The 41714-nt window shown below is 40.0% G+C and carries 39 protein-coding genes and 1 tRNA gene; 32 read left to right on the top strand and 8 right to left on the bottom strand.

Annotated features, from left to right (window positions below; all coding sequences use genetic code 11):
• Positions 1-682 precede the first annotated feature (682 nt).
• Genes KA531_01015 through rpmB form a run of 5 tightly spaced genes read left to right on the top strand, consistent with a single transcriptional unit; the run spans position 683 to position 8046 of the window.
• Positions 683-2215, top strand: a complete 1533-nt coding sequence (locus KA531_01015; GenBank protein MBP6005468.1) for a GAF domain-containing sensor histidine kinase — start codon at positions 683-685, stop codon at positions 2213-2215.
• Complete coding sequence (locus KA531_01020; protein ID MBP6005469.1) at positions 2212-4356, top strand: hypothetical protein; 2145 nt, start codon at positions 2212-2214, stop codon at positions 4354-4356. Before KA531_01015 ends, KA531_01020 begins: the two co-directional genes overlap by 4 nt.
• On the top strand, positions 4349-6577 hold the full coding sequence (locus tag KA531_01025; protein ID MBP6005470.1) for a hypothetical protein: 2229 nt from the start codon (positions 4349-4351) through the stop codon (positions 6575-6577). Before KA531_01020 ends, KA531_01025 begins: the two co-directional genes overlap by 8 nt.
• Positions 6578-6611: 34 nt before the next feature.
• Complete coding sequence (locus KA531_01030; GenBank protein MBP6005471.1) at positions 6612-7784, top strand: phosphoglycerate kinase; 1173 nt, start codon at positions 6612-6614, stop codon at positions 7782-7784.
• Between the two features lie 49 nt (positions 7785-7833).
• Positions 7834-8046, top strand: a complete 213-nt coding sequence (rpmB, locus tag KA531_01035; protein ID MBP6005472.1) for a 50S ribosomal protein L28 — start codon at positions 7834-7836, stop codon at positions 8044-8046.
• Between the two features lie 293 nt (positions 8047-8339).
• Here the strand turns inward: rpmB and KA531_01040 are convergent, their stop codons facing one another.
• Positions 8340-8867, bottom strand: a complete 528-nt coding sequence (locus tag KA531_01040) for a hypothetical protein (GenBank protein MBP6005473.1) — start codon at positions 8865-8867, stop codon at positions 8340-8342.
• 155 nt (positions 8868-9022) lie between these two features.
• Between KA531_01040 and KA531_01045 the strand changes: the two genes are divergently transcribed.
• The 10 genes from KA531_01045 (at position 9023) to KA531_01090 (ending at position 17944) form a co-directional block, all read left to right on the top strand.
• Positions 9023-10462, top strand: a complete 1440-nt coding sequence (locus KA531_01045) for a G5 domain-containing protein (GenBank protein MBP6005474.1) — start codon at positions 9023-9025, stop codon at positions 10460-10462.
• The gene (rsmA, locus tag KA531_01050) at positions 10463-11242 is read left to right on the top strand and encodes a ribosomal RNA small subunit methyltransferase A (GenBank protein ID MBP6005475.1); all 780 of its coding nucleotides are present in this window, start codon (positions 10463-10465) and stop codon (positions 11240-11242) included. It begins immediately after the preceding gene.
• Positions 11243-11614: 372 nt separating this feature from the next.
• Positions 11615-12217, top strand: a complete 603-nt coding sequence (locus tag KA531_01055) for a site-2 protease family protein (protein MBP6005476.1) — start codon at positions 11615-11617, stop codon at positions 12215-12217.
• A 188-nt stretch (positions 12218-12405) separates the two neighbouring features.
• Positions 12406-12481: transfer RNA gene (locus tag KA531_01060), tRNA-Pro, on the top strand.
• A 23-nt stretch (positions 12482-12504) separates the two neighbouring features.
• Entirely contained in the window at positions 12505-13221 is a 717-nt protein-coding gene (locus tag KA531_01065) for a hypothetical protein (protein MBP6005477.1), read from the top strand.
• Positions 13222-13478: 257 nt separating this feature from the next.
• Positions 13479-15182, top strand: a complete 1704-nt coding sequence (locus tag KA531_01070; GenBank protein ID MBP6005478.1) for a VCBS repeat-containing protein — start codon at positions 13479-13481, stop codon at positions 15180-15182.
• Positions 15183-15259: 77 nt separating this feature from the next.
• The gene (locus tag KA531_01075) at positions 15260-15766 is read left to right on the top strand and encodes a VIT1/CCC1 transporter family protein (GenBank protein MBP6005479.1); all 507 of its coding nucleotides are present in this window, start codon (positions 15260-15262) and stop codon (positions 15764-15766) included.
• A 27-nt stretch (positions 15767-15793) separates the two neighbouring features.
• Positions 15794-16099 carry an MscL family protein gene (locus KA531_01080; GenBank protein MBP6005480.1) on the top strand — a complete coding sequence of 102 codons (306 nt, stop codon included), beginning with the start codon at positions 15794-15796 and terminating at the stop codon, positions 16097-16099.
• Positions 16100-16164: 65 nt separating this feature from the next.
• Positions 16165-16845, top strand: a complete 681-nt coding sequence (locus tag KA531_01085; protein MBP6005481.1) for a response regulator transcription factor — start codon at positions 16165-16167, stop codon at positions 16843-16845.
• On the top strand, positions 16838-17944 hold the full coding sequence (locus KA531_01090; GenBank protein ID MBP6005482.1) for a HAMP domain-containing histidine kinase: 1107 nt from the start codon (positions 16838-16840) through the stop codon (positions 17942-17944). The genes KA531_01085 and KA531_01090 overlap by 8 nt, the downstream gene beginning before the upstream one ends.
• A 46-nt stretch (positions 17945-17990) precedes the next feature.
• Here the strand turns inward: KA531_01090 and KA531_01095 are convergent, their stop codons facing one another.
• A complete protein-coding gene (locus tag KA531_01095; protein ID MBP6005483.1) occupies positions 17991-18500 on the bottom strand; it encodes a hypothetical protein in 510 nt (169 codons plus the stop codon).
• 370 nt (positions 18501-18870) lie between these two features.
• On the opposite strand from KA531_01095, the gene KA531_01100 reads away from it, so the two are divergent.
• The 4 genes from KA531_01100 (at position 18871) to KA531_01115 (ending at position 22819) form a co-directional block, all read left to right on the top strand.
• Entirely contained in the window at positions 18871-19356 is a 486-nt protein-coding gene (locus tag KA531_01100) for a hypothetical protein (protein ID MBP6005484.1), read from the top strand.
• A gap of 695 nt (positions 19357-20051) precedes the next feature.
• Entirely contained in the window at positions 20052-20480 is a 429-nt protein-coding gene (locus tag KA531_01105; protein ID MBP6005485.1) for a hypothetical protein, read from the top strand.
• A gap of 325 nt (positions 20481-20805) precedes the next feature.
• On the top strand, positions 20806-22377 hold the full coding sequence (locus tag KA531_01110; GenBank protein MBP6005486.1) for a DUF2779 domain-containing protein: 1572 nt from the start codon (positions 20806-20808) through the stop codon (positions 22375-22377).
• 10 nt (positions 22378-22387) lie between these two features.
• A complete protein-coding gene (locus tag KA531_01115) occupies positions 22388-22819 on the top strand; it encodes an aldehyde dehydrogenase family protein (protein MBP6005487.1) in 432 nt (143 codons plus the stop codon).
• Here the strand turns inward: KA531_01115 and KA531_01120 are convergent.
• Positions 22803-23111 (bottom strand): divalent-cation tolerance protein CutA, encoded by a 309-nt coding sequence (locus KA531_01120; GenBank protein ID MBP6005488.1) that lies wholly within the window; start codon positions 23109-23111, stop codon positions 22803-22805. The genes KA531_01115 and KA531_01120 overlap by 17 nt on opposite strands.
• 56 nt (positions 23112-23167) lie before the next feature.
• On the opposite strand from KA531_01120, the gene KA531_01125 reads away from it, so the two are divergent.
• The 4 genes from KA531_01125 (at position 23168) to KA531_01140 (ending at position 27692) form a co-directional block, all read left to right on the top strand.
• Positions 23168-23437: a hypothetical protein gene (locus tag KA531_01125; protein ID MBP6005489.1), complete on the top strand. Its 270-nt coding sequence runs from the start codon at positions 23168-23170 to the stop codon at positions 23435-23437.
• Positions 23438-23445: 8 nt separating this feature from the next.
• The gene (locus KA531_01130) at positions 23446-23847 is read left to right on the top strand and encodes a hypothetical protein (GenBank protein MBP6005490.1); all 402 of its coding nucleotides are present in this window, start codon (positions 23446-23448) and stop codon (positions 23845-23847) included.
• Between the two features lie 416 nt (positions 23848-24263).
• On the top strand, positions 24264-25085 hold the full coding sequence (locus KA531_01135; GenBank protein ID MBP6005491.1) for a hypothetical protein: 822 nt from the start codon (positions 24264-24266) through the stop codon (positions 25083-25085).
• A gap of 42 nt (positions 25086-25127) precedes the next feature.
• Entirely contained in the window at positions 25128-27692 is a 2565-nt protein-coding gene (locus tag KA531_01140; protein MBP6005492.1) for an ATP-dependent Clp protease ATP-binding subunit, read from the top strand.
• Here the strand turns inward: KA531_01140 and KA531_01145 are convergent.
• From KA531_01145 to KA531_01155, 3 genes are all read right to left on the bottom strand, one after another.
• A complete protein-coding gene (locus tag KA531_01145) occupies positions 27673-28593 on the bottom strand; it encodes a magnesium transporter CorA family protein (GenBank protein ID MBP6005493.1) in 921 nt (306 codons plus the stop codon). The two genes, KA531_01140 and KA531_01145, sit on opposite strands and share 20 nt — an antisense overlap.
• Before the next feature lie 194 nt (positions 28594-28787).
• Positions 28788-29222, bottom strand: a complete 435-nt coding sequence (locus tag KA531_01150; protein ID MBP6005494.1) for an NUDIX domain-containing protein — start codon at positions 29220-29222, stop codon at positions 28788-28790.
• Positions 29223-29248: 26 nt separating this feature from the next.
• Complete coding sequence (locus KA531_01155; GenBank protein ID MBP6005495.1) at positions 29249-29902, bottom strand: AAA family ATPase; 654 nt, start codon at positions 29900-29902, stop codon at positions 29249-29251.
• A gap of 70 nt (positions 29903-29972) precedes the next feature.
• Between KA531_01155 and KA531_01160 the strand changes: the two genes are divergently transcribed.
• The 8 genes from KA531_01160 to KA531_01195 all read left to right on the top strand — a co-directional run bounded on the left by KA531_01160 (position 29973) and on the right by KA531_01195 (position 38860).
• A complete protein-coding gene (locus KA531_01160) occupies positions 29973-30377 on the top strand; it encodes an HIT family protein (protein ID MBP6005496.1) in 405 nt (134 codons plus the stop codon).
• Complete coding sequence (locus KA531_01165) at positions 30377-31141, top strand: undecaprenyl-diphosphate phosphatase (GenBank protein MBP6005497.1); 765 nt, start codon at positions 30377-30379, stop codon at positions 31139-31141. The genes KA531_01160 and KA531_01165 overlap by 1 nt, the downstream gene beginning before the upstream one ends.
• A gap of 4 nt (positions 31142-31145) precedes the next feature.
• On the top strand, positions 31146-31691 hold the full coding sequence (locus KA531_01170) for a thioredoxin family protein (GenBank protein ID MBP6005498.1): 546 nt from the start codon (positions 31146-31148) through the stop codon (positions 31689-31691).
• A 3-nt stretch (positions 31692-31694) separates the two neighbouring features.
• The gene (locus KA531_01175; GenBank protein ID MBP6005499.1) at positions 31695-32420 is read left to right on the top strand and encodes a hypothetical protein; all 726 of its coding nucleotides are present in this window, start codon (positions 31695-31697) and stop codon (positions 32418-32420) included.
• Between the two features lie 1450 nt (positions 32421-33870).
• Positions 33871-34929: an AI-2E family transporter gene (locus KA531_01180; protein ID MBP6005500.1), complete on the top strand. Its 1059-nt coding sequence runs from the start codon at positions 33871-33873 to the stop codon at positions 34927-34929.
• Between the two features lie 5 nt (positions 34930-34934).
• Positions 34935-36011: a hypothetical protein gene (locus KA531_01185; protein MBP6005501.1), complete on the top strand. Its 1077-nt coding sequence runs from the start codon at positions 34935-34937 to the stop codon at positions 36009-36011.
• Between the two features lie 27 nt (positions 36012-36038).
• Positions 36039-37568 (top strand): hypothetical protein, encoded by a 1530-nt coding sequence (locus KA531_01190; GenBank protein MBP6005502.1) that lies wholly within the window; start codon positions 36039-36041, stop codon positions 37566-37568.
• A 5-nt stretch (positions 37569-37573) separates the two neighbouring features.
• Entirely contained in the window at positions 37574-38860 is a 1287-nt protein-coding gene (locus KA531_01195) for an insulinase family protein (protein MBP6005503.1), read from the top strand.
• Positions 38861-39094: 234 nt separating this feature from the next.
• Here KA531_01195 and rsmI read toward each other — a convergent pair whose 3' ends face one another.
• Positions 39095-39796, bottom strand: a complete 702-nt coding sequence (gene rsmI / locus KA531_01200; GenBank protein ID MBP6005504.1) for a 16S rRNA (cytidine(1402)-2'-O)-methyltransferase — start codon at positions 39794-39796, stop codon at positions 39095-39097.
• A gap of 229 nt (positions 39797-40025) precedes the next feature.
• On the opposite strand from rsmI, the gene KA531_01205 reads away from it, so the two are divergent.
• Positions 40026-40400, top strand: coding sequence for a PadR family transcriptional regulator (locus KA531_01205; GenBank protein ID MBP6005505.1), 375 nt, complete (start codon positions 40026-40028; stop codon positions 40398-40400).
• A 242-nt stretch (positions 40401-40642) separates the two neighbouring features.
• Here the strand turns inward: KA531_01205 and KA531_01210 are convergent, their stop codons facing one another.
• Positions 40643-41677, bottom strand: coding sequence for a collagen-like protein (locus tag KA531_01210; protein MBP6005506.1), 1035 nt, complete (start codon positions 41675-41677; stop codon positions 40643-40645).
• Positions 41678-41714: the final 37 nt, after the last annotated feature.

Raw genomic sequence — 41714 nt, forward strand, 5'->3', positions numbered from 1 at the left:
AATTATTATTTCTTTATTAAACATATTATTGGGGAGTTCTGCATATATTAGAAATCGTAAAAGTTCAAATTACATAGTATATTTTATATTTTCTATATTTACAGCATTTTGGATTGTCAGTAATTATTATACAGATTTTGCTAGTACTTTTGAGATAAAATACTTTGCTAATAAGATAGCATTCTTTTCGGCTCATATATCGGTCGTGTTAATTTGGGGATTTTCAAAGTTATTTATTGATGGTGTTTTATCAAGATTAGAGCGTATATTAATTTTTCTTTCATTTTTTATAAATGGCCTGATTATTTTTTCAGGTATAGTTATCCAAGGTGCCACGGTAGATGATACAGGATTTCATCCCAGACTTAGTAGCTGGTACATATTATATATAGGCTCTCTAATAATTTTTTTAGGTTTTTATTTTAAGAACCTTATTATTGGCTATAGGAATGCGGTAGGAAAAGATTATTTTTATAAAAAGAGTCAGATAAGATATATATTATATGGCTCATTAATATTTGCTTTTTTTTCAGTTATGACCAACGGTATACTACCAGCAATAACAGGAAACTGGGCATTATCTAAGATAGGTCCCTTATTCTCTATAGTTCTGGTTTCAAGTATCAGCTACAGTATTGCTAAGTACAAACTTTTTGATATAAAAGGATCAACCTTTAGGGCAATGATCTACTATCTATCACTATTCTTTGTAGTCTTGGGCTATGCAGCATTATTATTTGGCTCTACATTGATATTTTTCACAGTGGGCGGTGAGGTTACCAGGGTTCATCAAGTCACCTACATCCTCCTAGCAGTCCTCCTAGTATTTACCTTCCAGCCACTAAGAAACTTCTTTGAAAAGTTAACTAATCATTTGTTCTTTAGAGATAGATATGATGCTCAAGCTTTGATTGCTAGACTGGGAGATATCTATTCTTCCAATTACAAGCTTGTTCCAATCTCTACCAAGACCTTACTAGAAATCTACAAGACTATCAAAATAGAGAGAGGCAATATCATCGTATTCGATCAGGATTACAAAGAATATTTCAGAGCAAACCAAAACTTTATGAAGCCAGGTAAGCTAGAATTCCGAGCTTCATCAGATACTATTCAAGACTTTCAGCAACTATTTGGTACAGATACATATGTCTATGATGAGTTGCTCGAAGGTAAGAAGAAGTTCTTTATGCAACACCACGGCATCAGCCTAATATTTCCCTTAATCAACAACAAGAAGCTCAATGGCTACTTATTGATATCTAGTAAGAGAAGTGGAGATATCTACAATAGCCTAGATGTTTCTACTCTAAGCATTATCTCCAACGACCTAGCAATTGCTTTAGACAACGCCTTGTCTGTTGCAAAGATAGAAGACTTCAATGCCACCCTCCAACACAGAGTCAAATCCGCTACAGAAAAACTCCGCACTGCCAACAAGAATCTAAGAGCCCTGGATAAAGCCAAGGATGAGTTCCTGTCTATGGCCTCTCACCAGTTAAAGACTCCAATCACCACTATCCGTGGCTATAGCGACCTGTTTATCACCGGAGAACTAGGTAAGGCTACCCCAGATCAAACAATGGCCGCTAGAAGAATCATGACCACTGTTGGCAATATGGACTCTACTATCAATGATCTACTCAATGTCTCTAGAATATCCCAAGATAGATTCTTCATCCAGAGAGAAGAAGTAGACCTCAAAGAACTAATTGAGCTAGAGCTAGAAAATCTAATCTCTACAATCGAAGACAAAGGACTCAAGCTCATGACAGACTTAGATCCGATTCCAACTCAGGATCTAGACAAAGCTAAAATCCGTCAAGCAGTAATGAATCTAATTGATAATGCTATCTACTATACCCAAGAAGGATCAATCAAGGTTATCCTTAAGCTTCTAAGCAGAAGCGAATTAAAAGCAATCATCAAAGACCAGGATATCAGCTCTACTCCAGATTTTTCAGGAGACCCAGAAGACAGGCTCTATCCAGTATTCCAAGTAACAGATACTGGTATTGGTGTACCCCCTGACAAACAATCCAAGCTCTTTAGTAAATTCTATCGTGCAGACAATGCCCAAAGAACCAGGAGTGATGGTACTGGTCTAGGTATCTATCTAGTCAAGAGAGTAGTGGAAGATCATGGAGGAGGAATATTCTTCTCATCCCCAATCAATAACAACAAGGGCTCAACCTTTGGGTGGTGGGTGAGGTGAATCAGATAGTCATAACCTCAATCATCCCAGTTCTGATCCTCTTTGTTTTTGGTGGATTGGTATTCAAGCGTGGGATGAATCGCAGGCTTTCGCATTGGTTTTTATTCTTTGCATTGACGGGCGGACTTTGGCAGGTTGCTACATTGGTAGCAAGCCTGTTTATAAGCGATCAGATCACAATTTTTGCCAATCGTTTGACATTTGTTTTTGGGTTTTTATCAATTATCGCATTTTATGGAATGAGCCGAGCTTACCTGGGTGAAATCAAACCCTTCAGTAGATTAGGCAAGTTGAGGCTTTGGATCTTTGCAGTAGTTTACTCAGTAATTCTATTGACAGATCAAGTAGTCGAGGGTTACCAGAATCAAAATGGTTTCTTGGTCGATCAACGAGGAAGGTTTTATTGGAGCTTTGTGATTATTCTATTTGCAGTCTTAATTCCTTCGGTCAAAAACCTAATAAGAGCAATGGACACAGTAGAGAATGTTAAGAAGATTCAGATCAAGGTGATGCTGACGACTTATGCGCTGGGAATCACACTGGTAGTCTTGACCAATTTAGTGCTACCAAGTTTTGTTAGTGAGGGATGGGTTAGTCAGATTGGATTATTTGTAATGGCTGGGATGGTAATAGTCAATTCTTATGTGATACTAAGAAATAAGATTTTTGATCTCAAGCTAATTTTTAGTCAGTCATTCGCATTTACTCTGGCAGTCCTGGTACTAGCTCTAATTTATAGCTTCTTTGCCAGTTATTACTTAGGCGGATTAATAGGGCTGGATCACAAGCTGACTTCAGTCGAACGCTTGGCTTTTATTCCAATTATTATTATTTTAGCAATACTTTTTCAGCCTATGCTCAAATTGTTTGAGAGGGCTACTTATAAATGGTTTTATCAATATCATTATTACCCTAGTCAACTGATTAGTGAAGTCAGTCGGATACTCGCTAGAGATCTGAAGATTGAGGAAATGATTAAGGACACGGCCAAGATCATTGTATCAGGAATGGGTATTGATAATATTCAAGTGATAGTCTATGAGCATAATCGGATTGCTTTTAGCTATGCTACTGATTATAAGATATTTAATACTAAGAACTGGCACTATCTCAAAGATGAGGTAATATTTGTCGATCATATACTTGATACGGCTACATTGTATCAGCTTAAGAGCCAAGGAGCAGAGTTGATTTTTCCAATGATTCTCAAGGGTAAGCTGATTGGGCATATCATTCTCGGTCGTAAAAAGGGCGGGGATATTTATACAGATGGTGATTATCAGACTATAGAAATCGTTGCTGGAGACTTGGCGATTGCCCTAGATAATGCCAAGGTTAATTATCGTCTGAAAGATACACTGGAGAAATTGAGAGCACTAGATAAGAGTAAGGATGAGTTCATTTCAATTGCTTCTCATCAGCTTCGTACACCCCTCACTACAATTCGAGGTTATAGTGAGATGTTGGCAGATCAAGAGTTTGGCAAAATTAGCCTAGAGCAAAAAAATATTTTAAACCAAATCAATCAAGCTGGTCAGAATATGAATCAATTATTAGAAGATTTGCTAGCTACCTCACGTCTGGCTCAGGGCAGATTGGTAATCAATAAGACTGAGTTTGATTTTGCCAACCTCGTCAGGGAGGAGTATCACTATAGACAAAATTCTCTGAAAAAAGATTTGGAATTGAAGCTGGATCTGCCTGACTCCATCGAGCTATTTGCTGATCAAGGAAAGCTCAGACAGGTAGTTATCAATTTGATCGATAATGCTATTCAATATACAGATCGAGGTAGTATTTTGGTTCGAGCTGAAGTAATCAGTGGTAGCAAGGTCATCAAGATGCCAGTGCATGGGTCTGATAATATTGCTCCCAGGCGTAAATACTTAAGCTTTCAGGTGATAGATACTGGGATCGGAGTCCCAATTAGTAAACAAAAACAATTATTTAGTAAATTTTATCGTGCAAGCAATGCTAAGATTATTAGACCCGATGGTAACGGCTTGGGTGTTTATTTGGTTCGTGAAATCGCTAGAATTCATCATGGCAATGTGATCTTTCAATCGCCAGTGGAATTGAACCAGGGTTCAGTTTTTGGGATTTGGATACCATATACTAGTAGTAGAGGTAACAATGGATAACTATACAATATTGAGCGGACTAGCAATCTTGACAGTTGGAGTGATTGGCCTAATTATCCTACTACGTAATTACCACAATCAAGCTATTCAGTGGTATGCACTTTCCAATCTCAGCTCAATTGTTTGGTTGATAGCAACATACATTAGCGACTATGGTTATAGCTATGACCTGAAGTTATTTGGTCATCGTCTTGGCTATAGCTTTAGCTATATGATAGTAGGCTCAGTCTTTGGTCTTGCTACTGTCTTCATGCGTCAGAAGTTTAGTAATTATCAATCTTATTTATTGATTGCTGTATCGGGAATAATGGCCTTTGTGACATTGGTCTCAAATAATATTATTAGCGATGTGGATATTACCACTGCACCCAGTAAGCCAATAGTAGGTGATTGGTATTTTCTCTATATAATCACTTTTGTTACTTTGATTCTTTATACTGCAATAGCTTTTCTTATCGCTTATAGACAGGTAGACATTTACCAGAAGAGTCAGATCAAGTTGATTGCTATTGGTCTGATTGTGATTATCAATGCTGGCGTGATCACCAATATTATTATGCCAGTAGCTTTTGGAATTAGTTGGAGTATTCGTTCTGCTCCATTATTATTAATTCTTTTTTCTGGGTTTAATACATTTGCAATCACTAGGCGGCATTTATTTGATATTAGGGCTACTTTAGCAAGATATTTTTTCTATATTGTGACCTTAATTAGTTTGGTAGTTCTTTATAGTGTTATTTTATTTATTGGAGTGGGTTTATTTTTTAAGAACAATCCAAACCTGACAATCCCTAGACTAGTCACCTACATCCTCCTAGCAGTCCTCCTAGTATTTACCTTCCAGCCACTAAGAAACTTCTTTGAAAAGTTAACTAATCATTTGTTCTTTAGAGATAGATATGATGCTCAAGCTTTGATTGCTAGACTGGGAGATATCTATTCTTCCAATTACAAGCTTGTTCCAATCTCTACCAAGACCTTACTAGAAATCTACAAGACTATCAAAATAGAGAGAGGCAATATCATCGTATTCGATCAGGATTACAAAGAATATTTCAGAGCAAACCAAAACTTTATGAAGCCAGGTAAGCTAGAATTCCGAGCTTCATCAGATACTATTCAAGACTTTCAGCAACTATTTGGTACAGATACATATGTCTATGATGAGTTGCTCGAAGGTAAGAAGAAGTTCTTTATGCAACACCACGGCATCAGCCTAATATTTCCCTTAATCAACAACAAGAAGCTCAATGGCTACTTATTGATATCTAGTAAGAGAAGTGGAGATATCTACAATAGCCTAGATGTTTCTACTCTAAGCATTATCTCCAACGACCTAGCAATTGCTTTAGACAACGCCTTGTCTGTTGCAAAGATAGAAGACTTCAATGCCACCCTCCAACACAGAGTCAAATCCGCTACAGAAAAACTCCGCACTGCCAACAAGAATCTAAGAGCCCTGGATAAAGCCAAGGATGAGTTCCTGTCTATGGCCTCTCACCAGTTAAAGACTCCAATCACCACTATCCGTGGCTATAGCGACCTGTTTATCACCGGAGAACTAGGTAAGGCTACCCCAGATCAAACAATGGCCGCTAGAAGAATCATGACCACTGTTGGCAATATGGACTCTACTATCAATGATCTACTCAATGTCTCTAGAATATCCCAAGATAGATTCTTCATCCAGAGAGAAGAAGTAGACCTCAAAGAACTAATTGAGCTAGAGCTAGAAAATCTAATCTCTACAATCGAAGACAAAGGACTCAAGCTCATGACAGACTTAGATCCGATTCCAACTCAGGATCTAGACAAAGCTAAAATCCGTCAAGCAGTAATGAATCTAATTGATAATGCTATCTACTATACCCAAGAAGGATCAATCAAGGTTATCCTTAAGCTTCTAAGCAGAAGCGAATTAAAAGCAATCATCAAAGACCAGGATATCAGCTCTACTCCAGATTTTTCAGGAGACCCAGAAGACAGGCTCTATCCAGTATTCCAAGTAACAGATACTGGTATTGGTGTACCCCCTGACAAACAATCCAAGCTCTTTAGTAAATTCTATCGTGCAGACAATGCCCAAAGAACCAGGAGTGATGGTACTGGTCTAGGTATCTATCTAGTCAAGAGAGTAGTGGAAGATCATGGAGGAGGAATATTCTTCTCATCCCCAATCAATAACAACAAGGGCTCAACCTTTGGGTGGTGGGTGAGGTGATAACAATCTAATAATTATGGAGGTAAGCAATAAAATGACAAAAGGTGATTCAGTAATAATGATCAGGGGGGACTATAATGTTCCACTCCTTGAGGGCAGGATAATCGATGACTATCGTTTGGTGAGAGGGCTTGATACTATCAAGCAAGCTTTGAAGAGGACAAATAGGCTGATTTTGGCTAGTCATCTAGGGAGGCCAAAATCTATTGATGACAAGCAATATAGTCTTATGCCAGTAGCAAAAGGTCTTAGTAGATTACTAGGTAGAGAAGTAGTGCTATTAAATCAGTTTGAATTGGATTTGGATATGAAAGCAGAAGACATCTGGGCGCAAGGCTCAATAGTGATGCTTGAAAATCTCAGGTTCGATCCACGCGAGAAGGCTAACGACCCAGCTTATATTACAGAGATATTACGCAGTATAGGACTAAACAATCAAGATCTTGGGTCACTAATCTATATTAACGATGCTTTTGCGGTTGCCCACCGGGCTGATAGTAGTGTTGAGGCAGGGATAAGAAAGTTTGAGCTTGAAAGAGGGGAGTTGATGACAGCTGAAATTAGTGAAATACAGAAGCTTCTTGGAGAGGTAGAAAGACCTTATGTGGCAGTGATCGGTGGAGCAAAAGTTTCTGATAAGCTTCAGGTCTTAGAGAGTTTATTGACAAAGGTAGACACCTTGATTATTGGTGGGGCAATGGCCAATACTTTCTTGCTGGCCTCAGGTCATCAGGTAGGTAATAGTCTAGTTGAGCCAGAATTATGTTCAGAGGCTATTCGAATCAGCCAGAGAGCAAATGATTTGGGCGTAAAGCTGTTTTTACCATTTGATGTAGTAACCGCCAAACAGATAGGGCCAAATATCCAACATACCAATAAAGGGATATACTCAGTAAATTCCCAGGATATCATTCTAGACATTGGCAAACAGTCAGTTCAGGCTTGGACTAAGATAATCTCTGAGGCACATACAATATTCTGGAATGGAGATCTGGGGATGGCTGAAATTCGGGCATACAGTAAAGCGAGTGAACAGATAGCTCAAGCAATTGCGAACTCAGAGGCCTACAGTTTAGTCGGGGGCGGAGATACAGTTAGCCTGGTGCGCAAATTGAGGTTGGATAGTCAGTTCAGCTTTATCTCGACTGGTGGTGGGGCTAGTCTGGCACTGGTCTCTGGTCAGCCGATGCCTGGATTGGTAAAATAATCGACTTGATATTGTGCTTGGCCAGTAGATATGCTATACTTACCGAGTTATGTATAAATGCGATATCACTGGCAAAGGCAAAATGTATGGGCATAATGTTTCTCATTCCCAGCGTAAGACCAAAAGAGTATTCAAGCCAAATCTCCAGAAGAAAACTATCATCATCGATGGTCAAAAGGTTCGCCTGAAACTGGCAGCCTCAACTATCCGAACCCTCAACAAGCTTGAGAAGCAAAAAGTTGCCGCTCAAGCCAAAGATTAGTTACTGATATACGGGTTGGTTTTCCGTCATTCTTTAGGATGATGCCCTCTCTATTATCTTTCAAATTTTCGCAACCTCCACTGCATCATCATTCATAATCCCCATCCCCAACTCTATCATATTCCAAAGTCCTGCAGGGATTTATGGGATATCCAGCATTCCGTATTATCCTAATTCACTAGAGAGATGGATCCCCCGTAAACCCTTCCGGGTTCGGAGGATGACAAGATAGGGGAGGAGGGGTTTCGAAATATCATGAGGCAGGTTTGAATTTCAGAGGATGGCAGGACAGATCAACCCAGATAGTATTGGGTAGTCTCTGATTCGAGGTCTTTTTTGCTAATCTTTAACTTTGATTTATCTAGTATTTCGGTTTGGCTAACTTCTTTCTTGAATACAGCCTTTTTGTCCGAATCATCACCATAGGCAACCACAATTGTTGGCTCAACCATCTTTATCAGCTTATCTATATCATCAAAGCTTGCATTATCTAAGTTTATTACCAGTACATTGACTTGATCCAGTTGATCAAATTGTTTCTCGCTGGGAGTTTGGTCATAATCAGCGAGCCATAGACAATGAATAAAACCATGCTCTAGAGTGTAGGCAGTGTGACTTGGATCAAGATAGATCCCGTCAATCATAATACTATTTATCTCATACTCACCAGGAGAATCTAGTGCCAATCCCTTGTATATGGTTGGGTCTGAAACTGGGGTAGTAGATAGGGTGACTTGAGATTTTTGGTCTCGATGATTTAGGGCAATTTGAGACTTGTTGATTACTAGGCTGACTTGATCGTTGTCGATGATTATATCCATAACTACAGTTTACACTATCACTGTCTATTGACCAAATAAGTTATTCTAGTTAGAATTGGATATATCAACGAGTATTAAGTTGTGAGGGTAAGATTTTAGTATCAGATATTAGTCCCAGGTCAAAGTCTAAGAGAATTAATCCATCTAGTTCACGTTTGCTTTATAGTAATTCCAATCGTCGCAAAGCTCCTCACTCTAGCCAGGACTTGGGGCTGAAAAATACTGTATCCAAATCAGTCTATTCCGGAGTGCCAGTAACTAGTAGTCAAGGGGTCAAATCTAAACAAATACAGAGTAATAAAGCTAAGACTTCAAACTATCAAGACAAAACAACAAAGGAGCAGAAACCCAGGTCTAATATCAAGCAAACCAGTCTACTGGATAGGCTGAGATTTTCTTTGCAGAAATATAGACTACTGTTTGTTGGACTGACTACTGTGGCGATGGTTGGTCTTGTGGTGCAATATGCTAGTTTTGATTTGCAAGGTACAAATCAGAATCGGATTATTAGATTGAATGAAGGAGGAACAACCAAGACTATGATTAGCTCAGCCAATACTGTAGGAGCAGCCTTGGATGAACTCAAAGTGCCAATTGCCGAGGGGGATTACATTAGCCCTAGTCCTTATACAGAAATTCAGCCAGGCGTGACAGATGTAGTAATTCACAAGGCCCTGCCTGTTAAGATCTATGATAATGGTAAGTTTGCTCAGGTGATCAATACTGGGTTAAGTCAACCGCGAGAAATTGCAGCCAGTGCTGGTATAGTAGTGTTTGAAGAAGATCAAGTCAGATTAACTGGGGCTGAAGATCCTGTACAGGATGGAATAATCGGTCAGAAGTTGGATATTGATCGAGCAGATCCTATCTATCTCAATTTGGCGGGAGAAGACATTGTTATGAGATACTTTTTTGATCAAAATTCCTCAAGTATTAGTGTGGCAGATTTATTGAATAGTAATCATATAGAACTAGAGCCAGATGATCAAATATCAGTCGATCCTCAGGTTAAGATTCAGCCAGGGATGAAGATTAAAATCAGTAGATATAGTCAAGACAAGTCAGAGGAGTTGATAGAGATTGATTATGGCGAAGAAGTGATTTATGAACATAGCAAGCCTGTTGGCTGGGAGGAAACTAGAGTAGAGGGCAAAAAGGGCAAGAAATTGATAATCTATCAAGATACTATTTTGGATGGTCAGGTCACTGATAGACAAGTAGTATCAGAAGAGGTCTTGGTCGAGCCTACGAGTAAAGTAGTAGTCAAGGGTACATATACTACGTATTCAGGATCTGTAGAGTACTGGAGGCCATATGTCGAACAAGCCGCCAGCAAATATGGTGCAGACGCTACCCAGCTGATGCGAGTGATGTATTGTGAAAGCAAGGGGGACGCTAGCAACTACAATGGACGCAGTAGTGGACTAACACCTGATCAAGCAATGGCTGCCAATCGTGCTATCGGTCTATTTCAATATCTGCCTACTACCTGGTATGGCAATGGTGGAGGAGATATCTGGGATGGTCAACAGCAAATCGAAATGGCAGCAAGGATGTTTGCCAATGGTCAGGCTTGGCAGTGGGAGTGCAAGTAAATTATTAAAGTCAAAGCCAATAAAGATCTCGGTCAGCATTTCCTAACTGATCAAACCTGCTTACAGCAAATAATCAATCTAGCCGACATCAGTCAATCAGATACAGTTTTAGAGATTGGTGCTGGTACTGGCCTGTTAACACAGTTGATTTCAGAGCGTGCAAACAAGGTAATAGCTCTAGAGATTGATTCAAGAATGTTACCAATCCTAGGAAGGATCAAGGGTGTTGAGGTCGTTCATCAGGATATAAGAGAGTTTGATTTATCCAGCTTATCGACTGGGTATCGGGTGGTTGCTAACTTGCCGTATTACATGACTAGTTTTGTGATTAGGAAATTGCTTGAATCAAGCAACCCATCTAGTGATATCTTGATATTAATTCAGAGGGAAGTTGCACAACGTATAGTAGCACCTATCGGGGATAAGTCAATTTTGGCTATTATGGTTGAATATTGGGCAGATGCGGAGGTTTTATTAGACATTGCACCAGAGAAGTTTAGTCCACCACCAAAGGTTCATTCAAGTTTGATTAGGATTAGACCAATCAAAAAGAGGATTCAGGACTTGGACTATCAAGACTTGATGAAATTAGTTCGGGCTGGGTTTTTGCAAAAGCGCAAAAAGCTCAAGAACTCACTATCTGTAGGTCTCGGACAATCAGCAGAAACAATAGAGCTATGGCTTGAGCGAGCAAAAATAGATGGGAATAAAAGAGCTCAACAATTAGATATTGAGGATTGGGGTAGATTATTAAGGTACCAAAAGGAAAACACCCCCTAGAATCTCAATTGAGACCCTAGGGGGTGTTATAGTTGATATTTTTCATCAAGACTATCAGGTCTCGATGAGAGAGGTTGCACCCCTTGCCGGCTGTGCAGGTGAGGCAAGGGGTGCCGCGAGATGAGCTCAACCAAAGGTGTGGGTTGTACACCTTTGGGAGCACCTTTCTCGCTGCCGAGTCCTGGGAGGTAAGACTCGGCAGATGGGTGCTTGATCTCTGCTTTTATTAGTATCTTATTATCTTGAAGAAGATGCGAAGACGCTATAATGCCCCACTTGTCCTTATGGGGGGCAGCCCGAGAGCAAGCTGGATAAATATTTTCCTATATTAAGATTGAAATGTCAACCCCAAAGTGTGCTATAATTTGACGTATGCTACTAGCCTATCTAATCATGTTGCCAATTGCGATTACTGTTCATGAGTTTATGCATGCATTTACTGGTTATAAGCTCGGTGATCCTACAGCTGAGAGGGAAGGAAGATTGACCTTAGACCCTCGTAAGCATATTGATCCGGTGATGACTATTCTTTTACCACTACTTTTGATACTGAGTGGCTCGCCAGTAGTTTTCGGGGCTGCTAGGCCAGTACCATTTAATCCTTATCTTGTCAGAGGAGGCAAGAAGGGAGCCGCCCTAGTTGCTTTGGCAGGCCCTTTGACCAATCTTGCACTTGCTCTAGTGGTCGGGTTATACTTGAGGGTTTTACCTTTTGATGTTCCGACGGTTAGGACTATCCTCGAAAATTTCGTGATGCTCAATCTGGGATTTTTTGCCTTCAATATGATTCCATTCCCACCCCTAGACGGCTCTAGAGTACTCTACGCATTTTTGCCAGATTCCTTGAGGGATTTAATGGATAGAATTGAAAAATTCGGGATGATGGGTATCTTTATATTCTTGTTTTTACTCTATCCCCTGGTGAGACCTGTATTAAGTCAAGTCATTATCAGTTTATACAACTTGATAGTCTGAGCTTAGCAGGGTAAGATACAGTTAGGCTCTATTTTCTTAGATAGGGTGGTATAAATCCTGAACAATATTGTTCTAGGGAAACCTATATTGGGCAGTTCTGAGGAATTGTTTCTGCGGATTCCCACCTGGTATGCACCAGGTTTTATATCAGCCTAAGGATCTAGAGCCTTTTTGTAGGGGGATAGATTCAGGGTGTGGCGCAGTTGGTAGCGCGCTGGGCTGGGGGTCCAGAGGCCGCGGGTTCAAGTCCCGCCTCCCTGACCACGAAAAAGAAAAGGAGAGATTTAGTGAATAAAAAATATGTAGGTTTAGTCGTGGGGTTAGTAGCGGTTATTGGGTTTGGAATTGGCTTTGGATTGGCTTATAATCTCAACAATAATACAGGTGACCAGGAGTCGGAATCTCTAAATGAGGTTACCCAAGTTGCAGATGATGATAACAGTACTATATTAGAAGCAGAACCAGCAGAAGATATTTATTATACTGCCAGATTAGAGAAGTCTGGCTTAGCGTTTGATTACCCAGAAGAAGGTTGGGATATTGTCAATGATTATGATTCAGTTTCGGGCTCCGATTACTATTGGCATGAAGCCTATCTGGCCAGACAGACAGAGGGCTTAGAGTTAAGCTTAATTAGTAGCTCGCCACAGGTCGGTGGGGGCTGTGACCCTACAGAAGTAAAAGATTACCAGTTTAGTCAAGTTGGGGATTCTAGTCTCCTCGACATAGATGGTGGAGAGATTTATGTCGCTGAGATTACCAATAGTGACGATTACTGGCAATTAGCTTTAGTATCGGTTTCAAGGTATCGTCCTGGCTCTCTTCATCAGAGTTGTCCAAATACTTTCTTCCCAGAGATTGTATTTTACAATTTTCCAAATATTACTGGAGAGAACAAGCCATCAGCACTGATGATCAATAGTAGTAAAGAGGAGATCTTAGTTCCTTCTAAGACTGTTCGTAATCAGGCTATTAAGATTTTAGAGAGCTTAAGATTAGAGTAAGGTTGTCTGTCAACCTCCCCAAATCACAAACACCCTGTCTATTCTCTAAGTCTGCTTGACTTCCCCCTGATTAATTAACTTAAGATACACAGTCTGATGGACTCATTTTGAGTGAGGCATGAATACGTTTAGGATTGTCGTTGTACATAATAATGTTATATAGTACCGGTCTTTACACTAATTGGCTTGGGGTTGCGTTTGGGTGAGATATCATAGATAATAATGCTTGTACAAACTAGGCATAAGAGGGAAATAGAATGCAAAAATTAAATCAAAGATACAAATTATTAGTAATATTAGCTGGCTTGGGTTGGTTCGCTACCTCTGGAAGTTTAGCTTTTGCCTATCCATTGCAGCTTCATACCAACTACAATGATCCTGCAAATGGAGATAAACATTTGCAGGAACTAGTCGATATAGACTTGGATGGCAGATTGGATCTAGTAGTTAGCACAGGAGAGTATCCGGGCTTTACAGTCTCTTATGGTAATGGTGATGGATCTTTCCAGCCACCTATAGGATTCGAATCCAGTGGCTATAGCGTAGGGATTGACACTGGAGACCTCAATGGCGATGGTTATCCAGATGTTGCTGTAGTAGATGCAAATGTTTTTATGGTTTCGGTATTTATCAATGATGGCTCTGGGGGGTTCTTGCCTGCAGTTAATTATTCAGCACCAGGATCGGGAGGGAACAAGATCACTAGCTCTCGTGTGGAGATTGCAGAGCTGGATGGAATGGGAGGGTTGGATTTGGCTGTAACTTCAATCAATCAGGACATTTATTATTTGTTCTCGAATCCATTAGCAGACGGTGTACTAAGTACACCAATTAGCTTCTATACCCAAAAAATGCCAATCGATATCAAGAGTGGTGATTTTGATCAAGATGGTGACAATGATCTAGTCTATTCTAATAGTGGTAGTAGTACAGTATCAGTAGACATCAATAATGGTTCAGGTGTGTTTACCAATTCTTTAAGCTTTAGTATGCCAAAGTCTATGCCTGTTGATCTAACTGTTGGAGATTATAACAATGATGGATACCCTGATTTTGCCGTATCAGATATAGCAAACCAAGTGTTGTATGTATATACAAATCTGGCCAATGGTAACTTTAGCCCCCAGACAGTGATGGCTGGATCGAGCCTCTACCAATTAGCAAGTGGAGACCTTGATGGAGATGGCTGGATTGATATTGTTGGTGCAGGTTCAAGTACAGATCAGTTACAGGTTTATATCAATAATCAAGCTGGTGGATTTAACTCTCCATCTGATAACTACCCAATGACTGGAGCTTTTGGGGTAGCACTAGGTGATATCAATGGTGATTGTACACTAGATACAACTACTGCTGGCCATAGTCCTGAGGTCAATGTTTATCTGGGTGCTGCTGCGCCAGGCCTTTTGGTGGTTGGTAACCCTTGCGGAGCTGATTATTTGACAGAGGTATCTGAACAGGGACCAACAGCCCAGAGTGTCAGTTTTGTTTTGTCTGGAAGTCCCAATCAGCCAGTTATTGTTAACTGTAGTATTGATCAACCAGGCCAAGTTGATATTGGTGATAGCTTGATGAGTTTTACACTATCACCAAAAGACCCCTACAGACCAATGACAATTGATTTCACTGCCATAGACGATTTAGAGATTGATGGTGATCAGGTGGTGCATATAAACTGTGTGACTAGTTCTGGTGATCCAGATTTTGATGGCTTAGTGATGGGTGCGGAGATAAGGGTAATCGATAATGATGGCGAAGAAACTCCAGTCGATCCGCCTGTCAATAACCCAACCCCAGAGGGTGATTCCAAAGTATCTAGCTTGGCACCTGCTGGTTTACGTTTATTAAAGGTATTTAGTGTCTTGGGCTTTGGATCAGCTATCTCTGTAAGTCTATTGAAGATATATTCCCGTCGTTCTGATGCTTCTGACGCAACAATAAGCTTTGATGATCTGCATTAGGATAATAAATACGGTGCCATTATATTATGTCCAGAAATTATTATCTACACCAAGGGTGAGTTATTAGAGAGTATAAGATGTTTAGTAAGCTAACAAAAAAACTCGGAAATTCAGAAACATTTAGGACACTGATATTTGGATTAGAAGATGGGTTGGTGTCAACAGGTGGAGTGATTATCGGGGTTAGCGCAGGGGTCAATCAAAAAAGGATTATCTTACTAGCCGGATTGGTGACGATTGCAGTAGAGGCCTTGTCAATGGCCGCAGGTGAATATCTGTCCCAGAAATCTTCCCAACAAATGAAGAAACAGGTAGATCAAAAACACTTATTAGAAAGTGCTGCTGTGATGTATCTTTCATATGCCATGGCAGGATTAGTACCACTCAGTGCATTTCTGTTCTTTCCTGTCAGCACTGCCAGATTTGTAGCAATCATCTCCAGCTTGACTGTTTTGTTCATGATTGGCTTTATCAAAGGGAAGATTCTTGAGCTCGATTCACTAAAAAGCGGCTTAGAATTTCTGTTGGTAGGTGGAACTGCTACCTTGGTAGGTATAGTTGTAGGATTGGCTTTTGGAGTCTAATAAAGTATTAAATAATAAGGAGTAAATATGAATGGGTTTGTAAAGTTTTTAAGAGAACAAGGAGTTGTAGGGCTGGCAGTTGGATTTATTCTAGGGGGAGCAGTCTCCAAAGTAGTATCAGCTCTAGTGACTGATATTATCAATCCGATAGTCGGGGCTTTACTCGGTCAGATGAACTTGGCTGAAAGAAGTTGGGTGATTGGGGATGGTGGAGTTAAGATTATGTGGGGGGACTTTGTCTCAGTTGGACTTGATTTTATAATTGTTGCTGCGGTTGTTTATTTTGGCGTTAAGGGACTTGGATTAGATAAACTAGATAAGAAATCTGAGTAACTATCATCAAGCCAGAATAAGGCTTGATTCATAGAATATTCACTTTTCTGAGCTAGGATAGATATATGGCGCAGAAGGTACTATTAGTCGAAGATGAGATTGGTATAGCTGAGATAGTTTCTGATTATCTTGTTCGGGCGGGATATCAAGTAGTAGGGGCTTGTGATGGTATTGAGGCTTTGCAGAAGTTTGATCAAGTAATTGGCTTGGTGATACTAGATATTAACTTGCCAAAGTTATCTGGATGGGAAGTTTGTCAGAGAATTAGGCAGGAGTCTATAGTGCCAATTGTAGTATTGACAGCTCGACAACCTAGTCAAGATGAACTCAGAGGTTTTGAATTGGGCGCAGATGATTATATCCGTAAACCTTTTGATCCAAAGGTATTGCTGGCTAGGATTGGCCGATTTTTATCAAATAAAAAAGGTGGTCAAATATTGCTATCTGGTGACATTAGTTTGGATTTGGGTAGCTTGATTCTCAAGAAGAATGGACAGAAGGTCAATCTAACAGTCGCTCAAATCGATATCCTGGAGGTTTTGATTGGTAATCAAGGGCAAGTTATTAGTAGGCAACGCTTGATTGACGAGGGCTACAAAGGCGACCAATTTGCAGATATTTTTGATCGAACTATAGATGCTCATATCAAAAATATCCGCAAGGCATTGGGTGATGATCCAAGGCAACCAAAGTACATTGAGACAATCCGGGGCAAAGGTTATCGTTGGGTAAAAGCTGATGTTTAGAAAGCTCTTTGGGACTATGGGCTCAAGAATAGTCTTGCTAGTAATCACAACAGCCCTGATGACAGCAACCTTGTCCTCATTGTTCTTGAATTGGCAGATAAGCAGTAGGTTTGATAGCTTCATAGGTCGTCAGTCTGATGAGTTTGGTTCCGAACTTAAGAGATCTAGACCAATGGTCGAGCCTTTTATTTATAAGGTTAGTGATGAGCTCAGACAAAGTTTTTTGTCAGATATCAATCAAGTGATCTTTTTGGCACTTCTTATTACTTTGCCACCTGCTGTCTTGATCGCTTTATTGATCAGTGACAAATATTTGTTTCAAGCTAGAAGAATTCGCAAAGGGCTAGAAGATGTTCGAGCCGGGAAACTAGCTAGGCTCAAGTTTGATAGTGGGATTATTGAAATTGGAGATTTGGTCAAGGCCTTCAATGGCGCAATAGAGGCTTTAGAAAGGGTAGAAAAATTGAGAGATGACTTGATCGGAGATGTTAGCCATGAAATTGCTACCCCTTTGACCAAGCTCAAGGTTCAGATTGCGGCAATTCAGGATGGGCTTTATAGTCCGGATAAGAAAAGGATTGCTAGATTAGCTGAGGATGTAGATTATTTAGATTTTTTGATTAATAGGTTGAGATACTATAGTGAGCTTAAATCTGTCAATCATGTTGATAAAAAGGACATAAATTTGCTTGGTTTTTTAGAAAATATTACCCAAGGATACCTTGATCTTGAGGTTGAATTCATTGTAGATAAGGAGTTGGTAATTCAAGCCGACAGTAATTACCTTAGAGAAATAATTGAAAACCTAGTAAGCAATGCTAATAAGTACGCTGATCCAAGGAAGCTCAAGATATTTGCAGATAGGAATTCGATTCAGTTTCAGGATTTTGGGCCAGGCATTGATCAGGCTGATTTGCCATATATCTTTGAGAGACTTTATCGAGTCGAAAAATCGCGCAATCGCCAGACTGGTGGCATGGGGTTAGGTCTGGCAATCGTCCAAACCTTGGTCGAGGCGCATGGTTGGAGAATTTTGGTTGATAGTGACGATAAGGGAACTGTGTTTACAATTGACTTGCTTCGGTTGAGTAGGGAGTAGTGCTTTTTGATGCTTGATAGCCCAGAAACTCCAATACATTTTTTAACTATTCATCCAAGACCGCCTTCATGACAGTATCAAATGATGGAGGCTGGTCACCGGTAAGTTCATTTTTCATATTTTGTAATTTATCAGTGTAGGGTATAATAATTTCCCCGTATATTTTCTTACCATCAGGATCCCAGGCTATGCTTTTAGCATCTCTTGTATGATAAAACTGTATATTAATATTATTAATTATATAGTCTAGAAACCGACTAACTCGACCTGGCTTGTAAGCATACCGCCTTTCGATCGTATTGTTGTATTGCTCAATCAGAGCAAAAAAAGGCTTTAACTCACTAGATACTTGTTCATCTGTCATATCTGGGTGGGTTATCCTTAAGGCATATGTAACCTTGAGTTTTTCAGTATGAGTGGTAGGGTCACTAGATGATTCAGGGTTATCAAAGGTGAATAGATTTGGTTTATTGTTGTGGTTATCCTCAGTGTTACCCTTACTGTAGGGAATGCATGAGTCCTCTAGTATTTCTGAGATTTTGTCTCCTCTAGTCATAAGGTTTTTTTGGAGTTAATTATGAAGTTAAACTAAGTTGTGAAGGCAGGAATTGTCTGTATTGTTCTCCAAGACCTGCGAAATCAAGCTTATTGGATGGGTGTTGGAAACAATTGGCTGGAAGCTCAACCCTGGCGTGAGCTATTGATATGGGTAGTGGTTTACTATTATTAAGGCCAAGAGGTCTAGGATATACTAATAAAGATAGGGCTGCTAATCCCATGTCGTTTTCTGTTGACAACCGATTCATAATAGATTCATAATAGCAGAATATCATAGGTATAGACAAGTAAAGCAACTGGGCTTACCAGATATTTATAATATGCTTGTCCAGCAATTAAGTCAATAATGAATAAGGAGAGTTATATCTATGTTAAAGAAGAGTTTAGTCTTAGGGGCAGTTGGATTGATTGGAGCAACAACGATTGGAGCAACTACAGTCAGTGCCCACTTTGGTGGAGATGGAGGAAGAGTCAGTGATAGTGATTTGGAGACCCAGTTCAATCTTACTCAAGATCAAGTAAATCAAATGCATACTGAGATGCAAGCAGCTATTAAGGAGGCTAGAGATAAAGTTCGTCAGAATTATATCTCTGATGATGACTGGAATGCCTATCAAGCTGAGCGCCAGCAAGAGTTTCTCGACAGTGATCGTGGCCAAGAATTGAAAACTAAGCTGGAAGAGTATGGGATTGGTACGGATCAATTCTTTGCAGCCAAAGAAGATGGTACGCTCAAGGACTTACTTGAGTCCAAAGGCGTAGAAGAGGGAGATCTGATGATGGGTAAACATGGTAGTCGACATGGAGGCCCAGGGAGGAGCATGGGAGATATGGAAGGAGGACCTGCTTTATAGAAATAAGAGATATTACAAATCACAACCTCACCAATTATTCAAAACTAGCCCCTAGGGGCTAGTTTCGGTATTTGAATGGATTCGCAATAAACTCAAAAGTTGTTTGTAGAGCACACCCCCTAAGTCATCAATCCAAATCCTGAAAAATCTCATCTCATCATCTTCCAAAGCTTCAGCCTCAACCCCCTTATCTTTTAAACCCCCAATTCACTACGTTATCTTACAAAATCCTGCAATCTTCATCTCGTCATCTTCGGGTTGCCCGAAGGGCAAGACCCGAGATCCAGCATTCCGTATTATCCTAATTTGCTAGAAAGGTGGATGCCCCGTAAGCTCTTCGAGCTTCGGAGGATGATGATACAAGGGAGGGTCGGAGGATGACTGTTACTTTTGTACTTATAGCCCACAAAAAACAAAACCTGTACTCTACTGTATTTTACCGTACATAACTGTCACTCTATGGATATGATTTGTCACAATAACAACAATGCTAGACCCACAATCTATCACTCCAAGCGAACAGGTTTTGTTTAGGGCGGTTATATTCTCTTACCGATTTTTTGGATCTTCAAGGGCTTGGTTCGAGGATGGCCGAAGGACATACTCTACAGATAATGGTTTATTTGGAAACAAATCTCTTATGCTATACTATAGGCTATAGGGGTCAAAGTATAATAGTTTATTTGGAGGATAAAATGCAAAAAAAAGGTTTGGGTAGTCTGATGTTTGTGATGATACTAGTTTTGCTGGTTGGGGTTGTATTCGTCTTGGGCAATTTTGGTAAATTCTTTGGTGGGAGCCAGAGAGATCATCGGGTCAAGGGAGAAGTTGTAGATGTCGCAGATCAATTCGTAGACTTAATAAGCCAAAAAGAAAATGAGAAAGCAAGAGAAATGCTATCCGAGCAAGCGGGCAAAGCAATGCCCAATCAAACATTGTTTGATGCAAGGATCAGTGCTGTCCCTGTAGATTGGGAATTTATCAATAGTACAGAGTTGAATGATCATGCAAGTATAGTCGGTCAGGCCAAGTTTGAAGGAGACCAATCTGGTGAGATGGTGATAACTCTATCAAAGGTCAATGATAAGTGGCTGGTTGAGAACTTTGCAATTACGCTAAAATAGCTCAACGAATATAGCATTAGAGCCTTACCGAGATTCATCCGAAAGATGGATCCCCCGTAAGCTCTTCGAGCTTCGGAGGATGACGATACAAGGGAGGGTCGGAGGATGACAATAAAGAGCCTCCGGACAATCGGAGGATGACAAGACGGGGGAGGATTGCGGAGGATGACAAAAAGAAGGGTCGGGTTCCAAAGGTGGCAGAAGAAGGTTAGAGAAGGCTTGGATGGTGGTAAGAAATGGGTGAGGCCTTTGGAGGGATAAAAATAATAAGGTAGAGAGGGGCATTATTTTGGTCATAGGATAGGTTTGCTATATGATATAGGTAATGGCTTATATTATTTCCAAGTCTGATTATATGCTCTGGCTCAAACATCCAGCTTGGCTCTGGCTCAAGAAGCATCGTCCTAAATCATTACCACCAATTGACCAAAATACCCAAGCCCTATTTGATGCAGGGCATCTTTTTGAGGAATATGCAGAAGAACTATTTGATAATCCGATTAAGCTAGGGTTCAATTCCTATCATGAATATTTAAGTTTACCTGATCGGACTAAGTTGGCATTGGAGAATCCAGATAAGGTGATTTTGCAAGGAAGGATTGAAGTAGAACAATTGACTTGTATTTTTGATGTATTGGAGCCAAACAATTTCGGTCAATATAATCTCTATGAGATCAAGTCGAGTACTCAACCCAAGCAAGAACACTATCAAGATCTGGCTTTTCAGAAACAAGTTCTTGAGAGTAAGGGGATAATGATTGATAAGATTTTTATCATTCATCTCAACAGTTTTTTTGTCAGGAAGCGAGAAAAGATTGATCCTAAGAAGTTAACCAAGGTCGTCGAAGTTACAGATCAGGTAGCTAAGCTTGGCCAGTCTACCATTGACAATATCCAATTGGCCAGACAAACGATTAATATATCAGAGGCTCCGAGTTTGTCACCCGCCAATGCTAGCAAGCAAGGGCTAAGGGACTGGTTGGATATTTATAAATATCTCAATCCAGATCTATCAGAGGATAGTATCTACAATTTGTATGGTATTAGTTTGGAGCAGATACAGTCAGCTGAAAGTTCGGGCGTGACTAAGATTAAAGATCTTGATCCATCTAAACTGATTCGATCTAAACAACGACAACAATATCAAGCTAGCCAACAGGTTGATCCGGTGATTAATCTTGATAAGATCAAAGATTTTTTGGAGCAAATAGTTTTTCCGCTTTATTTCTTGGATTATGAGACTATGGGCTCAATCATCCCTATTCTGAATGGCACTAAACCTTATCAACAGATACCCTTCCAGTATTCGTTAGATGTTTTAGAATCAAAATCAAGCGAATTCAAGCATTATCACTACCTACATACCGAGAATACCAATCCTAGCAGTGAGCTGAGTCAATCACTGCTGTCAGAGATTGGGTCAAGTGGGACAATTCTTGCTTGGAATATGGGCTTTGAGCAAAAGTGCAATCAGACCTTGGCCAAACTTAGTCCAGATCACGAGCTAGATTTATTGAATCTAAACCCTAGATTTATTGATCTGATGCAACCATTTATGGAGGGTTGGTACATTGATAAAAGGTTTATGGGCAGTGCTTCGATCAAAAAGGTTTTGCCAGTTATTGTACCAGATCTCTCTTATCAGGAGCTTGAGATTAATCAAGGAGCTAGTGCCCAGAGAGTTTGGATGGAGACGGTACTTGAAGAAAAACATCAGGAAAAGCGAGAAGAGATATTTTCAGATCTAATCAAATATTGTAATCTTGATACATTTGCAATGGTTGAAATCTATCGATTTTTGGTTGATCTTGTAAAGGCTGAGAACAATACTAAGCTCAATCAAGACACGAAACCAGCCAGAAGTAGGTCTGCTACTATTCAAGGTAGTTTATTTTGAGCTTATCCTGATGAGTTTAGATTTTACCAAGGTAGACTCAGTTCAGAATATGGAGTTGATGATCAAAAGATGTATTATCCAATCACCTATTGACCCTGGCCAATATCAGATAAAGTACAGAAGATTTATTTTGATGTCAGATTTGTATCAAGATTTTCTTGCTCGGCTCAAGCAGAGATTGATTGAGCTAGACTACGGCAATCTCAGGGATAGGACTAGAAAGGTAGAGGTTTTGAGCTGCCAAGAAGCACTTAATCAGATAGATCACAAGGTCAAATCGAGCATTGATCAGGGAGCTAAAATTTTAATGGGGGGTCAAAGGATGATTGGATTTGATCAATATTATCTACCGACAATTCTATATGATGTTACTTCTGAGATGACTTGCTGGGATCAGGAGATTCTAGGTCCTGTGATGGTGGTAGCTAAAGGCTCTCTCTGATCCAATCAAGTAGCTTGAGATTATTCTTGTCGATCAGACTAGCTGTCAGGTTGGGTATTTTGTAGCTGTGGTTTTCAATTACGATTTGTTCTATTGCACCAAATCTATTACTTACAGAAAGCATCTCAAGTTTGATTTCTGGTTTATATTGAATCGAATCATTTATGTAATAGTAAGATTGTACGGTATATTTTTGGGCAGAAGCAATTAAGTCTTGCTCGAGTAGGAGCTTGATAATCTGGTTTGCTTGATTGTCATCACCACAAAGTAGGCGGATTAGGATAGGCTGCATAGGTGTATTATATCAGCAACATGCTTAATAAAAAAATTTCTGTTATAATTAATTCAATGGAAGGGGTAAATACTGAGATTAGCAATGTTCCATTGGAGCCACCTGTAAATCGACATGGATTTTTATTACCTGCTGTCATGAAAGAAGAGTACATCTTTGAGCATAGGCGTACCCGGTGTATTATGTGTATTGATGGATGTAGGCTTAATAGGCATCATCTGTATTGGCCAGAATTTAAAAAAAGAATAATAAGAAAACTTTGGTTGTTCGGGGAGAAACTATTCAAATTCCAGATTATAGAGGAGATGCATTGTATGGGTCTTTGAGGAGAGAGATGGATAATATAGTGACTGTTTGCGTACCCTGGCATAATAGTCTTCATAAATTTCAGCAACCACCAACCGAATTACCAGATAGGGACTCAATACGTACATTTCTTGAGCAGGCTCATTTTTTTAGAGAGGTAGAATCTAGATGTCGTATTTTAGATAGAACACCAGTGAGCCAGCGTGGGGTAATTAATGATGAAACTAAGGCTAAACTTAATCAAGAGTCTGATCTTATCACAGGTCTATTGGAAGATTTTCCAAATAATAATGAGATAGTAATCCCCCGGGAAGGCTATTGGTGTTCCAGGGTTGATGACGAAAAAGCTCCAGAGGTCTTTAATCCTGATAATTTACGAAATATGTTGTATGCAAGAGTTGATTCGACCAGTAGACTTATCAATATTTAGATAAAATATACGATCTTTAAGATAGATCTTTGTCCAGTAAAAATCTAGTATGATCTAATCCCCGAATTAATAGAAGATTGCAGCAGAGGGGATGACGTCTCTACGTCATATTCCAAAATCCCGCCAGGATTTATGGGATATTCGGTATTTTGCATCAAAAGACTATCCAGATGTTAGTAGAAGGGGATGACAAGACAAGAGGGTTGGAGGATGATGAAGAAAGAGCCCTTGATGCACAAAGCAGGACAAGATAAGTATGGCGTCTGGAGGTTAGGGCAGGAATACGTCATGGTAGGCTCCTTTCCTAATTATTTAATAGTAACTACAGTTTAGGACGCCTACCATTTATGTTGCAAAGGTGGTGGATGATTACGTAGGTATTGCAATATCTTATATAATATGATATTGTAAATACTGTGAAAGACAATCCAGAAAATGTAGAAAAAGATAACTGGTTAGATCAAAAGAGAGGTTATTTAAAAGCAAAAAATGAAGCTACACCTCATCTATTGCCTGAGGCAAGGTTATCTCAGGGATTTGGATCATTTTTATCACGCTTAGCTAGGGCTGGCCTAGAATCATTTTGTTATACAGCTGGAACAATTGGGCAAGAGTTTGATCAGATGAAGCCTATGGGGGTAGATCTCACAGAACCATCTCTGATGCTTTTATATATGGCAGAATCTATAGAAAGGCAACGTCAGATGGACCGTTTAGCAAGACATTATCCATATTTATATTCTTGGATGAAGCGAAAAGAAAAAGATGAAGGCATTGGAAAGCAGTTAGGCAGTCAAGTGAAATCTACAGGGACTTATAATGGATTATTGAATATCAAAAATGATAACCAAAAAGCATTAAGGGCTTTAGAACCAATTGCCTATGAGGAGCTTACAAAGCTACGAATTGGGCGGGGTTATTCATTGCTAGCACTGCCTACCGATAATATTGGTCAAGAATCTTTAGCCATACGTATCGGTGCTAAAATAGATTATATATTGGCAGTAATGGCACAAATGAAAGTAATACCTAGTTTTGAAAGATTGGTTTCTAGTTTTGGGTTAACCCATGATGCAGTTACGAGAATTTTAGAAGAATATGAGAATCATAATCCAAAAACTGGGAATTTTTACCTTCAGGATGCAATACGTAGGTGGGGTCAGTTGAGAGAAGGTGGCCCAACCATCAGTCCTGACAGGTTAGTACTCTATCCACCAGAAAGACGTATTAATTCCTAAGACTTATAGCCACTGATACTAGTTTACTGGTATCATATAGATATGAAAAACATAAGCTTCATCTCCTGGTGGTATGGACCGGGTTGGGAACAGTTGATCAAATATTGGCTTGGTAAGCTCCAATATTATCGTCAAGTATTTTCTTTGACATTGATTCTGCGCTCACTCTTCTCTCCATGGAAGCAAATGCGGGGTAGGGCGCGCAAAGGTATCCAGGGATTTTTCTATCAAGCTTTGGATAGCTTTATTTCAAGGTTTGTCGGATTGATGCTTAGGCTAGGATTATTGATATTCTCAGGGATTTGGTTCTTGATTCTGGGTATAGTGATGACCATTAGTATAATTAGTTGGCCAATTTTGATTATCTTGCTACCAACCAGTATCTATTTTTATCTGAAACGGTATAAGCCTTATTTAGATAATAAGCCCCTAACTCATCAACAGTGGGGTCGATTGGATCTATCTTTGACTAGAAGTCTAGCTAAAAAAATTGGCGAAGATACCCCAATCAAACAGATTTGGCAGGTTGTTGATAGTAAAGAATATATTGCAGACATTGGGTTTTTTCTTTGGCGCTTATCAACTCCTCCCCAGATAATTGATCAAGTGTTGGACAATTATCCAATCGACCGAGATCAAGTATTCAAGACAGCCATTAGCTTAAGTCAACAATTTGATCAAGCTAGAATCCAGCCAATCACCTTGCTAGCAAGTATTTTTTACTCTAGCCCAGCACTCAAAGCATATCTAGAAAATCTCAGTTTAAATGAGGATGATATCCGCTCAATACTAGCTTGGCGTTTTAGACTAAATAAACGCCGAGAGGACTTCAAACAAAAAGTAGCATTTGGAGGTATCGCTAGAGACTGGAGTAGCGGATATACGCCACTTTTGGATCGTTATAGTCATAATATTAGCTCAATGGTGATGAATTATCGTGGGCATTATTCTGTGTTAGGTAGAGAAGATACTATCAAACAAATAGTTGAAATCCTGGCCAAGCCTAGCCGCTCTAGTGTGACTTTGGTCGGACAGAGTGGAGTTGGTAAGACTAGTATTGTCTATGGTGTAGCGCAGAAGCTGTTAATGGGCGAGAGTGAAAAACTCAAATATTATCAGATCAGTGAGCTAGATGCTACAACTATTTTGGGGGCTGTTGATCAGTTTGGTGCTTCTGGGATAGAGCAAATGATTGAAGCCTTGGCTGTAGAGGCAATTAAGTCCAAAAATACTATTTTGTTCCTTGATAATGCCCAGTTGTTTTTGCAGGCTGGTGTGGGGAGTGTTGATTTGAGCAACCTACTTTTGACAATCTTAGAAAAAAGTTCCCTAAAACTTATCATGACTATTGGGAGCACAGATTGGCAAAGGTTGCAAGCTGCCAAACCAAACCTAACTGGATTAATGAATCCCTTACAGATAGAACCTACAGACAGAGATACGACTATGCGGGTACTTGAAGATATCACTATTGCCCATGAGAATAGAGAGGGTGCGATAGTGACCTACCCTGCACTAAAGGAGGTCTATCATTTATCAGACCAGTTTATTACTACCAAGGCTTTTCCCGCCAAGGCGGTAGACTTACTAGACCAAAGTTTTGCGTTTAGTCAGGATAATGCTGGGATCAAGCTAGTAACTGATCAAGTGATTGCTAAGACTCTAGAAGCAAAGACCAATATCAAAGTCACTCGGGCTAACCAAGTAGAGTCAAAAGAGTTATTAAATCTAGAGAATAAAATCCACCAGCGAATGATCAATCAGAGCCGAGCTGTCAAGGTGGTATCCAATGCTTTACGTCGGGCGAGAGCGGGGGTTCGTAATTCTTCTAGGCCAGTAGGAAGCTTTTTGTTTCTAGGTCCCACGGGGGTAGGTAAGACAGAGCTTGCAAAATCGCTGGCAGATGTTTACTTTGGAGGTGAGGATAATATGATCAGAGTGGATATGAGTGAGTATCAGAGAGTAGAAGATATCGCCAGACTTCTTGGATCGGTTAGTGAGTCTGGGAGCTTTTTGACAGCTATCAAGGAGAATCCGTTTTCGGTAGTATTGTTCGATGAGATCGAGAAGGCTCATCCAGATTTGCTCAACTTGATGCTACAGTTGCTGGATGAAGGTAATCTGACAGATCTAAATGGTTTGAAGGTTAGTTTTCGGGAGGCAATTGTCATCTTGACGTCAAATGCTGGTGCAGATGAAATCAGAGCAAGGATTCAGGCAGGTCAAAACTTGGAAGATTTTGAATCAGAATTAGTAGACAGATTGATAGCTAGTGGTATCTTTAGGCCAGAGTTTTTGAATCGTTTTGATGAGATAGTCTTGTTTAGACCTTTGAACATTGAAGAGATTGTTCAGGTCGGTAAAATCATGCTTCGTTCAATCAATGCAGGTCTTGCCAATCAAAATATTTTTGTTGAATTGACGGACAACGCTTGGAGTTATGTTGCCCAGAGAGGTTATGATCCGAGACTAGGCTCTAGGCCAATGCGTCGAGCCTTACAACGCTACGTCCAAGATCTGGTGGCTCAAAAAATTCTGTCAGGACAGGCTCAGGCAGGTGCAAGGATTTCTCTGGATTATGCGGATCTTATAGCCATCGATTCCTGATAAATATTGCCACGCAACCCAGGGTAATGATTACCTGGATGGCAATTACCATCAAGAAAGCATCAGGCCTGTGTGATAATGGCAGATCAACATTCATCCCATACATACTACTCAGGATGGTTGGAATTGTCAGAATGATACTGATTGATGTGAAGAATTTGAATAGCCTGTTTAGGTTGTTGGTATTGATTGTCGAATATGCTTCACGGATATTGACAATTGTTCTTTGGCTGGCACGGCAAATCTCGATCAGCTGTAAGTTCTCTAGATAGATATCCTCGAGTTCATCTTCTTCAACTTCTATTACAGGGGCAATTTTTTTGTTTCCTAGTTTACTTAAGAGCGTATTGGTCGGAGTTAATGCAGCTAGGAAGTCACTGAGTTGGTCTTCAAATCTGACCAGCTCAATAAAGGTTTTGTTGCTGATATCATGAGCGGCTGCTAGGTTGCGTTTTGCCTCATTGATCCTTTTGTTGATCTTGAGCATCGTTTTTTCATAGCTGTTGTTGATCAGATCTAAAAAGCTCCAAACGGTGTCGAGGTGGGTTTCATTCTTGTTTTGCTCAAGGGCTTCTCTAATCATCCCTCTAGCACCATCATTGGCAATAAATATCAAGAGATCTTTGCGGTAGACTATTAGCACTAGGTTTGTCGATATGACCTCCTCATCTGTGGTTGCATACCTGACGAAGAGGTAGAGAGTACCATTGTCGAGATCAAGTCTAGGCACTTCAAACGTATCCAGGGCATCAGTCAGAATATCAATATCGAGCTTATAACGCTTGGATATATTTCTCAGTTCTTCATTGGAGGGCTTTAAGAGGTAGAGAACAGAGCCATCTCTTTTCCGAGTAGCACTAGTGATCTTGCCCTTGGCATTTTTATAGTAATACTTGATCATATCACTTTACTCCAGTCTTTTAGTTGCCAATAGTTTGATTATATAGTAATCTCAACCCAATACCAAACACAAAAGTAATCATCATGATCGAAGTTTAGCAATATGCAACTAAAACTATAGCCAGAAAATGGTGGAAGATCTTACAGATTACGATATACCCAGCTTGTATGGATCAATTAATAATCAATTTAAGCTTAGTGGTAGAGGATGGCATTGTCATCAAAACCCTCTAAGTATTTTTTGAGAGGAGGGAATAGTGGTGAAGGTAGATTGTTTATATCAAACCACTGCCATTCTGAAGTCTCTCCAGGAGAGGCATTTTGGGGTTCTCCCGATTCCCAGTCAGCGACAAAGGTAATATCGACATAGTGTTTTGGCATCAAGTCGATAAAATTATATAGACCATGCAATCTTAAGTTTTTGACCTTTAAGTCATTTCCGGCTTCTTCAGCAAGCTCTCTAAGGACGGCCCCCTCTAAGGATTCTCCATTTTCAAGATGACCGCCGCCGCTTCCCCAATAGCCTTGACCAAAAGATTCTACTCTCTGGTGGAGCATTACCTCCCTAGTGTCATTATTGAGCCTGATGACAATAATACCAACACCTATCTTGGGTCTCAATCCTGACATGGTTGCATTATATCACAAGCTAGAGTCTAGGTGGGTAACTCAGGTAACTTATTGTTATCTTGTAACCATTTTATAATTCTTTGAGCAATATCATGCATGCCCAGGTAGGAAGTATTATATCTTTGACCAGGAGGAGCTAGGCTCATGGCAAATTCTGTATGACTGCCATTTGGTTCGTCTGAAAAAAGCTCTTCCTTTTCTCCTTCTAGAAACTCATCTATAGTATCAAGATTATCCTTTCCACTTTGTCTAGCCTTAGCGCGAGCATATCTTGCAGGAGCAGGACAAAACAGTGCCACTATCACCCCCCTAGTCTCAAATACCTTCTCGGCTTCATCTGCATTTCGCAACCCATCAACTATTACAATTGGTGTATTCTGGTATAGTTCTGTGATTATACCAGGATTATCCGTAGGTCGTAGTTCTTGAGATCTATCACCATAATCTTCACGGGTAGGATTAGTGATACCAGTCTCATTTAGGGATTCTCTCAGGTAGTCTGAAAAACGAAAAATCGAGATATAGCCAACGGGGTAGCCTAGCTCGGTTAACTCCTTTTTCAGATACCCAATCAGAGTAGTCTTACCAGATCCAGGTAAACCAGTTATGGCCAACACTAGCCTTTCTGATTCTGGAGGTAACTCTTTTTTCTCGTAATGCTGGGGTGTAGTCTCTGTCATTATATAGATTCCCTAATATGAATATGCAGTCCTTTGTTTAGTCAAGTATTATATCTGCTATAATACCATTATGAGTATTTTTAGTAAAATACTAGCTGGGGAGATTCCAGCTGAAATTGTCTATCAAGATCAGGATTTCTTTGCCATTCTCGACATCTTTCCTAGTGCTCCTGGGCATTTACTCTTGATGCCAGTCAAGCAGTATCCAAACTATCTTGAGATGCCAGAGCGGGATTATACTGAGATCATGCTGTTAGCAAGGAATATGGCAAAGTTGCTCAAGCAGGTTTATCAGGCAGATTTTGTAATCTTGAAGATTATCGGTACTGATATTATGGATCATTTACATATTCATCTGATACCGATTCACAAGGGTCAGAGGCAATTAGACCAAGATAAGCCAGTAGCTCTTGAGGACCTGAAGCCAGAGGCCGACAAGATTCGTAATGCCTTTAGTGATCTGATAGTTAGCTAATGTGGGTCATCATAATCCTCGCTTTGATCCAGGCAATCTCTGAATTTCTTCCTATATCATCATCCGGACATCTTGCCCTCTTCGGTAGCTTACTTGATAAATCCAACCCCTATCTTGATGCTAGTCTACATCTAGGTACAGCATTAGCCCTCCTGGTATTTTTGCGCCGAGAAGTGATGGAGGCATTGAGGGATTTTCGCAAGCTTGCTAGCTTGGTGCTAGCAACAGTGCCCGTACTTGGAATTGCCTATATATTGAGAGATCAGATAGAATGGTTACATCAAGACCAGAGAGTACTGTGGGTGGTGTTGACTGGATTAACCTTTGGCACATTATTGCTATGGTTAGCAGATCATAGAGGAGCAGTTAGACAGATTCAACTTGCCTGGCCTACTTTTTGGCAGGCTTGCCTGATAGGACTTGGCCAGATTGCCTCGCTTTGGCCAGGAGTATCAAGATCCGGGTCTAGTACAGCTACATCAGTATTAGCTGGCCTGGATTTGGTCAGTAGTGCCAAGTTTAGCTTCTTGACTGCCATACCAATTACTTTGATTGTGGGAGGGTACTCATTGGTTGATCTAGGCTCTAGTCAAAATCAGTATTCCTACCCGCAACTCTTGCTTGGTGTCGGCATTACTGCGGTTAGTGGCTATTTTATACTAAGTTTTTTAGTTAAATATTTGGCTCGACACAATCTCAAGGTTTTTATTTATTATCGATTATTCCTGATCTTTGCTCTGAGCTTAATCATTGTGTTAGGATAAGGGTATGAGCAATAATATCAAATGGATTGTTACTTTAATAATTGTCGGGGTAGTTGCTACGGCGGTAATATTTGTTTGGAATAACAAGGATACAGGGAGTGAGCCTGACAATAGTTTGGTCGGGGTTAATGGTAGCCAGTCAGAGTCTGAAGAGGATCAAGATCAGATTCAGGAGGCAGGCGATAACCAGTCAGATAGTATAGACCAACAGACTACTAGCCAGGATAATGGTAGTCAGGCAGAATCAGGTTATATTGATTATGATCCAGCCCAGTTAGCTAGAGCTGATAATGGAGATGTGATTTTGTTCTTTCATGCAAGTTGGTGTCCGACTTGTAAGATTCTCGATCAGAGTTTGACTAATACTGATTTCTTGTCGACTGGGATTACGGTGATGAAGCTGGACTATGATACACAGACAGAGCTCAAGAATCGCTATGGTGTGACCAGCCAACATACTTTAGTCCAGGTAGATAGTCAGGGCAATCTTATCAAATCTTGGAGAGGTAGTTATAATCTCAGCCAGATCGAACAAGAGCTAAATAGCTAGTCAGTGATTCTACTGATCAGTTCATTCATAGCAGGGATTTTGACTGTATTTGCTCCTTGCATCTTGCCAATCTTACCAGTAGTATTGACACGGAGCTTAGATGGACAAGTTAGCAAGATAAGGACTTGGAGAATTCTTGGTTCTTTATCTGTGTCGATTCTTATTTTTACCTTGCTCTTGCGTGGGGCTAGTCGTTTGATACCAGTTACAGACCAAAGGTTGGCTCTGGTATCTGGATTAATCATTATTGGCTTTGGTGTTCAGAGTTTATTCCCTAAATTTTGGGCGACTATTAGTCAGAGATTAGGCATTACTAAAGCCTCAAATCAATTAAGTGGTAAAGGCTTAAGACAAGATAATTGGTGGGGTGATATACTGATAGGTGCCAGTCTAGGCCCAATATTCACTAGCTGTTCACCTACTTATACAATTCTAGTGGCTACAGTTTTACCCGAAAGTTGGCTGAAGGGACTAAGTTATATCTTAATCTACCTGTTTGGACTAGTTTTGATATTGAGCTTACTAGTTAAGTTTGGCCAGAAGTTCGTGACCAAAGTAGACAATCTTTCTGGAGAGAGGTCTAGGTTTAGGCGAGGAGTGGCTCTGATATTTATTCTACTCGGAATAGCAATAGCTACTGGCTGGATCAAGGAATTGGAGATTTGGCTAATTGATAACAACCCCTTAATAGAGTGGATTACTAGCTTTGAGATTAACTTAACAAGCTAAGTGGTTTGCTTAAAATGGGTGTATCCGATCAATGATCAAGCCTCAAGTATTTTACCAGGTATTCTGAGAAAATTATTAGTGAGCTCGATAGAGAGTCTGAATATCTACTGACGTCAAGAGAAAGGGTAGGATTTATCGAAAGACAGCCGAGAAGGTTATCTAAATATTTTGCGACATCGAGGATCAATAGACTTGATAGGGTTAAGGAGTTCATAAAAAAGGTAACCCTCCCCGGACAAAAAAATGCCCGGGGAGGGTTAAAGTGTGTGGCTCCCCTACAGGGGGGGTTAGGGTGGTAGAGGGGAGCCACACTGCCTCAACTATTCTGAGGCAAGGGTAATGCCATGTTCCCACGAGCACGGCATTACCCTTGATAACTAATACTACTATTGATTTATCAAAAACGCAAGCATAAGCGAATACATTATTTATCTATATTAGTCAGGCAATCGAATCGAACAATACAGCTGCTGCAATAATGGTAGATAGAAGCTTATTAATGCCGAAAGATTTGTTCGCTAGATTAAGCACATTGGGAGTACTGCAGTATATTGTAATTTCGCTGAATAATATATTCAAATTGTGATAAAAACAATTTATTAGGGTTGGGTAGGTTAGTGAGCAAGAATGAATAATTGATAATCCAATGTCCTTGGGTGCAAATATATACTTTATAATGACTACAAATACTACCGAAAGATTACAATCAATAATCTTGTAATATTAACAACATCAATCCAATACTATATCTAATTGGTAGAGCTAGAACTAGCTGAAGACGACTATACAAATATCAAGAGCCAGGTTACTAGGTAGGCTTTGGGTTAGTAAATGCTGAATCTCCGGTCTTGCCCTTCGGACAACCCGAAGATGACGGAGTTGGGAGGGTATTTAAGAGACGATGGGAGGTAGTCATCTGAATGGATCTCAATTAGCATTGGTGCTATATTCTGAGCTTAAGCAGTATTGAATTATTTGGTACTCTATAATCAAACATAAATTATATCCAGAAAATATTCATAGAGAAAAAACATACATTTATGATTATCGCTACTGGGTTGGTATTTTCACATAAGCCTCATTCTTTGGAGTGTTATCTTTGTCCAGATTTGAAGAATATTGCATATTGCCAAAGCAAGTATCTGTTTGGTTTTTGGTATATTCCTAAGCAATAATGTCTAATGTTTTATTTGATGCCGGATATTGACGGGGCATTACTAAGCCAACTCGTGAGTTCGGGAAGCTGTGCAGAGAATAGAATGCTGTGGTACAAAATATTTATACATAAAAGCCGAATGACTATAGTCTGATCTGGCAATACTAACGAATAAACATTTTACACTAGAGATCATTATCAAGTATGTGACCTATAAGGTATCCATGATGAATAAATTTTTAGATCTAAAACCTCGGTTCGCATTATTGATACCTCTATGTTACAATTTGATCAATGATTAGTATAGGTTTATTTCGTAAATATATAATAAATTTTTATTTTATTACTGGGCTGATGTTAATTTTCTGGTGGATACTGGGTCGTAACGTTGGATTGATTAGTTGGTTGGTGATTTCGGCAATATTTTCTCTAGCCTTAGAGCCAATGGTTAATTACCTAGAAAACAAGGGTTGGAAAAGGGGTTTAGCTACTTTTGCAGGGATGACTCTTGGTATCGGCCTATTGATGCTGGTCGTTATTGGGGTGATTCCAATCTTGATTAGCCAAACAAGAAATCTGGTTGATAGGTTGCCTAATGCCATTATTGATTTACAAAATTTTCTCGATCAACATTTTGGTTACAACCTAGATCTTAATCAATTAGTTACTGAAGCAGAAGGATTAAATATTAACCTGCGAAGCTATGCTGGAAGCTTGACTACAAGTGCCGTTGGACTATTGGCGCAAGCCCTAAGCTCTATTTTTCAATTCTTGACTATTTATATGTTTACTTTTTATTTAACAGCCGAAGCCCCCAAGCTCAGGAGATTTATTTTTAAGTTTTTGCCAAAATCCAAACAAGGTACCCTATTAGAAATCTGGGAGATTGCAATTGATAAAACAGGAGGATATTTTTATTCTAGAATCATTCTAGGGCTAATTTCGGCAATCTCAGCATCAACTGTTTTCATGATATCTGGGTTAGATTTTGCTGTACCGTTAGCTATTTGGCTTGGGTTTATATCACAATTTATTCCTAGTATTGGTACTTACTTGGCAGCAATATTGCCAATAATAGTTGCAATATTATCTGGTAATCCATTTACGATGTTGGTAGTGATTATTTATATAGTATTGTATCAACAATTGGAAAATTACTTCATCTCTCCAAAGATTACTGCCAAAACTATGGAGTTGCACCCAATGGTAGCTTTCATATCTGCTATTGTTGGCAACTCCATTGCTGGTCCGATGGGTGCCTTCTTGGCTTTGCCAGTTGCAGGTGTGATCCAAGAATCAATTAGTCAATACTATGAGGAACATTACCTGGAAAAGGGTACAAACAAGGCTTGACTCTGGTGAATCTCAAGGGGCGACCAGCCAAGATCAGGGCTTCTGGAAATTTGACTGATAGTTCCTCAAAGTCCAGCCATATCAAGCGTGTGTTGAAAATACTATTGGCAATGTTGTTGGTTTTGCTCATTTCAGCTATGTTGCTTGATTGGTACTATAAACAACAGAATAATGATCAACCTAGAGAGCTTGGGGTGAGCTTCTCGATCAAGGCTAGTCAAGGTTTTGGATTAAATTGGCAAGAGAATTATCTGGCATTATTGGAAGACTTAGGATTTAGGGATTTACGATTGATGAGCTACTGGGATCTAATAGAGAAAAGTCCGGGGGAGTATGATTTTGCTGATTTGGATTGGCAATTCGAACAAGCTGAGAGGTTCGGAGCTAAGATTGATCTTGCTATTGGCCTGAGGCAGCCTCGTTGGCCAGAGTGTCATCAACCCGATTGGGTCAGTGGCTTGGATTATGGGCAAAGAGACCAGAAGCTTAATCAGTTTATTTCCGAAGTGGTCGAGCGCTATCGGACTAGTACTGCCCTTAGTGCTTACCAACTCGAGAATGAATACAGCAATAAGCATTTTGGCGATTGTGACTACGATCGAAGCAACTCTAGACTTCAGGCCGAGTACGATCTGGTAAGATCAATCGATCCTGATCACCCGGTCAGAATCAATGTCAGCAATCAGAGTGGTATCCCTCTAAGAAAACCATTAGGAGATCAGATTGGATTTTCTATATACTTTCAAGCGCATTTCGATCTATTAGGTAGAGATAATAGCTGGAGATTTATTTTGCCAAGTTATTGGCATACAGTTAGAGCGGGACTAGTCAAATTATTAGACAAGCGAGATGTCTTCGTACATGAATTTCAGCTCGAGCCTTGGGGGGACAAGCCGATAGCTGAGATGTCGATTGAGGAACAGTTGGGATATATTGATTCAGAAGAGGTAGAGGGTAGACTTCGGTACTTAGAAAAGACTGGGATCCGGGAATACTACCTATGGGGTGGGGAGTGGTGGTATTATCTCAAGACTAGAGGGGAATATTCAATCTGGGAAGCAGTAAGTAATATTTTGATATAAAGGCAAAGTGAGGTATTAATATATAGTATGGAAACGAATTCAGAGACTTTAAACACTAGCGAAATAAACGAGCAGGATCCGCAGGATCCAAGGGGTGAACTAGACAAGCTTGATCAAATACTGGAAGATGGTTGGCCAGCTTCAAAAAATGATGAAAGACAATCTTGTCTCAACAGTATCTTTGAAGGTCGGATCTTAAGGGAAATGCGTGACGCATTACTTGAAGTTATTTACCGACAAGAATATTATCAAATTTTACTATTGGTAGCAGACAACGAGAAAGGCATATCTAATACTGGGTCTCGTTCAGAAAAAAGAGGGGATGATCAATTATGGGCCAGATATTGTAGGCACGTTACTAGAACACGTCAAGAATTTGAGTCATATATCGAAGCAGTATTAGCAAATATTTTTAGTATTTTTTGGGACCGGGGCACTCAAGAGGCTTATCAAGAACAAATTAGCCGGATTACTAAGATTGTAGGAGATAACGAACTCGAGTATATTATTAGTAAGATTAATGGAGTTTACGATGCGATTGAATATCTAGATGAAGAAGATAATACATTGGACACTCTGATTGGGCGGATCTTTTTTGACTCAAGTGGTAAGGTTGTAACATCTAGGGAACTGCTTGATTTATACGACCGTTATATCGAGGAATCTAACGATCAATTATCTTCTCCTTACCCAAGGAATTTGCTTGCAATGGGTTTTCATCAAGTATTGGTTGGTAGTGATTCTGATCAGGATAAGACTCGATCTACAGAATTGACAGGGTTAGCATTGGAGTTAGTCATCCGAGATCAGATAGGAGAATGCTTACAGTCTATTAGTAACCTAGATCCTGTTACTAAAATTGGTCTAGGAGTGTCTGAGCTGACTCCTGAAGATATTAGGTCAAGGCTACTAAGGGAGCAGGAAAGTTGGTTGACAAAACCAGTTCTTGATAATAAAGTCAGTAAAGTCTTAGAGGCTGTATTTAGCGTAGAGTCCCCGTTTGCAAGGGCTAGCACGATACAGGCAGTAGATTGGGCTAGTAAAATAGGTAGGATTATTGATTGCTACAAAGATTTCAATAGAGCCACGCTGGATAGACTGATATCGAATCAGCAAAAAGGGTACAAAAGAAAGCGGGTAGGGAGAAAGCCGCTACAGAAAGATGATCGCAGGGGATACGAATCTGTACTAGATAATACGTATAGGATTAGCGTAGGTGGCACTGAACTTACTACAGAAGAGGATAGCAGTACACATTTCCCTTCGGGGGTTATCGAGAGTGTAAAGGCTTGGATAGGTGATCATATTAATTCCAAGGATGAGGGGGAGATTAATAACTTGACAGGCGGATTACTCGATTGGGCTATGGAAGCTATGAGGTCGTCTTGTGGAGAAAATCTTAGAAATATTAAAAAACTACGTGATTATGATGATACCTATCGACTAAGGATTGGCAACTATAGGCTATTCTTTACCTTTGAAAAAAGTCGTAATGGTATCGCCCCCCGTATTGTCTTCACTAGAATTGCCAGAAAAGACGATACGACATATAATTGATGATAATGGTAGTAAAACACAAGGTAGAAGTCAAAGAACTAGATAATGGGCTTAAGTTAATGCTAATTGATGTTAAGGGGGCGGTGACTTTCAAGCTAGAGATCATCAATCGAGGAGGGTATCGGATCGCTAAGTCTGATCAATTTGAGCTACCCCATCTACTGGAACATTTGGCATTTGATGGCAACAAAAAGTATCCAGATAAAGAAAAGTATATGTTTGAGATTGAGAAACGGGGGGTTTATCAAAATGCTACCACTGCGACCAATCTGATCAAGTATTATTATGATGGAGTATGTAGCGAGACCGAGGATATTATTGATTTGGCTTTGGCTCAATACTGTCATCCGCTATTTAGACAGGATGATATCAACAACGAGATGGAAGTGATAGATAATGAACTATCAAGATACCTGGAAGATGACATTTATCGAGCGGGGTATCTCAATTTGCAACTATCGAGTCCTTTTAAGTGGCCAGATCTCAAGACTAGAGTTAGCCAGATGAGAGAGATATCTAGAGAAGATATCCTGGAGTATTATTACAAGACTCATACTTCTGCCAATACGATGATTATTCTTGCTGGGGATTTGTCTGTTATCGATCTTGAAAGCAAGCTCAGCCAGATCAGTAAAACTTTTGAAGATGCTGGGTTGACTGGACGGTCATTGCTTAGTCTAGGGCAGACATATAGTACCAATCAGGATCAGGCGATAGTCAATCATCTCAAGTCAGTTCGTCAACAGCAGGCCAATTTTGAATTGGATTATCTACTGCGAGATTACAACTTGGACGATCGTTATCCCATGAATTTCTTCAATATTATTTATAATGGCGGATTTGCCTCTAGGTTATTTGAAAAAGCAAGGAGTGCAGGTCTAAGCTACGGTCCATCTAGTGGCTATACTCAGACTTTGGATTATGCCAGCTTTAATTTGTCAGATGAGACGATTGCGGGGAAGTTGCCAGATCTTTATAAGCTAATGCTCTCAGAGCTGGATAGGCTACTAAATGGAGAGATCAACAAGTATGAATTTGCGAGGGCTAAGGGATTTATTTTGGGCAGTTTGCAGAGAAGTTTTCAATTACCAGAAGATCTAGCCAGATTTTATCGAGAAGACTTTGTCTATGGTAGAGAGCTTAGGAGTCCAGATCAAGTAATCGATATTTATCGAGATTTTGATATGGATAGTATCCTAGCTACTGCCAAGTGCTACATCCAGCCTGCCAATAGCATCCTGACAGTGGTGGATAGCCAGCAAGAAATTGACTCCGTATTTTCTAAGAGATAACGGGCAAAGCATATCAAGAGATTAGCGATATAGTACTAGATTTGAATATAGAAGGCGTAGTGTTTGATGGGGAGTCCCAGCTGTCGGTTTCAGATTTTGATACTGATGATACGAATATAGAAAACAACGATTCTGAAACTACACCATCAATCCCTATTTAAACTATAGGCTTGAAATCAAACTCTTTGATTATTGAGTTAAAAAGTCAGTCAAGAGACCTACTCAGATCGTTAATTAGCTTTTTGGGCTCAGCACCAGACAAATCTCACCTTTGTATTGCTTTGCAGGGATAGATTGATCGGTATTCGACTGAAGAATTTCTTGATGAAGCTTACTAAGTTCTCTAGCAAGGGTCAGGTTCCATTGCTCGGTAGACTCAATTGCTTCTAATGTTTTGATGATCCTATGAGGTGACTCAAAGGCGACGAAACTTGTGTGTTTGAATATTTTTGATATTTCCTGTAGCTTATCTAGGGTTTTTTTAACACGATCTTGACCTTTGGGTAAGAAACCAATAAACATAAATTGTTTAAATTTATTAGGATGATACAACAGTGAGGTAGTGACTGCACTTGGGCCAGGCAAGATGTCAATATTTAGGTTTTGATTGATTACTTCACGGATCAGGATTTGGCCGGGGTCATTGATTGCTGGACTACCAGCCTCACTGATTAGACCAACAGTCTTATTATTATCCAGTGCTTCAAATATCTGATTAAGGCGTTTTTTTTCATTACCCTCGAAGTAAGAAATAATCTTTTGATCTGGTTTAAGTTTAATATCTAGTGAAATAGCATAGGGAGCTAGCTTTGCAATCAAATTTCTAGCCACTCTTGTATCTTCCGCCAAGAGTAGGTCGGCCCGATAGATACTCTTCAATTGGCGAATGCTAATATCTTCTAGATTGCCAAGCGGAGTAGGAATAATTACTAACATACAGCTGATTTTAGCATTTCAAGGGGACTCCTTGCAATTTTTGATCTGTTGGAGTGGTCCATTTCAAGGGGACTCCTTGCCGAGTAGGGTGTTCGGTACCGAACAAGTGGGGTAGGGTATACCGAACAATTATTCTGCGACGTAGTGAAAGTTATCCACAAGTTTTACTATAAAATGATCACTTAGTACTTGACCATGCAAGGTAGCTAGGTATATGATTGTACTTGTGATGCAAGATAGTATACAAAGTAATCTTGCACAGATGCGTAAAGGTACCCTTGAGCTCTGTGTCCTCCAAGTGATAGGAGCAAAAGAAAGTTACGCGAACGAGATCATTGACAAACTAGAGTCTGTAGGAATAACGATTTCAGAAGGGACGCTTTATCCACTACTGAAACGACTTCTAAAGATCAAGGCTGTTGCCCATAAGTGGCAAGAGTCTAGTGTCGGTCCACCTCGTAAATACTACGAGATGACTAGGCAGGGCAGACAATATCTCGCGTTCATTGAGAGTAATTGGGAAGAGATGAACCAAGCAGTTCAACTTTTGTCCAAGAATCTCAAAAGATCAACTAAAACTAACAAAACAATCAACTTCAACTAACGTGCTCAATTTTACTTCGCTAGTATCAATCAACTAATACTAGCCATATAATAAGAAACCACCCAGCTAGGGTGGTTTTTAATTGGTACTCAAAAATAATCTTGCAACTTATATAGGACTTAATTAATTTCAATTACTAAGTTTGAATTGATTGAGACAAAGTATCTATTGGGACAATCTAACATAGATATTGATTACTAGGCTTATATGAGGAGTCTGTTATTTATGCTTTAGGATAATGCCTAATGAAGTCGTTCGATTGTAATCTTATTATTTGAATAACCATAACCAATAATGCAAGTAACCCTATAAGCTATATCATTAGTTTCATCATCCAGTATTAGCTCTTGGATCGAGCCATGCATCGGAAAATTGGCTGTTGATTGCCAGTACTGCCAGGTAGTTGTGACGACGTCACTTTGCCTGGCAAATCCTGTAATAGTGCTGAGAGCACCAGTACCAACAGGAAGGCTAACATAATTATTGATAGATGTGCCACTAACTGTAAAAGAGCCACTAGTGGCGGCAAATTGGAGTGAACGGTTCCCGCTGGTAGAGACCCTGACCTGGAGATTCCCCAGCGCAACAGCAACACCAGCGTTAACATTACCACTCGCCTTGGCTATGGTCGAGCTGGTAAGGCTTTGCTCACCGATTTGACCCGTTATAGGGTCTCTGACTAGATAAGAACTGGCATTGGTAATGCTTGGTGGGACGGATCCTAGTCTGAAGGTTCCATTTAGATCTAGAGTGAATTGAGGATTATTGTTTGCAATGCCGAAGTTGCCATTGGCTGAGAATCTTCCGACTTCTGCGGAATTGGTCTTGAATATTAATGATTGAGAATCTGTAGTGCCGATAAAGTTCGAACTAGTGATGCCGGAATTACCATTGATCGACCAGTAGTCAGCGATAGAGCCGGTGTTATCATTACTACATACCCAAGAGCTACCATTCCATTTGAGTATTTGATTTGTACTACAAGTATTTGTCAAGCTTAATCCACTGGGAAGTTTGATTAGGCCTGAGCCAGTGGCTAAGAGTAATTGAATATCAAGATCACTCCCAGTGAGAGAAGTGTCGATCACCCCATCATCAGTGATTAGTCCTACTGTACCAGCTGGTCCAGTAGCTCCCGTAGCCCCAGTCTCACCTTGTATACCCTGAGCACCAGTAGCTCCCGTAGCCCCAGTCTCACCCTGAATACCTTGTATCCCCTTTTCTCCAATAGCTCCCTTAGCCCCCTTCACACCTTTAGTTCCTTTTGTACCAGTCATCCCCTGACCCCCCGTCACCCCTGACGCACCCTACATA

This window comes from Candidatus Saccharibacteria bacterium (assembly GCA_017983775.1).
In the GTDB taxonomy this organism is placed as follows: domain Bacteria; phylum Patescibacteriota; class Saccharimonadia; order JAGOAT01; family JAGOAT01; genus JAGOAT01.

What these genes read in the sequence shown, in the direction of transcription:
- KA531_01025 (MBP6005470.1), top strand. Translation starts at nt 4,349, where the DNA reads ATGGATAACTATACAATATTGAGCGGACTAGCAATCTTGACAGTTGGA.
- KA531_01165 (MBP6005497.1), top strand. Translation starts at nt 30,377, where the DNA reads ATGTGGGTCATCATAATCCTCGCTTTGATCCAGGCAATCTCTGAATTT.
- KA531_01015 (MBP6005468.1), top strand. Translation starts at nt 683, where the DNA reads ATGATCTACTATCTATCACTATTCTTTGTAGTCTTGGGCTATGCAGCA.
- KA531_01085 (MBP6005481.1), top strand. Translation starts at nt 16,165, where the DNA reads ATGGCGCAGAAGGTACTATTAGTCGAAGATGAGATTGGTATAGCTGAG.
- rsmI (MBP6005504.1), bottom strand. Translation starts at nt 39,796, where the DNA reads ATGTTAGTAATTATTCCTACTCCGCTTGGCAATCTAGAAGATATTAGC.
- KA531_01190 (MBP6005502.1), top strand. Translation starts at nt 36,039, where the DNA reads ATGGAAACGAATTCAGAGACTTTAAACACTAGCGAAATAAACGAGCAG.
- KA531_01110 (MBP6005486.1), top strand. Translation starts at nt 20,806, where the DNA reads ATGGCTTATATTATTTCCAAGTCTGATTATATGCTCTGGCTCAAACAT.
- KA531_01070 (MBP6005478.1), top strand. Translation starts at nt 13,479, where the DNA reads ATGCAAAAATTAAATCAAAGATACAAATTATTAGTAATATTAGCTGGC.
- KA531_01210 (MBP6005506.1), bottom strand. Translation starts at nt 41,677, where the DNA reads ATGACTGGTACAAAAGGAACTAAAGGTGTGAAGGGGGCTAAGGGAGCT.
- KA531_01205 (MBP6005505.1), top strand. Translation starts at nt 40,026, where the DNA reads ATGCAAGATAGTATACAAAGTAATCTTGCACAGATGCGTAAAGGTACC.
- KA531_01115 (MBP6005487.1), top strand. Translation starts at nt 22,388, where the DNA reads ATGAGTTTAGATTTTACCAAGGTAGACTCAGTTCAGAATATGGAGTTG.
- KA531_01140 (MBP6005492.1), top strand. Translation starts at nt 25,128, where the DNA reads ATGAAAAACATAAGCTTCATCTCCTGGTGGTATGGACCGGGTTGGGAA.
- KA531_01125 (MBP6005489.1), top strand. Translation starts at nt 23,168, where the DNA reads ATGGAAGGGGTAAATACTGAGATTAGCAATGTTCCATTGGAGCCACCT.
- rpmB (MBP6005472.1), top strand. Translation starts at nt 7,834, where the DNA reads ATGTATAAATGCGATATCACTGGCAAAGGCAAAATGTATGGGCATAAT.
- KA531_01120 (MBP6005488.1), bottom strand. Translation starts at nt 23,111, where the DNA reads ATGCAGCCTATCCTAATCCGCCTACTTTGTGGTGATGACAATCAAGCA.
- KA531_01195 (MBP6005503.1), top strand. Translation starts at nt 37,574, where the DNA reads ATGGTAGTAAAACACAAGGTAGAAGTCAAAGAACTAGATAATGGGCTT.
- KA531_01055 (MBP6005476.1), top strand. Translation starts at nt 11,615, where the DNA reads ATGCTACTAGCCTATCTAATCATGTTGCCAATTGCGATTACTGTTCAT.
- KA531_01080 (MBP6005480.1), top strand. Translation starts at nt 15,794, where the DNA reads ATGAATGGGTTTGTAAAGTTTTTAAGAGAACAAGGAGTTGTAGGGCTG.
- KA531_01090 (MBP6005482.1), top strand. Translation starts at nt 16,838, where the DNA reads ATGTTTAGAAAGCTCTTTGGGACTATGGGCTCAAGAATAGTCTTGCTA.
- KA531_01105 (MBP6005485.1), top strand. Translation starts at nt 20,052, where the DNA reads ATGCAAAAAAAAGGTTTGGGTAGTCTGATGTTTGTGATGATACTAGTT.
- KA531_01130 (MBP6005490.1), top strand. Translation starts at nt 23,446, where the DNA reads ATGGATAATATAGTGACTGTTTGCGTACCCTGGCATAATAGTCTTCAT.
- KA531_01100 (MBP6005484.1), top strand. Translation starts at nt 18,871, where the DNA reads ATGTTAAAGAAGAGTTTAGTCTTAGGGGCAGTTGGATTGATTGGAGCA.
- KA531_01160 (MBP6005496.1), top strand. Translation starts at nt 29,973, where the DNA reads ATGAGTATTTTTAGTAAAATACTAGCTGGGGAGATTCCAGCTGAAATT.
- KA531_01095 (MBP6005483.1), bottom strand. Translation starts at nt 18,500, where the DNA reads ATGACTAGAGGAGACAAAATCTCAGAAATACTAGAGGACTCATGCATT.
- KA531_01075 (MBP6005479.1), top strand. Translation starts at nt 15,260, where the DNA reads ATGTTTAGTAAGCTAACAAAAAAACTCGGAAATTCAGAAACATTTAGG.
- KA531_01155 (MBP6005495.1), bottom strand. Translation starts at nt 29,902, where the DNA reads ATGACAGAGACTACACCCCAGCATTACGAGAAAAAAGAGTTACCTCCA.
- KA531_01150 (MBP6005494.1), bottom strand. Translation starts at nt 29,222, where the DNA reads ATGTCAGGATTGAGACCCAAGATAGGTGTTGGTATTATTGTCATCAGG.
- KA531_01040 (MBP6005473.1), bottom strand. Translation starts at nt 8,867, where the DNA reads ATGGATATAATCATCGACAACGATCAAGTCAGCCTAGTAATCAACAAG.
- KA531_01030 (MBP6005471.1), top strand. Translation starts at nt 6,612, where the DNA reads ATGACAAAAGGTGATTCAGTAATAATGATCAGGGGGGACTATAATGTT.
- KA531_01145 (MBP6005493.1), bottom strand. Translation starts at nt 28,593, where the DNA reads ATGATCAAGTATTACTATAAAAATGCCAAGGGCAAGATCACTAGTGCT.
- KA531_01170 (MBP6005498.1), top strand. Translation starts at nt 31,146, where the DNA reads ATGAGCAATAATATCAAATGGATTGTTACTTTAATAATTGTCGGGGTA.
- KA531_01180 (MBP6005500.1), top strand. Translation starts at nt 33,871, where the DNA reads ATGATTAGTATAGGTTTATTTCGTAAATATATAATAAATTTTTATTTT.